The sequence below is a fragment of the Streptomyces sp. NBC_00249 genome (assembly GCF_026342355.1).
Lineage (GTDB): Bacteria > Actinomycetota > Actinomycetes > Streptomycetales > Streptomycetaceae > Streptomyces.
In genome coordinates this window covers 1-55,826 of record NZ_JAPEMV010000005.1, presented here as the reverse complement: position 1 = coordinate 55,826, position 55,826 = coordinate 1, and the positions used below count along the sequence as shown (strand labels likewise).

General features: G+C 71.4%; 54 protein-coding genes and 2 rRNA genes (1 of these 56 running past the window's edge). 35 read left to right on the top strand and 21 right to left on the bottom strand.

What is annotated here, in order from left to right:
• The 6 genes from OOK31_RS22000 to amaP all read left to right on the top strand — a co-directional run.
• Positions 1-375, top strand: the 3' portion of a protein-coding gene (locus OOK31_RS22000; RefSeq protein ID WP_267089014.1) for an enoyl-CoA hydratase/isomerase family protein. 405 nt of this gene lie to the left of the window's left edge; 375 of the gene's 780 nt are visible here — the last part of the coding sequence; its start codon lies beyond the left edge, outside the window; it ends in the stop codon at positions 373-375.
• A 151-nt stretch (positions 376-526) separates the two neighbouring features.
• Positions 527-958: an Asp23/Gls24 family envelope stress response protein gene (locus tag OOK31_RS21995; protein WP_267089013.1), complete on the top strand. Its 432-nt coding sequence runs from the start codon at positions 527-529 to the stop codon at positions 956-958.
• A 17-nt stretch (positions 959-975) separates the two neighbouring features.
• Entirely contained in the window at positions 976-1,173 is a 198-nt protein-coding gene (locus OOK31_RS21990; RefSeq protein ID WP_267089012.1) for a hypothetical protein, read from the top strand.
• 7 nt (positions 1,174-1,180) lie between these two features.
• A complete protein-coding gene (locus OOK31_RS21985) occupies positions 1,181-1,546 on the top strand; it encodes a hypothetical protein (RefSeq protein WP_267089011.1) in 366 nt (121 codons plus the stop codon).
• Positions 1,543-2,079 carry a DUF6286 domain-containing protein gene (locus tag OOK31_RS21980; protein ID WP_267089010.1) on the top strand — a complete coding sequence of 179 codons (537 nt, stop codon included), beginning with the start codon at positions 1,543-1,545 and terminating at the stop codon, positions 2,077-2,079. The genes OOK31_RS21985 and OOK31_RS21980 overlap by 4 nt, the downstream gene beginning before the upstream one ends.
• On the top strand, positions 2,076-2,642 hold the full coding sequence (gene amaP / locus OOK31_RS21975) for an alkaline shock response membrane anchor protein AmaP (RefSeq protein ID WP_267089009.1): 567 nt from the start codon (positions 2,076-2,078) through the stop codon (positions 2,640-2,642). The genes OOK31_RS21980 and amaP overlap by 4 nt, the downstream gene beginning before the upstream one ends.
• Positions 2,643-2,853: 211 nt before the next feature.
• Here the strand turns inward: amaP and OOK31_RS21970 are convergent, their stop codons facing one another.
• From OOK31_RS21970 to OOK31_RS21945, 6 genes are all read right to left on the bottom strand, one after another.
• Positions 2,854-3,609 carry an SDR family oxidoreductase gene (locus OOK31_RS21970; protein WP_267089008.1) on the bottom strand — a complete coding sequence of 252 codons (756 nt, stop codon included), beginning with the start codon at positions 3,607-3,609 and terminating at the stop codon, positions 2,854-2,856.
• Between the two features lie 10 nt (positions 3,610-3,619).
• Entirely contained in the window at positions 3,620-4,405 is a 786-nt protein-coding gene (locus tag OOK31_RS21965; protein WP_267089007.1) for an SURF1 family protein, read from the bottom strand.
• A 103-nt stretch (positions 4,406-4,508) separates the two neighbouring features.
• The gene (locus OOK31_RS21960; RefSeq protein ID WP_267089006.1) at positions 4,509-4,742 is read right to left on the bottom strand and encodes a hypothetical protein; all 234 of its coding nucleotides are present in this window, start codon (positions 4,740-4,742) and stop codon (positions 4,509-4,511) included.
• A 99-nt stretch (positions 4,743-4,841) separates the two neighbouring features.
• Complete coding sequence (locus OOK31_RS21955) at positions 4,842-5,816, bottom strand: DEDDh family exonuclease (RefSeq protein ID WP_267089494.1); 975 nt, start codon at positions 5,814-5,816, stop codon at positions 4,842-4,844.
• A gap of 43 nt (positions 5,817-5,859) precedes the next feature.
• The gene (locus tag OOK31_RS21950; protein WP_267089005.1) at positions 5,860-8,556 is read right to left on the bottom strand and encodes an MXAN_6230/SCO0854 family RING domain-containing protein; all 2,697 of its coding nucleotides are present in this window, start codon (positions 8,554-8,556) and stop codon (positions 5,860-5,862) included.
• Positions 8,557-8,699: 143 nt separating this feature from the next.
• Positions 8,700-9,329, bottom strand: coding sequence for a TetR/AcrR family transcriptional regulator (locus OOK31_RS21945; RefSeq protein WP_267089004.1), 630 nt, complete (start codon positions 9,327-9,329; stop codon positions 8,700-8,702).
• A 114-nt stretch (positions 9,330-9,443) separates the two neighbouring features.
• Between OOK31_RS21945 and OOK31_RS21940 the strand changes: the two genes are divergently transcribed.
• From OOK31_RS21940 to OOK31_RS21925, 4 genes are read left to right on the top strand one after another with little or no spacing between them, the layout of a single operon-like run.
• The gene (locus OOK31_RS21940; protein WP_267089003.1) at positions 9,444-10,241 is read left to right on the top strand and encodes an acetoacetate decarboxylase family protein; all 798 of its coding nucleotides are present in this window, start codon (positions 9,444-9,446) and stop codon (positions 10,239-10,241) included.
• Between the two features lies 1 nt (position 10,242).
• Positions 10,243-11,127 carry an SDR family NAD(P)-dependent oxidoreductase gene (locus OOK31_RS21935; RefSeq protein WP_267089002.1) on the top strand — a complete coding sequence of 295 codons (885 nt, stop codon included), beginning with the start codon at positions 10,243-10,245 and terminating at the stop codon, positions 11,125-11,127.
• A gap of 11 nt (positions 11,128-11,138) precedes the next feature.
• Complete coding sequence (locus OOK31_RS21930) at positions 11,139-12,425, top strand: amidohydrolase family protein (RefSeq protein ID WP_267089001.1); 1,287 nt, start codon at positions 11,139-11,141, stop codon at positions 12,423-12,425.
• Positions 12,422-13,642, top strand: a complete 1,221-nt coding sequence (locus OOK31_RS21925) for an amidohydrolase family protein (protein ID WP_267089000.1) — start codon at positions 12,422-12,424, stop codon at positions 13,640-13,642. The genes OOK31_RS21930 and OOK31_RS21925 overlap by 4 nt, the downstream gene beginning before the upstream one ends.
• Before the next feature lie 22 nt (positions 13,643-13,664).
• Here OOK31_RS21925 and OOK31_RS21920 read toward each other — a convergent pair whose 3' ends face one another.
• Positions 13,665-16,751, bottom strand: a complete 3,087-nt coding sequence (locus tag OOK31_RS21920; RefSeq protein WP_267088999.1) for an NACHT domain-containing NTPase — start codon at positions 16,749-16,751, stop codon at positions 13,665-13,667.
• A gap of 124 nt (positions 16,752-16,875) precedes the next feature.
• On the opposite strand from OOK31_RS21920, the gene OOK31_RS21915 reads away from it, so the two are divergent.
• From OOK31_RS21915 to OOK31_RS21905, 3 genes are read left to right on the top strand one after another with little or no spacing between them, the layout of a single operon-like run.
• Positions 16,876-17,787: a sterol desaturase family protein gene (locus OOK31_RS21915; RefSeq protein ID WP_267088998.1), complete on the top strand. Its 912-nt coding sequence runs from the start codon at positions 16,876-16,878 to the stop codon at positions 17,785-17,787.
• Positions 17,784-18,470: a lysoplasmalogenase gene (locus OOK31_RS21910; RefSeq protein ID WP_267088997.1), complete on the top strand. Its 687-nt coding sequence runs from the start codon at positions 17,784-17,786 to the stop codon at positions 18,468-18,470. Before OOK31_RS21915 ends, OOK31_RS21910 begins: the two co-directional genes overlap by 4 nt.
• Before the next feature lie 29 nt (positions 18,471-18,499).
• Positions 18,500-19,543 carry a zinc-dependent alcohol dehydrogenase family protein gene (locus OOK31_RS21905; protein ID WP_267088996.1) on the top strand — a complete coding sequence of 348 codons (1,044 nt, stop codon included), beginning with the start codon at positions 18,500-18,502 and terminating at the stop codon, positions 19,541-19,543.
• Between the two features lie 70 nt (positions 19,544-19,613).
• On the opposite strand, the gene OOK31_RS21900 is transcribed toward OOK31_RS21905, so the two are convergent.
• Positions 19,614-21,158: a S8 family serine peptidase gene (locus tag OOK31_RS21900; RefSeq protein WP_267088995.1), complete on the bottom strand. Its 1,545-nt coding sequence runs from the start codon at positions 21,156-21,158 to the stop codon at positions 19,614-19,616.
• Positions 21,159-21,414: 256 nt separating this feature from the next.
• Here OOK31_RS21900 and OOK31_RS21895 point away from each other — a divergent pair, with 256 nt between their 5' ends.
• The 3 genes from OOK31_RS21895 (at position 21,415) to moaA (ending at position 24,569) form a co-directional block, all read left to right on the top strand.
• Positions 21,415-21,780, top strand: a complete 366-nt coding sequence (locus OOK31_RS21895) for a DUF485 domain-containing protein (RefSeq protein WP_267088994.1) — start codon at positions 21,415-21,417, stop codon at positions 21,778-21,780.
• A complete protein-coding gene (locus OOK31_RS21890; protein ID WP_267088993.1) occupies positions 21,777-23,402 on the top strand; it encodes a cation acetate symporter in 1,626 nt (541 codons plus the stop codon). Before OOK31_RS21895 ends, OOK31_RS21890 begins: the two co-directional genes overlap by 4 nt.
• A 177-nt stretch (positions 23,403-23,579) precedes the next feature.
• The gene (gene moaA / locus OOK31_RS21885) at positions 23,580-24,569 is read left to right on the top strand and encodes a GTP 3',8-cyclase MoaA (RefSeq protein ID WP_267088992.1); all 990 of its coding nucleotides are present in this window, start codon (positions 23,580-23,582) and stop codon (positions 24,567-24,569) included.
• A gap of 75 nt (positions 24,570-24,644) precedes the next feature.
• Here the strand turns inward: moaA and OOK31_RS21880 are convergent, their stop codons facing one another.
• Together OOK31_RS21880 and OOK31_RS21875 are read right to left on the bottom strand one after the other, a co-directional pair.
• Positions 24,645-24,926, bottom strand: a complete 282-nt coding sequence (locus OOK31_RS21880; RefSeq protein WP_267088991.1) for a hypothetical protein — start codon at positions 24,924-24,926, stop codon at positions 24,645-24,647.
• 150 nt (positions 24,927-25,076) lie between these two features.
• Positions 25,077-25,439 carry a DUF3099 domain-containing protein gene (locus tag OOK31_RS21875; protein ID WP_267088990.1) on the bottom strand — a complete coding sequence of 121 codons (363 nt, stop codon included), beginning with the start codon at positions 25,437-25,439 and terminating at the stop codon, positions 25,077-25,079.
• Positions 25,440-25,588: 149 nt separating this feature from the next.
• On the opposite strand from OOK31_RS21875, the gene OOK31_RS21870 reads away from it, so the two are divergent.
• Positions 25,589-25,867 carry a GlsB/YeaQ/YmgE family stress response membrane protein gene (locus OOK31_RS21870; protein ID WP_267088989.1) on the top strand — a complete coding sequence of 93 codons (279 nt, stop codon included), beginning with the start codon at positions 25,589-25,591 and terminating at the stop codon, positions 25,865-25,867.
• Between the two features lie 85 nt (positions 25,868-25,952).
• Here OOK31_RS21870 and tyrS read toward each other — a convergent pair whose 3' ends face one another.
• The 3 genes from tyrS to OOK31_RS21855 are packed head-to-tail and all read right to left on the bottom strand — an operon-like array spanning position 25,953 to position 30,186.
• Entirely contained in the window at positions 25,953-27,221 is a 1,269-nt protein-coding gene (tyrS, locus tag OOK31_RS21865; RefSeq protein WP_267088988.1) for a tyrosine--tRNA ligase, read from the bottom strand.
• Positions 27,222-27,271: 50 nt separating this feature from the next.
• A complete protein-coding gene (locus tag OOK31_RS21860; RefSeq protein WP_267088987.1) occupies positions 27,272-28,663 on the bottom strand; it encodes a metallopeptidase TldD-related protein in 1,392 nt (463 codons plus the stop codon).
• Positions 28,663-30,186 carry a TldD/PmbA family protein gene (locus tag OOK31_RS21855; protein WP_267088986.1) on the bottom strand — a complete coding sequence of 508 codons (1,524 nt, stop codon included), beginning with the start codon at positions 30,184-30,186 and terminating at the stop codon, positions 28,663-28,665. Before OOK31_RS21855 ends, OOK31_RS21860 begins: the two co-directional genes overlap by 1 nt.
• Before the next feature lie 184 nt (positions 30,187-30,370).
• Between OOK31_RS21855 and fabG the strand changes: the two genes are divergently transcribed.
• From fabG to OOK31_RS21840, 3 genes are all read left to right on the top strand, one after another.
• Positions 30,371-31,090, top strand: coding sequence for a 3-oxoacyl-[acyl-carrier-protein] reductase (gene fabG, locus OOK31_RS21850; protein ID WP_267088985.1), 720 nt, complete (start codon positions 30,371-30,373; stop codon positions 31,088-31,090).
• A gap of 4 nt (positions 31,091-31,094) precedes the next feature.
• Entirely contained in the window at positions 31,095-31,865 is a 771-nt protein-coding gene (gene fabI / locus OOK31_RS21845) for an enoyl-ACP reductase FabI (protein ID WP_267088984.1), read from the top strand.
• Positions 31,866-32,057: 192 nt separating this feature from the next.
• Positions 32,058-32,507, top strand: coding sequence for a hypothetical protein (locus OOK31_RS21840; protein WP_267088983.1), 450 nt, complete (start codon positions 32,058-32,060; stop codon positions 32,505-32,507).
• Between the two features lie 55 nt (positions 32,508-32,562).
• Here the strand turns inward: OOK31_RS21840 and OOK31_RS21835 are convergent, their stop codons facing one another.
• Positions 32,563-33,243 (bottom strand): FadR/GntR family transcriptional regulator, encoded by a 681-nt coding sequence (locus OOK31_RS21835; RefSeq protein ID WP_267088982.1) that lies wholly within the window; start codon positions 33,241-33,243, stop codon positions 32,563-32,565.
• A gap of 63 nt (positions 33,244-33,306) precedes the next feature.
• Between OOK31_RS21835 and OOK31_RS21830 the strand changes: the two genes are divergently transcribed.
• From OOK31_RS21830 to OOK31_RS21815, 4 genes are all read left to right on the top strand, one after another.
• Positions 33,307-34,590 (top strand): MFS transporter, encoded by a 1,284-nt coding sequence (locus OOK31_RS21830; protein ID WP_267088981.1) that lies wholly within the window; start codon positions 33,307-33,309, stop codon positions 34,588-34,590.
• Between the two features lie 5 nt (positions 34,591-34,595).
• On the top strand, positions 34,596-34,715 hold the full coding sequence (locus OOK31_RS21825; protein WP_267088980.1) for an SGM_5486 family transporter-associated protein: 120 nt from the start codon (positions 34,596-34,598) through the stop codon (positions 34,713-34,715).
• Positions 34,716-34,874: 159 nt separating this feature from the next.
• Positions 34,875-35,105, top strand: a complete 231-nt coding sequence (locus tag OOK31_RS21820) for a hypothetical protein (protein ID WP_267088979.1) — start codon at positions 34,875-34,877, stop codon at positions 35,103-35,105.
• A gap of 89 nt (positions 35,106-35,194) precedes the next feature.
• Complete coding sequence (locus tag OOK31_RS21815; protein WP_267088978.1) at positions 35,195-35,716, top strand: histidine phosphatase family protein; 522 nt, start codon at positions 35,195-35,197, stop codon at positions 35,714-35,716.
• Positions 35,717-35,771: 55 nt separating this feature from the next.
• On the opposite strand, the gene serB is transcribed toward OOK31_RS21815, so the two are convergent.
• Together serB and OOK31_RS21805 are read right to left on the bottom strand one after the other, a co-directional pair.
• Complete coding sequence (gene serB, locus OOK31_RS21810; RefSeq protein WP_267088977.1) at positions 35,772-36,971, bottom strand: phosphoserine phosphatase SerB; 1,200 nt, start codon at positions 36,969-36,971, stop codon at positions 35,772-35,774.
• 133 nt (positions 36,972-37,104) lie between these two features.
• The gene (locus OOK31_RS21805; RefSeq protein ID WP_267088976.1) at positions 37,105-38,661 is read right to left on the bottom strand and encodes a streptophobe family protein; all 1,557 of its coding nucleotides are present in this window, start codon (positions 38,659-38,661) and stop codon (positions 37,105-37,107) included.
• A 230-nt stretch (positions 38,662-38,891) separates the two neighbouring features.
• Here OOK31_RS21805 and OOK31_RS21800 point away from each other — a divergent pair, with 230 nt between their 5' ends.
• The gene (locus OOK31_RS21800) at positions 38,892-41,399 is read left to right on the top strand and encodes an FHA domain-containing protein (protein ID WP_267088975.1); all 2,508 of its coding nucleotides are present in this window, start codon (positions 38,892-38,894) and stop codon (positions 41,397-41,399) included.
• Between the two features lie 108 nt (positions 41,400-41,507).
• Here OOK31_RS21800 and OOK31_RS21795 read toward each other — a convergent pair whose 3' ends face one another.
• On the bottom strand, positions 41,508-42,152 hold the full coding sequence (locus tag OOK31_RS21795; protein ID WP_267088974.1) for a transglycosylase SLT domain-containing protein: 645 nt from the start codon (positions 42,150-42,152) through the stop codon (positions 41,508-41,510).
• Positions 42,153-42,650: 498 nt separating this feature from the next.
• Here OOK31_RS21795 and OOK31_RS21790 point away from each other — a divergent pair, with 498 nt between their 5' ends.
• The 3 genes from OOK31_RS21790 to OOK31_RS21780 all read left to right on the top strand — a co-directional run bounded on the left by OOK31_RS21790 (position 42,651) and on the right by OOK31_RS21780 (position 44,819).
• Positions 42,651-43,784, top strand: coding sequence for a GAF domain-containing sensor histidine kinase (locus tag OOK31_RS21790; RefSeq protein ID WP_267088973.1), 1,134 nt, complete (start codon positions 42,651-42,653; stop codon positions 43,782-43,784).
• Positions 43,777-44,445: a response regulator transcription factor gene (locus OOK31_RS21785; RefSeq protein WP_267088972.1), complete on the top strand. Its 669-nt coding sequence runs from the start codon at positions 43,777-43,779 to the stop codon at positions 44,443-44,445. The genes OOK31_RS21790 and OOK31_RS21785 overlap by 8 nt, the downstream gene beginning before the upstream one ends.
• A gap of 128 nt (positions 44,446-44,573) precedes the next feature.
• Entirely contained in the window at positions 44,574-44,819 is a 246-nt protein-coding gene (locus OOK31_RS21780) for a chaplin (protein WP_323188250.1), read from the top strand.
• Between the two features lie 88 nt (positions 44,820-44,907).
• Here the strand turns inward: OOK31_RS21780 and OOK31_RS21775 are convergent, their stop codons facing one another.
• Positions 44,908-45,687: a hypothetical protein gene (locus OOK31_RS21775; protein WP_267088971.1), complete on the bottom strand. Its 780-nt coding sequence runs from the start codon at positions 45,685-45,687 to the stop codon at positions 44,908-44,910.
• Positions 45,688-45,820: 133 nt separating this feature from the next.
• Here OOK31_RS21775 and OOK31_RS21770 point away from each other — a divergent pair, with 133 nt between their 5' ends.
• From OOK31_RS21770 to OOK31_RS21755, 4 genes are all read left to right on the top strand, one after another.
• On the top strand, positions 45,821-46,621 hold the full coding sequence (locus OOK31_RS21770; RefSeq protein WP_267088970.1) for an ABC transporter ATP-binding protein: 801 nt from the start codon (positions 45,821-45,823) through the stop codon (positions 46,619-46,621).
• 55 nt (positions 46,622-46,676) lie between these two features.
• Entirely contained in the window at positions 46,677-47,105 is a 429-nt protein-coding gene (locus tag OOK31_RS21765) for an NfeD family protein (RefSeq protein WP_267088969.1), read from the top strand.
• A gap of 85 nt (positions 47,106-47,190) precedes the next feature.
• Positions 47,191-48,165, top strand: coding sequence for an SPFH domain-containing protein (locus OOK31_RS21760; protein ID WP_267088968.1), 975 nt, complete (start codon positions 47,191-47,193; stop codon positions 48,163-48,165).
• A gap of 90 nt (positions 48,166-48,255) precedes the next feature.
• Positions 48,256-49,032 carry a sulfite exporter TauE/SafE family protein gene (locus tag OOK31_RS21755; RefSeq protein ID WP_267088967.1) on the top strand — a complete coding sequence of 259 codons (777 nt, stop codon included), beginning with the start codon at positions 48,256-48,258 and terminating at the stop codon, positions 49,030-49,032.
• A 39-nt stretch (positions 49,033-49,071) separates the two neighbouring features.
• Here OOK31_RS21755 and OOK31_RS21750 read toward each other — a convergent pair whose 3' ends face one another.
• The 3 genes from OOK31_RS21750 to OOK31_RS21740 all read right to left on the bottom strand — a co-directional run bounded on the left by OOK31_RS21750 (position 49,072) and on the right by OOK31_RS21740 (position 51,090).
• Complete coding sequence (locus tag OOK31_RS21750) at positions 49,072-49,575, bottom strand: HNH endonuclease (protein ID WP_267088966.1); 504 nt, start codon at positions 49,573-49,575, stop codon at positions 49,072-49,074.
• Positions 49,576-49,726: 151 nt separating this feature from the next.
• Positions 49,727-50,260, bottom strand: a complete 534-nt coding sequence (locus tag OOK31_RS21745; RefSeq protein ID WP_267088965.1) for a YbhB/YbcL family Raf kinase inhibitor-like protein — start codon at positions 50,258-50,260, stop codon at positions 49,727-49,729.
• A gap of 47 nt (positions 50,261-50,307) precedes the next feature.
• Positions 50,308-51,090 carry a sporulation protein gene (locus tag OOK31_RS21740; RefSeq protein WP_267088964.1) on the bottom strand — a complete coding sequence of 261 codons (783 nt, stop codon included), beginning with the start codon at positions 51,088-51,090 and terminating at the stop codon, positions 50,308-50,310.
• Between the two features lie 117 nt (positions 51,091-51,207).
• On the opposite strand from OOK31_RS21740, the gene OOK31_RS21735 reads away from it, so the two are divergent.
• The 3 genes from OOK31_RS21735 to OOK31_RS21725 all read left to right on the top strand — a co-directional run.
• Positions 51,208-51,849, top strand: coding sequence for a DNA-3-methyladenine glycosylase (locus tag OOK31_RS21735; protein WP_267088963.1), 642 nt, complete (start codon positions 51,208-51,210; stop codon positions 51,847-51,849).
• Between the two features lie 638 nt (positions 51,850-52,487).
• Positions 52,488-54,012, top strand: a 16S ribosomal RNA gene (locus OOK31_RS21730).
• A gap of 288 nt (positions 54,013-54,300) precedes the next feature.
• Positions 54,301-55,826, top strand: a 23S ribosomal RNA gene (locus OOK31_RS21725); the annotation flags it as partial.

The following is a 55,826-nucleotide window of genomic DNA, read 5'->3' as shown; positions in this document are numbered from 1 at the left end:
CGCGTGGTCGCGGACGACGTGCAGTTCGCCATGCGCGAGACCAGCCTGGGCCTGGTGCCCGACCTGGCCGGCACCCAGCCGCTGACCTCGCTCGTCGGCTACGCCCGCGCGCTCGAAATCTGCGCCACGGGCCGCTTCGTGCACGCCGAGGAGGCCGAGCGGGTGGGCCTGGCCAACCTGGTGGTCCCGGCGGACGAGCTCGACGCCGCCGTCAAGGACCTCACCACGGCCCTGCTGGCACCGCCGCGCGACGCCGTGACCGAGACCAAGGCACTGCTCCGGCACGCCGGCTCCCGGCCCTACGACGAGCAGCGCGCCGCCGAGCGCGCCGCCCAGGCACGCCGCCTGCGCGACCTGGCGGGGCTCTCCGACTGACGCCCGCGGCCCGGCCGCCCGGCTGTCCGCCGGGCCGGTCCGGCCGACCGGCGTAGTCCCCGAGGCGCCGGGGCGGACGGGCGCCTACCGTGGTCAGGAGACCGCGCCGCTCTCCGGCGGCTTCCGCGGCCTCCTGACCCGAGGACGTCCGATGAACGAATCCGCAGCAGGGGGATCCGGCAAGGCCCCCGCAGACCGGGGCCGCACCACCATCGCCGACGGGGTGGTCGAGAAGATCGCCGGCCTGGCCGCCCGCGAGGTGGTCGGCGTCCACGCCATGGGCAGCGGCACCGCCCTCTCCCGCACCTTCGGAGCCGTCCGGGACCGGGTTCCCGGCGGGGCGAAGTCCTCCGTGAGCCGTGGGGTCAAGGCCGAGGTCGGCGAGCTCCAGACCGCCCTCGACCTGGAGATCGTCGTCGAATACGGCGTGTCGATCCGAGACGTGGCCCGGGCCGTCCGTGAGAACGTCGTCTCGGCCGTCGAGCGGATGACCAGCCTGGAGGTCGTCGAGGTCAACATCGCCGTCAGCGACGTCAAACTGCCCGACGAGCCCGACGACGAACCGGAATCCCGGCTCCAGTAGCCGAGAGGAGCCACGCAATGAGCATGGCGGTCGTCGGCCTGCTGGCCGGCATGGCGCTCGGGTTCGCCGGCTACTTCGGCGGGTTCGGGGCCTTCCTCCTGGTGGCGGCGCTCGGCGCCGTCGGATTCGTCGTCGGCCGGTTCCTCGACGGGGACCTCGACCCCGGCGACCTGCTGCGCCCCCGCCCCCGCGGCCGTGACGACCGGCCCCGGTGAGGCCCCGATGAGTACGCCCAGGGCGCTGCCGCCCCGGGTGCCGCCCGCCGAGCGGGGGGCCACCCGTATCGCCGACCGGGTCGTGGCCAAGATCGCCGCCCAGGCCGCCAGGGAAGCCCTCGGCGTGCTGCCCGGCGCCGTCCCGCACACGACGGTCACCGTCCACCACGACATCGCGCGCGTACGGGTCAGCCTGGAGCTGGACTACCCCGGCGACCTCGCCGGCCAGTGCGCCGCCGTACGCCGCCAGGTCGTCCTCCGGGTCGAGGAGTGCGCGGCGATGACCGTCCCCGAGGTCGACATCGACATCGAGCACCTCCACTCCGCCCACACCCGCGCGGCCCCCAGCGGCCGGGACCGGCGGCTGCGGTGAGCGCCCCGGCCCGCCGCTTCCGGTCCGCCCGGCGGATCCCGGCCGCGCTCACCGCGCTCCTGGTCCTCGCGGTGGCGGGGCTGTTCCTCTACGACCTGGCAGCGGTACGGGCACACCGCCCCGGGATGCGCTGGCGCCGCGAACTCGCCCACCAGCTGGAGCGGCACACCCCCGCCGACACCGGCGTACTCGTCGCCGGCGGGGCGCTCGCGCTCGCCGGGGCGGCGCTCCTGCTGCTGGCGCTGGCGCCCGGGCTGCGCGGGCTGCTGCCCATGGCCGCCGGGCCGCCCGGGGTGCGGGCCGGGATCGGCCGCCGGGCGGCGGCGCTGGTGCTGCGCGACCGGGCCATGGAGGTCTCCGGGGTCAGGACGGTCAAGGTCAGGGTCGGCCGCTCCCGCGTCGGGGTCCGGGCCACCTCGCACTTCCGGGAACTGGACGACGTACGGGCCGACCTGGACACCGTCCTCGCCGTCGGCATCGAGGAACTGGGCCTCGCGCACCCGCCGCGGCCACGGATCCGGGTCACGAGGTGACCGGGGTGCTCGGGCTCGTCAACCGGACCCTGCTCGCGCTGGCGGGACTGCTACTCCTCGCGGCCGCCGGCTCCGTCCTCACCGCGTCCCGGCCCCTCGGCGGCCGGCACGCCCCGCTGCTCACGGCCGAGGCCCGGCAGCGGTACTGGCACGCGGAGGGCGGCTGGTGGTGGGCGGTGCTCGCCGGACTCGCGCTGTGCGTGCTGCTCGCACTGTGGTGGCTGGCGGCCCAGCTGCGGCGCCCGAGGCTCGCGGCGCTGGCCGTGGACACCGGGGACGGGGCCTTCGCGGTGCTGCGGGGCCGCGCGCTGGAAGAGGCGGTGGCCGCGGAGGCGGGGGCGCTCGACGGGGTCGCCGACTGCCGGGTCGCCCTGCGGGGCCGACGGGACGCGCCGAGGCTGCGGGTCGCGCTGGAACTGGAGCCGCACGCCGTCCCCGCCGATGCGCTGGCCGCGCTGGCCGGGCCGGTCCTCACCCACGCCCGTACCTCGGCGGCCCTCCCCGAACTCCCGGCGGAAGCCCGCCTGAAGGTCACCTCCCACCCCGCCCGCCGCGTGACGTGACCCGCGGCCACTCCGCCGCGCGGCCCTTCCCCGTTCCCGGACTTCGTCCGGACCCCACGCCCCCGCCGGGACAGACACATCGGCGGGGGCAGCGGACCCGGGGCGGGCGCCGGGGCGGAGCACCGCGTGCCGGGCGCGCCTCGCCGGGGCCTGGCGGTCAGGCCCCGGAGGCACGCCGGGGTGTCCGGTCGGCGCCCGGCCAGGGCAGGGGTCAGAAGCCGTGGCGGGAGCCGCCGTCCACCGGGAGCATGACGCCCGTCAGGTACGAGGCCGCCGGGGAGAGCAGGAACGCCGCCGTGCGGCCGAACTCCTCCGGGGTGCCGTAGCGGCGCAGCGGGATGCGGGACTCGTTGCCCGCCCGCGCGGCGGCCGCGTCCCCGGACAGGGAGTCCAGCTCCCGCACCCGGTCGGTGTCGATCCGGGCCGGCAGCAGTCCGACCACGCGGATCCCGCGCGGGCCCAGCTCCACCGACAGGGACTTCGCGAAGCCCGCCAGGCCCGGCCGCAGGCCGTTGGAGATGGTCAGCCCGGGGATCGGCTCGTGCACGGAGCCCGACAGGACGAGGCCGATGACCCCGCCCTCGCCCAGCTCGGCGGCGGCCGCCCTGGCGAGGCGGACCGCGCCCAGGAACACCGACTCGAACGCCGCCGTCCACTGCGCGTCGGTGTTGTCCGCCGCGCTGCCCGGGGCCGGGCCGCCGACGCTGATGAGGATGCCGTCGAAGCGGCCGAAGCGCTCCTTGGCGGTGGCCACCAGCCGCGCCGCCGCCTCGGGGTCGGCGTTGTCGGCGGCGACGCCGACCGCGTTCGGGCCGAGCTCGGCGGCCGCGTCCGCCGCCCGCTCCTCGTCCCGGCCGGTCAGTACGACCCGCGCCCCGTCGGCGGTCAGTTCCCGCGCGGAGGCGAAGCCGAGGCCGCGCGTCGCGCCGGTGACTACGTAGACACGGTCCTTCAGTCCAAGATCCATGCGGGTCACGCTACGTCGAAGCGGGCTCCGGCGACACGGCCTTCGCGGCGGCCTCCTCGCGGTCGCGCCGTTCCCGGCGGACCAGGATCACCCATCCCACCGGCACCGCCGCCGCGAACAGCCACCACTGGACGGCGTACGCCATGTGCGCGCCGATCGAGTCGTGGTCGGGTTCCGCCACCGGCTCGGGACTGCCGTCCGCCGGTGCCGGGGCGGAGAGTTCCAGGTAGCCGCCGAGGACGGGCCGGCCCTCGCCCGCCGCGAGCTGCCCGCTGTTGATCAGCATCACCTGGCGGTCGGGCAGGCCCTTGCGCTCCTTGATGCCGCTGCCGCCGCTCGTCTCGTCCGCCTTCAGCCGCCCGGTGACGGTGACCTCGCCCGAGGGCGCGGCCGGCACCGGCGGGTAGGCGCGCGGGTCGTCCCCGCCGGCCACCCAGCCCCGGTTCACGAGCACGGCCCGGCCGTCGGCGAGCACCAGCGGGGTCACGACGTGGAAGCCGACCTTGTCGTCGTTCGAGGTGCGCATCCGTACGACGACCTCGTGCGCGGAGTCGTACGTACCGGTGGCGGTGACGGCACGCCAGTAGTCGTCGCGCGGGACGGTGTGGCCGGGCGAGGTGACCTCGGTCACCGGCACCGGCTCCGCGTACAGGTTCTTCGCGATCAGCCCGTTCTGCGCGACCCGGTGCTCGTGGCGGTGGAACTGCCAGAACCCCAGCTTGACCATCGTGGGGACGAGGACGAGGGCGACGAGGGTGAGGCACACCCACTGCCGGGTCAGTACAAAGCGGTACACGCCCACGACGGTACCCGCAGCGAGGAGGACCCCGGTGGCCGGGTGGCCTTCCGGGGTCGTGGACGGTCGGGCGGGGGGCAGGGGCAGGGGCGGGGGACGGGGGTCAGACGCGGTCGACGATGCCCACCCTCCCTTCCGCGCGGGCGCAGTGCCCGCCGCAGAACCACTGTCCCTCGACCTCGACGCCCTGCCCGATGATCTGGACCCGGCAGTGCTCGCAGATGGGCGCCATGCGGTGGATGGCGCAGGAGAAGCAGTCGAAGACGTGCACCGCGCCCTGCGCGTGCACCTCGAAGGACATGCCGTAATCGTTTCCGCAGACCTCACAACGTGCCATGCGCCGCATGCTGGGCGGGCCGGCGGACCGGAACAAGATCCACCGGGGTGAGTCGCCGCGCCTGCACCCGGGAGGAGCAACGCGCCCCCGGCCCCGCTCCTACGCGGGCGCCACGTCCCGCAGCAGCTGGGTGAAGGCCGCCTCGTCGACGACGGGGGTGCCGAAGGACTTCGCCTTGACCGTCTTGGAGGTCGAGGAGTCGGGGTCGTTCGTCACGAGCAGGCTGGTGAGCCGCGACACACTCGTCGCGACGTGCAGCCCGGCCTCCACCGCCCGGTCCTCGAGCAGCTCGCGGTCCACCGAGGTGTCGCCCGAGAAGGCGATCCGCATGCCCTGCTTGAGCGGCTTGCCGTCCTCGAAGCGCCCTGGGTTCGGGTGCGGGCACGGCGGCCGCTTGCGCGAGGCCCGCCAGCTGCCGCCGCCCCCGTACGAAGCCTGGTAGCCGACCCGGGGGGTGGCGGGGGAGTCCGACCACTCCGTCAGCGGGCGGCACTCCAGCAGGGGCAGCCGTACCCCGCCCTGCGCGGCGGCGTGCAGCGAGGGGCGGAAGGCCTCCGCCAGCACGCGGGCGTCGTCGAGCGCGTGGTGGGCGCGCTGCTGGACGACGCCGTAGTGCGCGGCGAGGGACTCCAGCTTGTGGTTGGGCAGCGGGAGGTCGAGCTCCTTCGACAGGGCGATGGTGCACAGCCGCTGACGGACCGGCGCGGTCGTGGCGGCCCGCGCGTACTCCCGGGCGATCATCTGCCAGTCGAAGATGGCGTTGTGCGCGACGAGGACCCGGTCCGCGAGCCGGACGGCGAACTCCTCGGCGATGTCCTCGAAGAGCGGCGCGTCGGCGAGCATGTCGCTGGTCAGGCCGTGGATCCAGACGGGGCCCGGGTCCCGGCGCGGGTTGACCAGGGTGTACCAGTGGTCCTCGACGTTGCCCTGAGCGTCGAGCCGGTAGACGGCCGCGGACACGATCCGGTCGTCGCGAGCGAGCCCGGTGGTCTCCACGTCGACGACCGCGTACCCCTGTGGGTACGCGGTCGGCCATTCCGCCTCTGCGGTCGTACGGTCGTAGAGCATGGTCACAGAGGATATCGGCACGGACTGACAGCCGTGGCCCGATGCCCTGTCAGCCCGCCCCCGACCCCGCCCTCGCCTCCGGCCCGGCCCCCGCCGTCGCACCCGGCGCCGGCCCCAGCTCCGCCACCAGGTCCCCGGCGCTCACCGAGGTGAAGGATCCGGCCACTTCGGCCGGCCCGGGGAAGAGCCGGTACGCCGTCCCCGAAGCCCCGGGCGGGGCCACGCCCGCGTACACGGTCGCCAGGAACACCCGCCGCCCCGCCGCCAGTTCGGCGGCGGCCGCGTCGGCGTCGGTGTGCTCCCGCCGCGCCTGGGGCTCCTCCAGCGCGGCGACCCGGGCGGCGAAACCGGCCACCGGCTCGTCCGCCCCGGCCCGGTACACCCACAGCCCGTCGGGCGACCCCGGAGCAGCTGCCCGGCGTACGACGGCCACCTCGCGGGAGCGGGCCGCGGCCCGCCACACCGCCAGGTCCCACAGGGTCGTACGGGTCCCGGAGCCGAAGTGCTCCCACACGTCGCGGGCCATGGACGCGAGCCGCGCCCCGTGCGAGGCCACGCTCTGGAAGCCGCCCGACCCCGGCAGGTGGACGTCCGTCCACAGCGCCCGGCGGGCGGTGAGGTCCACGACCATCGGCATGCAGACCCGGGAGTCGCCCGCCAGGTCGAAGCGCTGGCGCACGGTCCGCGGATCGTACGAGGAGCCGCGCGGGCGGTCCGCCGGCAGGGCCATGAAGCCCGCGAAGGCGTCCGGCAGCTCCTCGAAGGGCACGTTGTTGTAGCTGAAGACCAGCGGGAGCGCGTACACGTCCCCGTTCTTCGCGAGGGCGGCCAGGTCCAGGTCCACGTACTCGGTGGCGCCGTCCGGTGCGGGCGCCGAGGTGAGGTCACCCGAGTGGGTGGCGGCCCCGGCCGGTCCGTGCCTCAGGTTGGTGTAGTCGCACACGCCGGTGAACTGCCAGTCGGCGTCGAAGAAGGCGACCGACAGGTCGAGGTCGGTCCGGTTGTCCGCGGGCTCCGTCCAGTGCAGGAACAGCCGCAGCACCTCGCCCTCGGGCAGGGTCTGCGTACTGCCGCGCGGGACGGCCACCAGCGCCTTGGCGGCGGTGCGCTCACCGGAGGGCACCGTCAGGTCGGCGAGCCCGGAGTCGAGGACGGCCAGCTCGTACGGGTCCCCGTCGGCGGCGGCGAACCGGCGCAGCACCTCGCCCTCCAGCCGGGCCACGACCGCCCCGACGAGCGGCGCGGGCAGCGGAGCCCGTTCCTCCCACGCCACCTGGGCCCGCGCCACCTTGCCGCGCGGGAAGAACACCCGGCGCCCGCCCGTACGGTCCTCGGCGCGCGTGCGCAGCGCGCCGAGCGCGGACAGCAGCGGGCCCGCGCCGACGGAGGGCAGCCCGCGCGCGAGCGCCCGCTCCAGCTCGGGCAGCGGCTCCTGGCCCTGGTGCAGGCGCAGCAGGTGGTCGAGGCGGCGTACGAGTTCACCCGGGCGCTGCCCGGCGAGCGCGGCCGCCGCCCCCGCGTCCCCCTCGGCGAGGGCCTGCTCCAGCCGGCCGGCCCAGGTGGCGGGCCGGATCCGGTCCCCGTCCACCCGTACGGCCTCCGGGTGCGCGGCGGCCGTCTCCAGCAGCGCCGTGCCGAGCGGGGAGGCGGTGGACACGGTGGTGCCCCGCAGCACGGCGAAGGCGAGCGCGGCCCGGGGGTGGCGGGCGTACCGCTCGAAGGGGTGCAGGGTCTCGGCGGCCCGCTTCCAGGCCACCGGGTGCCGCAGCAGGTCCTCGACCAGGTACTGCGGGTTCAACGCGTCGAGCACCCGAAGGAGTTCCCGGCGCAGCGGCCGGCCGAGGTTCGTGAACCGGGGCAGCGGCAGCAGGCCCGCGTTCCCGCCGGAGAGCACGGCGAGCAGCCGCAGCACGTCGGTGGCGGTGGTGAGGCGGGCGGCGAGCAGCGGCCGGGCCGCCTCCTCGGTCCGCCAGTCGCCCAGCAGGGTGGCGAGGACCTGCGCCTTGGTCTCCCGTACGGGAATCCGCTCGGGGAGCCAGCCGAGGTCCGCCGGGGCGGTCGGCAGCAGGAGGGCCAGGTCGTCGCGGTCCTCGGGCGACAGCGGGGTCTGCCGGGCGAGCAGCGAGGCGATCACCCGGGCGCAGTCGTCGGGCAGGCCGGTGCCGAGCCGGAGCAGCCGCAGCGGGCCCGTCGGCGGGTCCTCGACCTTGCGGCCCGCCCGGGCGGCGCGGGCGGGCCGGCCGAGGAGGCCCGGGCGCAGGAAGGGGTCGGCGGCGTCGACGCGCCGGTTGCAGACGGGGCAGCCGGTGTAGTCGGAGCCGTCCCAGCAGGCGCGGCAGACGAGGTGGGCGCAGGGCGCGACGGGGTGGACCGTACGGGCCTGCCCGCACAGCACGCACGGCTGCTCGGGTTCCTGGAGCAGCAGGGCGAAGATCCGGCTGACGTACCAGTGCTCGGTGTCGTGCGGGATCGAGAAGGGGAAGCGGCGGAAGAGCGGCTTGTGCGTGCGGTCGGCGCCCATGAGCTCGTCCACCAGCGCGAGCAGCCGCAGCCGCTCCTCGGCGAGGTCGGTCGGCGCGAGCTCCGAGAGCGCGGCGTGCAGCTCCGGGCCCATCGCATGGCCGCGTTCGAGGAGCTCGGCCTCCAGGGGCCGCACCCCTTCGCGGCCGGGCGTCGCGGCGGCCGGCGGTGAGTCGACGTAGACGGTCCCCAGCCGGCGCAGCAGGACGGACTCGATGGCAGACACGGGTGAATTCCCCCTCCGGGAACGAAAAAACGGGGGCGGAGAGTGGGCGCGCGGGTTCGTTGGAGGAAGGGAGAAGGATGCACGCCGGGGAGCCGCCCCCGTACGACGGATCCCATCACGGGCCCGCACGGCGCGGCAAATCCTTAATTCCCCGGTGGTGGTGCGAGCAGGGCCTCGGTCAGGGCCCGCACCGACAGCAGGAACAGCCGCTCCGGATCGGCCGGGCGGGCCAGGGCGCGGGCGAGCGCCGGATCGTCGGGGGCCGTGGCCGGGTCCCAGAGTTCGCCCTCGGCCGGGGACTGGGCGGGGGAGCGCTCGCGATTGCGCTCGACCAGCAGGAAGCCGACGATCTGGAACTGGACGGCGCGCACCGCGTCGGCGGCCCGCGCCCCGCGCAGCCCGGCGGCGTGCACCTCGTGGACCAGGGCCTGCTGGGCGGGCAGGAACATCCGCTCGGTGAGGCCGCGTTCGTGGACCATCGCGATCAGGTGCGGGCGCCCGCGCAGTTCGCGGCGCAGGATCCGGGCCACCGACACGATCCGCTCGGCGGGGGTGCGGCCGGCCGGGCGGACCGCGCCCATCTCCTGGACGGTCCGCTCCACGAGCGCGTCGAGGAGGGACTCGCGGTTGCCGACGTGCCAGTAGATCGAGGTCACGGCCGTACCCAGCTCGGCGGCGAGCCCCCGCATGGTGAGGGCGGCCGGACCGTGCTGCCTGACCAGGGCGGCGGCTGCCGCCAGTACCTCCTCGCGGGTCAGCGAGTTCCTCGGCATGGTCAGGGGCCGCCAATCTGCCTGATCGTCAGTTCTCTTGCGTGCAGGGGTCTTTACCCTTCCACGGCGGCAGTGTAACTGTGTTACAGAACCGACCGAAGGGTGGTGCGAGACATGGCACGCGTACGGTACGGAGCGCGGACCGAGGCCGAGATCGCGGCGTCGCGCGAGAAGAGTTCCAAGCTCCCCGACATCTGGTCCACCGGGGTCGTCGCCGTCTGGGAGAGCGATCCGGACGTGGTGGCGGCGGTCCTGCCCCCGCCGCTCAAGCCGGCCGAACGGCCCCTCGTACGGGCCAACATCAGCAAGGTCGACCTGCCCGGCTACCCGCTCGGCGCCGGCTCGGTGGCCGTCGCCGCCCAGCACGACGGGGTCGAGGGCTGGTACCCGCTGGTCATGCCGATGACCCACGAGCGCGCCCTCACCGGCGGCCGCGAGGTGTTCGGCGAGCCGAAGAAGCTCGGCGAGGTCACCGTGGAGCGCGACGGCCTCGTCGTACGGGCCTCCCTCGCCCGGCACGGGATCGCCTTCGTGGAGGTGCGCGGGGCCGTGGACCGCGTGCTGCCGCTGCCCGAGCCCGTGAAGAAGACCGACTTCTACTTCAAGTTCCTTCCCGCGGTGGACGGTTCGGGCTTCGACGCCGACCCGGTGCTCATCCACTGCACGCGCAACGAGAAGGTCCGCAAGCTGGAGCACATCACCGGTGACGTGGTGCTGCGCGAGTCGATGTTCGATCCCGTCGCCGACCTCCCCGTACGCCGCCTCGTGGAGATCACCATCGGCGAGAAGACCACCGACCAGAAGGGCAAGGTCGTCGAACGCGTCAGCGCCCAGGCCCTGCTCCCCTACATCCACCAGCGCTACGACGACCCCCTGCAGATCCTCGACGGACCGCCCGAGGGGAGCGTCTGAGATGCGCCTCGAACCGGGACAGGTGGCCGTCGTCACCGGAGCTGCGAGCGGCATCGGCCTCGCCATGGCCCGCCGCTTCGCCGCCGAGGGGCTGAAGGTGGTCCTCGCCGACGTCGAGGAGGGGGCCCTGAGCGCGGCCGCCGAGGAGCTGGCCGCCGAGGGCGCCGAGGTGCTCGCCCGGCTCGTCGACGTCAGCGACCGCGACTCCGTCGTCTCCCTCGCCGACGCCGCCTACGAGGCCTTCGGTGCCGTCCACGTCCTGTGCAACAACGCGGGCGTCGGCTCGGGCGCCGAGGGCCGGATGTGGGAGCACGAGCCCAACGACTGGAAATGGGCCTTCTCCGTCAACGTCTGGGGCGTCTTCCACGGCATCCAGGCCTTCGTCCCCCGCATGATCGCCGTCGGCGGCCCCGGCCACGTCGTCAACACCTCCTCCGGCGACGGCGGCATCGCCCCGCTGCCCACCGCCTCCGTGTACGCCGTCACCAAGGCGGCCGTGGTCACCATGACGGAGTCCCTGTACGCCCACCTCAAGGCGGAGGGCGCGGCCGTCGGCGCCTCCGTCCTCTTCCCCGGACCGCACATGCTGCGCACCGGCCTGTGGGAGTCCCACCGCAACCGGCCCGAGCGCTACGCCAAGGAGCGCCCGCGCAGGACCCCGTACCGCAGCCTCGACCAGTACGAGGCCGCCATGAAGCAGGCCGGCCACGAGGTGGAGTTCACCCCGGTCGAGGAGGTCGCCGCGCACGTCGTCGACGGCATCCGCGCCGACCGCTTCTGGATGCTCCCGGCGAGCGGGCACAGCGACCGGCAGATCCGCGCCCGGTCGCAGTCGATGCTCGAACGCGCCAACCCCGCCTACCTCGAACACTTCATCCTCGACTGAGGAGCCCCGCAGTGAACGCGTACGAAGACCCGTACCTGATCATCTCCTCCGACTGCCACGCGGGCCTGCCGACCGAGCGGTACCGGCCCTACCTCGACTCCCGCTTCCACCCCCAGTTCGACGAGTTCCTCGGCCAGCGCGACGCCCGCCGCGAGGAGGCCACCCGGCTCGGCGTGCGCAACGAGGCCTTCGCCGAGAAGTGGTTCCACGACCACGAGGAAGGCCTCAAGGGCGGCTGGGACGCGGGGCAGCGGCTGAAGGAACTCGACGGCGACGGAGTGGCCGCCGAGGTCGTCTTCCCCGACGCGGACGCCGTCGACAGCCAGACCGCCGCCCCCTTCGGGGTGGGCCTGGGCCTGTCCGGCGACCAGGACCCCGAGCTGGGCATGGCGGGGGCGCAGGCGCACAACCGCTGGCTCGCGGAGTTCGTCTCGCAGAACCCCGAACGGCACTGCGGGGTCGCCCTCCTCCCCATCACCGGCGAGCCGGACCGGGTGGTCGCCGAGATCTTCCGGGCCAAGGAGTCCGGGCTCGGCGCGCTGATGATCCCCTCCATGTGGGTGGACAAGGCGCCCTACCACGACCGCCGCTACGACCCGGTGTGGGCGGCCGCCGCCGAGACGGCGATGCCGATCGTCACCCACTCGGGGGCCGCGCCCCGCCACGAGTACGGAGACCACCTGGGCATCTACGTCTCCGAGGTCACCTGGTGGCCGGCCCGCCCGCTGTGGTTCCTGCTCTGGTCCGGGGTCTTCGAACGCCACCCGGGCCTCAAGTTCGGCGTGGCGGAATCCGGCTGCTGGTGGCTGCCGAACCAGCTCTGGTTCATGGACCGCCTCTACCTCGGTGCGCACGGCGGCAAGAAGCTCTCCCCGTTCGCCGAGCTGGGGCGCCCGCCCAGCGAGTACCTCGACCGCCAGGTCTTCATCTGCGCGACGAACACCAAGCGCCGCGAACTGGCCCAGCGCTACGAGATCGGCGTGGACAACATCCTGTGGGGCTCGGACTTCCCGCACCCCGAAGGCACCTGGCCCAACACCCGGAACTGGCTGAAGAACACCTTCCACGACATCCCGGTGGAGGAGACCCGCCGCATGCTGGGCCTGGCCGCCGCCGAGGTCTTCGGCTTCGACACGGCCGCGCTCGCCCCGGTCGCCCGCCGGATCGGCCCCACCCCGGCCGAGCTCGGCCAGTCCCCGGACCAGGCCGCCGTCGAGGCCTCCTGGGCCCGCTCCCGGGAGGTGGGCCGCCACTGGCTGACCGACAACGACTTCCCGGTCCTGGGGGTCTCGTCATGACCGACGAGCGCTACACCGTCATCTCGGCGGACTGCCACGCGGGCGCCGACCTCCTCGACTACAAGCCGTACCTGGCGAAACGCCACCACGAGGCCTTCGACACCTGGGCCGCCGGCTACGTCAACCCGTACGAGGACCTCCTCGCGGACACCGCCGACCGCAACTGGAACTCCCAGCGCCGGCTGTCCGAACTCGAAGCCGACGGGATCGTCGCGGAAGTCGTCTTCCCCAACACCATCCCGCCGTTCTTCCCCAAGGCCTCCCTGATGGCCCAGCCGCCGACGGCCGCGGAGTACGAGCTGCGCTGGGCCGGCCTCCAGGCGCACAACCGGTGGCTGGCCGACTTCTGCGCGGACGCGCCGGGGCGGCGGGCCGGGGTGGCGCAGATCCTCCTCAACGACGTGGACGCGGCGGTGGCGGAGATCCGCCGCACGAAGGCCGAGGGCCTGACGGGCGGCATCCTGCTGCCCGGCGTCCCGCCGGGCTCGCCCGTCCCGGAGCTGTACTCGGCCGCGTACGACCCGATCTGGGCGGTGTGCGCGGAGCTGGGCGTCCCGGTCAACCACCACGGCGGCTCGGCCTCGCCCCCGCTCGGTGACGAACCCGCCGCCCGGGCCGTCTTCATGGTGGAGACCACCTGGTTCTCGCACCGCGCCCTGTGGCACCTGATCTTCGGCGGCGCCTTCCGCCGCCACCCGGACCTCAAGCTGGTCCTCACCGAACAGGGCTCCGGCTGGATCCCCGGCGTGCTGGAGATGCTGGACTACTACCACGGCCGCCTGGTCGCGGCGGCGTCCACCGCGGAGGCCAAGTTCGGCGCGGGCCTGGCCGAGTCCATGGGCCGCGGCCCGAGCGAGGTGTGGCGGGACAACTGCTTCGTGGGCGCCAGCTTCATGCGCCCCCACGAGGTCCCGCTCCGGGAACGGATCGGCCTCGACAAGATCATGTGGGGCAGCGACTACCCCCACGACGAGGGCACCACGCCCTTCTCCCGCGAAGGCCTGCGCATCGCCTACGCGGGCCTCCCGCGCGAGGAGGTCGCGGCCATGGCCGGCGGCAACGCGGCCCGCGTCTACGGCTTCGACCTCCCCTACCTGGACACCCTGGCCGCCAAACACGGCCCCCTGGTGACGGAGATCGCCGAACCCCTGACGGAAATCCCCCCGGGAGCCACCAGCCCGGCCTTCGCGAGGGGAGCCTCGGTCCGGGTCTGGTGACGAACGGCTCCCGCCCGGCGGATCACCAGGGGCTCAGGCGCCGGATCCGCTCGGGCGGGATCCCGCCCGCCCCCTCGACCTCGATCTTCGCACCGAGGGTGATCTCCAGTTGGTGCAGCTCGGTGAGCGGGGAGAGGTCGTAGTGGCCGTTGAATCCGGTGAGGGTCAGACGCCTCAGTTCGGGGAGGTCCCGGAGTGTCTCCAGGCCCTGCGGGCAATGGCAGTCGTTCAGGTGCAGCTCGGTCAGCTGGGGCTGGCCGAGCAGGACCCGGGGATCCAGATCCTGCTGGTCCATCAGGCCGAGGGTGTGGAGCCCGGGCAGTGGCGTGAGCGTCGTCAGATCGGCCACGTGCGCAGCGTCCATGAGGGTCAGGGCCTTGAGGCCCGGCCATGGTTCCAGGGAGTCGAGCCGAAGGTCGGGGTGGCCCACCACGAGCGTGGTGAGGGTTCGAGGGGCCGGGAGGTCCGACACGCGCCGCACGTCTGTACGCGTGTCGAGTGTCAGCCAGTCGAGTGCGCGCAGTTCTGCCAGGGGCGAGAGGTCCAGTCCGTCGGGCAGGTTCCTCAGCACCAGGCTCTTGAGCCGCGGGAGGGCTGTGAGCGGTGCCACCCCGGACAGGTTCCGGCAGCTGTAGAGGCCCAGGTAGTCGAGCTCCTCGTGAACGGTCAGCGCGCCGAGGTCCGTCAGTCCGTTCTGGAACAGCACGACGCTCTTCAGACTGAGGTCGGCCAGGTGCTCCGGTACTCCCTCGGCATCGCTGATGTGCACGCTTTCCAGGTGCCGCAGTCCGGCGAGGGCGGCCAACTGCTCGGGAGTGCGGACCATGACCATGGTCTTACCGAGGGTGGTGTCGGCCAGTACCTCGTCGGCGAACGGGGTGGCGTCGAAGTGCTGCCAGCTCCGTGCCACCTCCCACCGCACGTTGGTGCGGGCGTCATGGCGGAAGCGGGCGATCACCCCCATGGCACGCGGTCCGCCGATCAGTGCCGCCGTCCGGACGCACGCAGCCGCCTCGTCTTCGAGAGTGGTCTCGGGGCCGGGCAACAGCTCCAGCACGAGCTCCCCCGCCTTCGCCAGCTCCTGCGCCTGTTCCGGTGTGCGCGGCGGCAACAGTTCCGCGGTCCGGGAGGCGATCTCGCGGCGGAGGGCCGGGTCCAGCTCGGGGGCGTGTTCCAGGCAGGCGGCGGCCAGCAGGACCAGCCTGCTGCGCACCCCCTTGACCTTGTCCGCGCGGCGGAGCAGGCCCCGGAGCAGGCGGGCGCGTTCGTCGGGGCGGGCGTGGCCCACCGCCATGCGGAGCACGTCGTCCCAGGTGTCGTCGTGGGCGTTCTTCACCAGCACGCCGAAGTCCCGCGACTCCACCGCCGCCTTGGCGCCCAGGTAGTCCTGGAAGGTGCGGTGGACGAAGTCCACCGAGCCCGGCACGGGTTCGCGCAGCAGCCCGCTGCGGATCAGCAGGTGCGCGAAGACCTCTTCCGCACCGCTGTGCTCCCGCACCTGCGGCATCGCGTCGAGCCACTCGGACACCAGCTCCACGGCCTCGTCCCGGCCGGCCTGCACCTGGCCGTTGCGGATCAGCCAGTACGCGAACCGCTGGAGCAGGGCGATCTGTTCGTCGCGGGTCAGGTACACCCCCTCGACCCCGGCGATCTCCCGCTCCGTGTCCCGCCGCACCAGCAGCATGTCCAGAGCGGCGTCGTACAGCTCCTTGCGGGCGCGCGGCAGCTGCATGCGGCGGTCCCGGTTGAGGGCGCAGAGCAGGGCGCACATCAGGGGGTTGGTGGCCAGCCGCCCGAGGTCCCGGCGCGCCGACACCGCCTCCAGCAGTGCGGCCTCGTACGCGTCGAGGTCCTCCCCGGCGGGGCTGCCCGCGCATTCGGCCCGGGCCGCCCGGTGCCAGTGCGCGACGAACGCCGCCACGTCCTCCCGCTCCATCGGCAGCAGCGTGTGCGGTGCGAACCCCAGCCCGGCGAGCCAGTCCTCCGGGACCGCCGACGGGCGGGTCGTCACCACGTACCGGGCCTTCGGGAAGGCGGCGACGAGCGAGCGCAGCCAGGTCTCCGTGCGGGTGCGCAGGCGCTGCGGGACCTCGTCCACCCCGTCGACCAGGACCAGCGCGCGACCGCTGACCATGAGGTCCTCGACCCAGCCGGCCGGGGCCGACAGCGGTACGCCCGAGGCCTTGAGGAACTCCTCGGGCAGCGGCAGGTTCCCGGCCCCGGTGAAGGACCGCAGGCGCAGGACGAACGGCACGCAGGTGCTCCACGGCCCGTCCGTCCGCCGGGCCGAGGTCAGTGCCAGCCACTGGAGGAGGGTGCTCTTGCCCGACCCGGCAGGGCCGCGCAGCAGCACCCGGTCGGCCGTGCCGAGCGCGTGCTCCGCCTTGGCGGTGGTCTGGCGCACGCCCGGCTCGCCGGGCAGCAGCTGTTGTTCTCCGCTGACGGTGAGGCTGATGTAGGCGACGTCCAGCGGCCATTCCTCCCGGGCCCGGCCGGTGGTCAGCCCGTACAGCTGGAGCCGTCCGTGGGTTTCGGCCACATAGCGGGCGTACCGCTCCTCGAAGGCGTACGCCGCCCCCGAACCGGTGTCGCCCAGCCGGTCCACCTTCCGCGCCAACTCGCCTGCCCTGCGGACAAGTTCCACATCGGCGCGGGCTCCGAACCCCGGCAGCGTCGTCAGGTACTCCACCGCGTGGACGCAGACCAGCCGGATCAGCTTCCGGCAGGCGGCCTCGGCCGCCGGGCTCAGTCCGGCCCCGGGCGGGACGGGCAGGGCGGCCGCCAGGGCCGCCGGGTCCAGGTCCGCCGCGAAGAGGGCATCGGCGTCGACCGTGCCCGGTCCGGTGAAGGCGTCGGCGGCCGCGTCCAGCGCGGCCAGGCGTTCGTGTGCGGGCAGCCGGTCGGCGGCGGCCCCCAGCCGGTCCGCGAGCTCCTCCGCGAGGCGGCGGATCTCCGGCTCGCCCAGCTGTGCGGCCCGGCGCCAGAGCGGCGCCGGGCGCACCCCCATGTCCGTGAGGCCGGCGCCCGGCACGCGCCCCAGGTGTGCCTTCAGCAGCATTCCGGCCGCGGTGGTCGCCGTCCGTAAGACGGCCGTCTCCAGTCCTGTCATCCCTGTCTCCCCCCAGGTGCTCTCCCGGCCCGGACCCTATCGCGCGAACCGCCGGTAACATCGATGGATACCGATCGGTAACAACCCCTAGCGGCACCCCCGAAAGCGCCTCTATGGTGCGGGCATGCCGAACCTGCCCGATGTCGTGCTGTGGTCCATACCCGCCTTCGTGCTGCTCACCGTCGTCGAGCTCGTGAGCTACCGGATCCATCCCGACGAGGACGCCGCCGGGTACGAGACCAAGGACGCCGTGACCAGCCTCGGCATGGGCATCGGCAGTCTCGTCTTCGACTTCCTCTGGAAGATCCCGATCGCCCTGATCTACGCGGCGGTCTACGAGCTGACCCCGCTGCGCGTCCCCGTCCTGTGGTGGACCGTGCTGCTCATGCTGCTCGTGCAGGACTTCCTCTACTACTGGCAGCACCGCGGGCACCACGTCATCCGGATCCTGTGGGCCTGCCACGTCGTCCACCACAGCAGCCGCAAGTTCAACCTCACCACCGCCCTGCGCCAGCCCTGGACCAGCTGGACCTCCTGGCCGTTCTACCTGCCGATGATCGCCCTCGGCGTGCACCCGGCGGCCGTCGCCTTCTGCTACTCCGTCAACCTCGTGTACCAGTTCTGGATCCACACCGAGCGCATCGGCAAACTGCCGCGCCCCGTCGAGTTCGTCTTCAACACCCCCTCGCACCACCGCGTCCACCACGCCTCCCAAGGGGGCTACCTGGACCGCAACTTCGCCGGGATCCTGATCGTGTGGGACCGGATGTTCGGGTCGTGGGTGGGGGAGACCGACAAGCCCGTCTTCGGGCTGACCAAGAACATCAGCACCTACAACCCGCTGCGCGTCGCCACCCACGAGTACGCCGCCATCGCCCGCGACGTCCGCGCCGCCAGCGGCTGGCGCGAGCGCGCCGGGCGGGTCTTCGGCGGCCCCGGCTGGCAGCCCGCCCCGGCCCCCGGGACGGCGCCCGCCCCGGCATCCACGCCCGCCCCCGAGGCGGCGCCCGCGCCGGAGCGGGAGACGGCCGCGTGAGCGCCGCCGCGGGCCGGCTGCTGCTCGGGGCCTTCGGTGCGGCGGCCGCCGCCGACCTGGGCTCGCTGCTCGCCGACTGGCACCTCGGGCACGTCATCGCCAAGCCGCTGCTGATGCCGCTGCTGGTGGCCTACGTGCTCACCCGCCGCCCCCGCGCCCCGCGGCTGCTCGTCGCCGCCCTGCTGTTCGGCTGGGGCGGGGACCTCGCGCTGCTCTTCGACGCCGAGCCGGCCTTCCTCGCCGGCATGGGCTCCTTCGCCGCCGGGCACGTCTGCTACCTGCTGCTCTTCGGCCGGGGCAGGACGTCTCCCGCGCTCGGGGCCGCGTACGCCCTCGCGCTCGTCGGGACCGTCGCCCTGCTCTGGGGGGACCTCCCGGCGGACCTGCGGATCCCCGTCGCCGGGTACAGCCTGCTGCTCACCGCCATGGCCTACCGCTCCGCCGCCCTCGGCCGCGCCGCGGGCATCGGCGGGGCGCTGTTCCTGCTCTCCGACACCCTCATCGCCACGGGGGTCGCCGAGTGGCCGCAGCTGCCCCGGCCCGACTTCTGGATCATGGCCACCTACCTCGCCGCCCAGTACCTGCTGGCCAGGGGCGCGGTGACCGCGGCCGGGAGCGCGGAGACGACCCCGGACGCGACCACCTCCGCGCAGGCGTACCGTAGGGAAGTCATACAAGACTGAACAACCCCCGACCGGAGGACTGCACCACCATGCGCGCCACCGTCATCCACGCCCCGCACGACATCCGCGTGGAGGAGGTGCCCGACGCTGCGATCCAGCGCCCCGAGGACGCCGTCGTCCGCGTCCTGCGTGCCTGCATCTGCGGCAGCGACCTGTGGGCCTACCGCGGCGAGGCCGAGCGCCAGCCCGGCCAGCGGATCGGCCACGAGTTCCTCGGCATCGTCGAGGAGACCGGCTCCGCCGTCTCGGGCCTGCGCGCCGGTGACCTCGTCGTCGCCCCCTTCATGTGGTCCGACGGCACCTGCGACTACTGCTCCGAGGGCCTGTACACCTCCTGCGTGCACGGCGGCTTCTGGGGCTCCGTGGGCCACGACGGCGGCCAGGGCGAGGCCGTCCGCGTCCCGCACGCCGACGGCACCCTCGTGAAGCTGCCCGCCGACGCCGTCTCCGACGACCACCTGCTGACCTCGCTGCTGGCCCTCTCCGACGTCATGGGCACCGGCCACCACGCCGCCCTGGGCGCGGGCGTCCGCAAGGGCTCCACCGTGGCCGTCGTCGGCGACGGCGCGGTCGGCCTGTGCGGGGTGCTCGCCGCCAAGCGCCTGGGCGCCGAGCGGATCATCGCCCTGGGCCGCCACACCGTCCGCACCGACATCGCCAGGCTCTTCGGGGCCACCGACGTCGTCGCCGAGCGCGGCGAGGCCGCCGAGGCCGCCGTCCGCGAGCTCACCGGCGGCCAGGGCGCCCACGCGGTCATCGAGGCCGTCGGCACCGAGACGTCCATGCGCACGGCCGTGAACATCACCCGCGACGGCGGCGCCGTCGGCTACGTCGGCGTCCCGCACGGCAGCGGCACCGGCCTCGACCTCGGCGTGATGTTCGACCGCAACATCTCCCTGCGCGGCGGCGTCGCCCCGGTCCGCGCCTACATCCCGGAGCTGCTGGCGGACGTGCTGAGCGGCGCGATCGACCCGGCGCCCGTCTTCGACCGCGCCGTGTCCCTCGACGAGGTCCCGGACGGCTACCGGGCGATGGACGACCGCAGCGCCCTCAAGGTCATGATCAAGCCCTGACCGGGCGGGAGCGCGAAGGAGGGGCCGGCCGGGACGACGTCCCGGCCGGCCCCTCCCCTCGTACGCCGTGTTACTTGACGGCCTTGAGGGCGTCGACGACGCCCGCGCCGTAGTAGCCCGTCTGGCCCCACTTGGTCTGGCAGGTGGTGGCGTCGATCAGGTTGCCGGTGCCGTCGTAGATCTTCTCCGGGCACGCGGTCTTCGTCGCCTGCGCCTTGAGCATGGCCTGGATCTGCGAGGGCGCGGCCCACGGGTGCGCGCTCTTGAGCAGCGCCGCGACGCCCGCGACGTGCGGGCCGGCCATCGAGGTGCCCTGCTTGTAGCCGTAGCCGCCGCCCGGGACGGTCGACAGCACGCGGCCGTTGGCGTCCGGGGTGGCCGGGACCTGCCACTTGTCGCCGCCGGGGGCCGCGACGTCCACGACGCCCAGGCCGTAGCTGGAGTAGTACGACTTGAAGCCCTTGTCACCGGTCGCGCTCACCGTGACCACACCCGGCAGCTGGGTGGGCAGGTCCAGGCAGACCTTCGGGTCGAAGGTGCGCGGCACCGGGACGGTGTCGTTCGGGCTGGTGGCGTCCTCGATCGAGGCGGCCGCCAGGTCGTGGTTGGAGTTGCCGGCCGAGGCCACGTTGAGGACGCCCTTGCGCTCGGCGTACTTGGTGGCCCGGGAGAGGGCCTCCACCAGCGCCTTCTGGTCGTCGTCGTTCTTGCAGGTGTAGTTCCACGGGTCGACGTAGTAGCTGTTGTTGGTCACCTCGATCCCCTTCTCTGCGGCGAACATGAAGCCGCAGACGACCGCCTCGGTGTAGAAGAGGCTGCTCGTGGGCTCGCTCACCTTGATCGCGGCGACCTTGACGCCGGGCGCCACGCCGCTGACGCCGATGCCGTTGCGGGCGGCCGCTATGGTGCCCGCCACGTGCGTGCCGTGGTCACTGCCGTCCGCGTACGGGCGCCAGGCGCCCTCGGTGGTGTCCGCGACACCGCCGACGCAGTTGGCGGACTGGCCCTTGGAGAAGTTGGCGGCCAGATCGGGGTGCGTGTCGTCGACACCCGTGTCGATGACGCCCACCGTGACGTCCGGGCTGCCATCGTTGATCTTGTGCGCCTGGTCGGCCTTGATCGCCCGCAGGTCCCACTGGTTGGACTCCAGGGGCTCCTGCCCGGGCTCGGCCTGCGCGGCCGCCTTCGCCGCGTCCTCGGCGCTCAGCTTCTGGGTCGTGCCCTCCTCGGTGGTCTGCACCGTGCTGAGGGGGGCCGTGCGGGTGGCGCCGACCGACACGAAGAGGTTGCGCTGGGTCCGCAGCTGCTTGGCGAAGTCCGGGTTCTGGGAGTGCGCGACGACGACGCCGATCTCGTCGTACGCCTTCACCACCGTGCCGCCGGCCTGCTCGATGGCCTTCTTCGCCTGCTTGGCCGTCCCGTACGCCGTCAGGTTCGCCACGTACGACAGCTTCGGGCCGGTGGTCGCGGCCTTCGATGCCGTCGCCGACTCCGCCGTGTTGCCCAGCGGAGCGGCCGAGGCCGCCACCGAGGGAAGGAAGGCGAGCGAGGCGGTGAGCGCCAGGCCGACCGGAACGGCGAGAGCTCGCCGGCGGCCGTGTCCCAGATGAGCCATGGGTTCTCCACATCATCCTGAAAAAGCCGTCCGCGCGCGGTCGCGCCGGACGGGTTCATGACACGCGAACCTAGTGCCGCCGTTCCCCTTTGCGCCATCAGTTCGAGGAATCAGTTTCGGAAGAACCAGCGGGTGTTGAACCGTCCCGACACGCCGGCCGTGCCGTTGACAGGGGGGATCAGCACCACCGTCCCCCCACACGGAGGTTGTTTTGTCCGTCGTCCCCACCGCACCCGCGTCACAAGGAGAACCCCCCGTGACCACCGAAGCAGCGCCGCCGACCAGCGGCGCGGGACCGGCCCCGGCGAGCCCCACCGCCGAGGAGTTCGCGCGCGTCCAGCAGAGCCCCGAGTTCGCCGAACTGCGCAGCTCCTACCGCTCCTTCGCCTTCCCGCTCACCGTGGCCTTCATCGCCTGGTACCTGCTCTACGTCCTGCTGTCCAGCTATGCGGGCGACTTCATGGGGACCAAGCTCTTCGGCAACATCAACGTCGCCCTCGTCCTCGGACTCGCCCAGTTCGCGACGACCTTCCTGATCGCCTGGCTGTACTCGCGGCACGCCGCCGCCAAGCTCGACCCCAAGGCCAAGGCCATCAAGCAGCGGATGGAGGCCGGAGAGTGAGCGCGATCCCGCACCTGACGGTCGCCGCCGGAGCCAGTGAGCACCGCCCGCTGATCATCACCCTGTTCGGCCTGTTCGTCGTCGCCACCCTGATCATCACGATCTGGGCCGGCCGCCAGACCAAGGACGCCGCCGACTTCTACGCCGGCGGCCGCCAGTTCACCGGCTTCCAGAACGGCCTGGCCATCTCCGGCGACTACATGTCCGCCGCGTCCTTCCTCGGCATCGCCGGAGCCATCGCCCTCTTCGGCTACGACGGCTTCCTCTACTCCATCGGCTTCCTCGTCGCCTGGCTGGTGGCCCTGCTGCTCGTCGCCGAGCCGCTGCGCAACTCCGGCCGCTACACGATGGGCGACGTCCTCGCGTACCGGATGCGCCAGCGGCCCGTCCGCACCGCCGCCGGCACCTCCACCATCGTGGTCTCGATCTTCTACCTGCTCGCCCAGATGGCCGGCGCCGGCGTGCTCGTCTCGCTGCTCCTGGGCATCACCAGCGACGGCGGGAAGGTCGCCGTCGTCGCCCTCGTCGGCCTCCTGATGATCGTCTACGTGACGATCGGCGGCATGAAGGGCACCACCTGGGTCCAGATGGTCAAGGCGGTGCTGCTCATCGCGGGCGCCCTGCTGATCACCTTCCTGGTGCTGCTGAAGTTCAACTTCAACATCTCCGCCCTGCTGGGCCAGGCCGCCGAGAACAGCGGCCAGAACGCCAAGTTCCTGGAGCCCGGACTCAAGTACGGCAAGGACTCGCTGTCGAAGCTGGACTTCATCTCCCTGGGCCTCGCCCTGGTCCTCGGCACCGCCGGCCTGCCGCACATCCTGATCCGCTTCTACACCGTCCCCACCGCCAAGGCCGCCCGCAAGTCCGTGAACTGGGCCATCGGCATCATCGGCGCCTTCTACCTGATGACCATCGCCCTCGGCTTCGGCGCCGCCGCCCTGCTCAAGCGGGCCGACATCCTCGCCTCCAACAAGGCCGGCAACACCGCGGCCCCGCTGCTCGCCCAGGAGATCGGCGGCGGCTCCGGCTCCACCGGCGGCGCGATCCTGCTCGCCGTCATCTCCGCCGTGGCCTTCGCGACCATCCTCGCCGTGGTGGCGGGCCTGACCCTCGCCTCCTCCTCGTCCTTCGCGCACGACCTCTACGTGAACGTCATCCGCAAGGGCAACGCCACCGAGAAGGAGGAGGTGCGCGCCGCCCGCTGGTCCACCGTGGTCATCGGCGCCGTCGCCATCGGCCTCGGCGCCCTCGCCCGCGACCTGAACGTCGCCGGCCTGGTCGCCCTCGCCTTCGCCGTGGCGGCCTCCGCCAACCTCCCGACGATCCTCTACAGCCTCTTCTGGAAGCGCTTCAGCACCCAGGGCGCGCTGTGGTCGATCTACGGAGGCCTGATCTCGGCGGTCGGCCTGGTGCTCTTCTCGCCGGTGGTCTCCGGCAAGCCCACCTCGATGTTCAAGGACGCCGACTTCTACTGGTTCCCGCTGGAGAACCCGGGGATCATCTCCATCCCCCTGGGCTTCCTCCTCGGATGGCTGGGAACCGTCCTGTCCAAGGAGAAGGCCGACCCCCAGAAGTTCGCCGAGCTGGAGGTGCGCTCCCTCACGGGAACAGGAGCGCACTGAAATCCGCCGAACACCCGCCGTGGCCGCGTCGTACTTCTCTACGACGCGGCCACGCCGCGTCTCGTTCATTCGGGCACCCCTACATGTCACAGCCGTCGCGTAGGCTCGAATACAGCGCTTCCGCGTATCCGCGACAGCGTCGACCTCTACAGAACCGGACAGGGGAGGGGGCCCACAGTGCTTCTCGACACCTACGGCCGCGTGGCCACTGACCTGCGCGTCTCGCTCACCGACCGGTGCAATCTGCGCTGTACGTACTGCATGCCCGAGGAGGGCCTGCAGTGGCTCGGCAAGTCCGATCTGCTCACCGACGACGAGATCGTCCGCCTGATCGACATCGCCGTCACCAAGCTCGGCATCACCGAGGTCCGCTTCACCGGCGGCGAGCCCCTGCTGCGCCCCGGCCTCGTCGGCATCGTCGAGCGCTGCGCGGCCCTGGAACCCCGCCCCAAGATGTCCCTGACCACCAACGGCATCGGCCTCAAGCGCACCGCACAGGCGCTCAAGGCCGCCGGCCTGGACAGGGTGAACGTTTCTCTCGACACGCTGCGCCCCGAGGTCTTCAAGACCCTCACCCGCCGCGACCGCCACCACGACGTCATCGACGGCATGGCCGCCGCCCGCGACGCCGGCCTGACCCCCGTCAAGGTCAACGCCGTCCTGATGCCCGGCCTGAACGACGACGAGGCTCCCGACCTGCTCGCCTGGGCCGTGGAGAACGAGTACGAGCTCCGCTTCATCGAGCAGATGCCCCTCGACGCCCAGCACGGCTGGAAGCGCGACGGCATGATCACCGCCGGTGACATCCTGGAGTCCCTGCGCACCCGCTTCACCCTCACCGAGGAAGGCGCCGACGAGCGCGGCTCCGCCCCCGCCGAGCGCTGGGTGGTCGACGGCGGCCCCGCCACCGTCGGCGTCATCGCCTCGGTCACCCGCCCCTTCTGCGGCGCCTGCGACCGTACGAGGCTCACGGCCGACGGCCAGATCCGTACGTGCCTCTTCGCCACCGAGGAGTCGGACCTGCGGGCGGCGCTGCGCTCCGGCGCCCCGGACGAGGAGATCGCCCGCCTGTGGCAGGTGGCGATGTGGGGCAAGAAGGCCGGCTCCGGCCTCGACGACCCGTCCTTCCTCCAGCCCGACCGCCCCATGTCGGCGATCGGCGGCTGAGGGCGCGCACCGCCGCACCGCTTCGCCCGCCCCCGAGCCCCGGCCTCCGCCGGGGCTCGAGCGTTTCTCAAGCGGTCATCGAGGGCGTTCCGAGCCCTCCGGCTGGACCCAGTCCTCCAGCTTCACCACGTCCTTGAGGAACCCGCGGACCCCCAGGAACTGCGAGAGGTGCTCCCGGTGCTCCTCGCAGGCCAGCCAGGTCTTGCGGCGCTCCGGGGTGTGCAGCGTCGGGTTGTTCCACGCCAGGACCCAGACCGCCGCGTCACGGCAGCCCTTGGCCGAACAGGTGGTGGCGGCGCCAGTGCCGGCCGCGTCGGGAGAGGTCGCGTCCGGGGAGTTCGTATCAGGGGAGTTCACAGCCTCAACCCTACAAACACCCCCACGACCGGAAGGGCGACGCCGGGCAGCCACGGGGGGAGCTGCCCGGCGTCGGTCCGTCGCTCCGACGGGGGATGCGGAGCGCGTAGGCAGTATGTCACGCAGGACCCGGTGGGGTGCACCGGAACTTCATGATTGATCTGAGCTTTTATTGAGCTTTCCCGGGTCTAGTGCGGGGCGCACGGGCGCGGGCACGAAGTGCGAGGGCAGTGAGGGCGTCGACTCGCGCCCGGCGTTCGCGATGACCACCGCGATGTACGGCAGCAGCACACCGGCGGCCAGCGTCACCATGGCCACGTGGCGCTCCACGTTCCACAGGACCACCGTCGCGACGACCGACAGGGTTCTCACGGTCATCGAGATCACGTACCGACGCTGCCGTCCCCGTACGTCCTCGGCGAGGCCCATCCGGGCCCCTGTGATCCGGAAGACCCCGGACTCGTTCCGCTTCGTCCGCCGCACGCTCCACCACCCGATCCACCCGCCGGACACTCCCCGGCCCGGACCCTCCCACGGTACGCCGCCCTCCCCGCCGCGAGGAGAGGGGGTGTCCCCCGAACGGCAGTGTCCGAAATGCGCGGTACGCCGGATGGGTCGAAACTGGGCCCACATGCGCACAACGCGCCACAGGGAGGCTCGACATGCAATGGTTGTGGGCGATCATCGTCGGTTTCGTGCTGGGTCTCATAGCCCGCGCCATCCTGCCGGGCAAGCAGCACCAGCCCCTCTGGCTGACCACCGTCTTCGGCATTATCGGAGCCGTCCTCGGCAACGCCGTCTCCCGCTGGATCGGGGTCGAGGACACCCGGGGCATCGACTGGATCCGGCACCTGCTGCAACTGGCCGGAGCCGTCCTGATCGTAGGACTGGGCGACATGGCCTACATGGCCGTCCGCGGCGGCAGGAGCCGCACCACCTAGCGGGGCCTGGCGGGGCCGTGACGAAGGGGCCGGCGCGGACGTCACGTCCGCGCCGGCCCCTCGGCCGTTCCGTTGTGCCCGGGCCTCAGGCGCCGGTCACCTCGACGGCGGCCAGGTTCTTCTTGCCGCGCCGCAGCACCAGCCAGCGCCCGTGCAGCAGGTCCTCCTTCGCGGGGACCGCGTCCTCAGCGGTGACCTTCACGTTGTTCACGTAGGCACCGCCCTCCTTCACGGTCCGGCGCCCGGCGGACTTGCTCGCGACCAGGCCCGTCTCCGCGAACAGGTCCACGACCTGGCCCAGCTCGGAGACCTGCGCGTGCGGCAGCTCGGACAGGGCCGCGGCCAGCGTGGGCCCGTCCAGCTCCGCCAGCTCGCCCTGACCGAACAGCGCCTTCGACGCGGCGATCACGGCGGCGCACTGGTCCGCGCCGTGCACCAGCGTGGTCAGCTCCTCCGCGAGCGCCCGCTGCGCGGCGCGCGCCTGCGGCCGCTCGGCGGTCTGCGCCTCCAGCTCCTCGAGCTCCTCGCGGGACTTGAAGGACAGGATCCGCATGTAGGTGGAGACGTCCCGGTCGTCCACGTTCAGCCAGAACTGGTAGAACGCGTACGGGGAGGTCATCTCCGGGTCCAGCCAGACGGCGCCGCTCTCGGACTTGCCGAACTTGGTGCCGTCCGCCTTGACCATCAGCGGGGTCGCCATCGCGTGCACGTGCGCGTCGGGCTCGACCCGGTGGATCAGGTCGAGACCGGCCGTCAGGTTGCCCCACTGGTCGGAGCCGCCCTGCTGGAGCACGCAGCCGTAGCGCCGGTACAGCTCCAGGAAGTCCATGCCCTGGAGCAGCTGGTAGCTGAACTCGGTGTAGCTGATGCCCTGGTCCGACTCCAGCCGCTTGGCGACCGAGTCCTTCGTCAGCATCTTGTTGACGCGGAAGTGCTTGCCGATGTCCCGCAGGAACTCGATGGCGGACATGCCCGCCGTCCAGTCCAGGTTGTTGACCATCAGCGCCGCGTTCTCGCCCTCGAAGGACAGGAACGGCTCGATCTGCGTGCGCAGCCGGGTCACCCAGTTCGCGATGGTCTCCGGGTCGTTCAGCGTGCGCTCGGCGGTCGGGCGCGGGTCACCGATCTGACCGGTGGCCCCGCCGACCAGCGCCAGCGGCCGGTGGCCGGCCTGCTGGAGCCGGCGCACGGTGAGCACCTGCACCAGGTGCCCCACGTGCAGCGAGGCCGCCGTCGGGTCGAAGCCGCAATAGAACGTGACGGGACCGTCCGCGAACGCCTTGCGCAGCGCTTCTTCGTCGGTGGACTGGGCGAAGAGCCCGCGCCACTTCAGTTCGTCGACGATGTCCGTCACGGTTTCTCGACTCCTCGGATGTCTGAAATTGCCATGGTCAGTCTAGGTGCTCAGACGCCCTTGCTGACCGAGCTCATGTTGAAGTCCGGGATGCGCAGCGCGGGCATCGCGGCCCGGGTGAACCAGTCGCCCCACTCGCGCGGCAGGGTCTTCTCGGTCCGCCCCGCCTCCGAGGCCCGCGACAGCAGGTCCACCGGGGACTCGTTGAAGCGGAAGTTGTTGACCTCGCCCGTGACCTGCCCGTTCTCCACCAGGTAGACGCCGTCCCGGGTCAGGCCCGTGAGCAGCAGGGTGGCCGGGTCCACCTCGCGGATGTACCAGAGGCAGGTCAGCAGCAGGCCCCGCTCGGTGCCCGCGACCATCTCCTCCAGGGACTTCTCGCCGCCCCCGTCCAGGATCAGGTTCCCGAAGGCCGGGGACAGCGGCAGGCCGGTCAGGGCCGCGCTGTGCCGGGTCGTGGTCAGCCGGGCCAGCTCGCCGCCGCTGATCCACTCGGTCGCCGGGACCGGCAGGCCGTTGTCGAACACCGAGGCGTCGTCGCCCGAGCTGTGCGCGATCACGAACGGCGCGGACTCCAGGCCCGGCGCGTTCGGGTCGCTGCGCAGGGTCAGGGGCAGCTCGGAAAGCTTCTCGCCGAGCCGGGTGCCGCCGCCGGGCTTGGAGAAGACCGTCCGGCCCTCCACCGCGTCCCGGGCCGCCGCCGACCACATCTGGTAGATCAGCAGGTCGGCCACGGCGGTCGGCGGGAGCAGGGTCTCGTACCGCCCGGCGGGCAGCTCGATCTTCCGCTCGGCCCAGCCCAGCCGTACGGCCAGCTCCGCGTCCAGCACGGTCGGGTCCACGTCCTTGAAGTCCCGGGTGGCGCGGCCCGCCCAGGCGGAGCGAGTGCGGTCGGGGGACTTGGCGTTGAGCTCGAGGGTGCCCTTGGGCTGGTCGTGGCGCAGTCGCAGACCGGTCGAGGTGCCGACGTAGGTGGAGACGAGCTCGTGGTTGGCGAACCCGTACAGTTCCCGGCCGCCCGCGCGGGCCCGGGCGAAGGCCTCGCCGAGGGCCGGGGCGAAGTCCGCGAACACCGCCGAGGAGGTCTCGGCCGGGCCGTCGGTGAAGTCCGGCGAGGCGGGCGTACCGGTCACCAGCGGCTGGGCGTCCTCGGCGGGCCCGGCACCCCGGGCGGCCGCCTCGGCGGCCCGTACGAGCGGCTCCAGGTCGGCGGCGGTGACGGCGGAGCGCGAGACGACCCCCGAGGCCGTGCCCTCCTTGCCGTCGACGGTCGCGATGACCGTCAGGGTCCGGCCGCGGGTGACGCCGTTGGTGGTGAGCGCGTTGCCGGCCCAGCGCAGGTTGGCGCTGGACTCCTCGTCGGCGATGACGACGCAGCCGTCGGCGGTGGACAGCTCCAGGGCCCGCTCGACGATCTCGTGGGGCTTGGTCCGAGTCGACATCAGCGTCCGGCCTCCTGAGTGGTGTTGAGGATGTTCACGTCGCGGAACAGCGCGGACGGGCAGCCGTGCGAGACCGCCGCCACCTGGCCCGGCTGGGCCTTGCCGCAGTTGAAGGCGCCGCCCAGGACATAGGTCTGGGGGCCGCCGACCTTCTCCATCGAGCCCCAGAAGTCGGTGGTCGTGGCCTGGTACGCGACGTCGCGCAGCTGCCCGGCCAGCCGGCCGTTCTCGATGCGGAAGAAGCGCTGCCCGGTGAACTGGAAGTTATAGCGCTGCATGTCGATGGACCAGGACCGGTCGCCGACCACGTAGATCCCGCGCTCGACCCCGCCGATCAGGTCCTCCGTGGACAGCCCGCCCGGATCCGGCTGGAGCGAGACGTTCGCCATCCGCTGCACCGGCACGTGCCCGGGGGAGTCGGCGTAGGCGCAGCCGTTGGAGCGGCCGAGTCCGGTGAGCTTCGCGATCCGCCGGTCCAGCTGGTAGCCGGCCAGGGTGCCGTCCTTGACCAGGTCCCAGCTCTGCGCCTCGACGCCCTCGTCGTCGTAGCCGATGGTGGCGAGGCCGTGCTCGGCGGTGCGGTCACCCGTCACGTTCATGATCGAGGAGCCGTACTTGAGCGTGCCGAGCTGGTCGAAGGTGGCGAAGGAGGTCCCCGCGTACGCCGCCTCGTAGCCCAGTGCCCGGTCGAGCTCGGTGGCGTGGCCGATGGACTCGTGGATGGTGAGCCACAGGTTGGACGGGTCCACGACCAGGTCGTAGCGCCCGGCCTCGACGCTCGGGGCCCGCATCTTCTCGGCGAGCAGGCCGGGGATCTGCTCCAGCTCGGAGTTCCAGTCCCAGCCGGTGCCGGTCAGGTACTCCCAGCCGCGCCCGGCGGGCGGGGCGATGGTGCGCATGGAGTCGAACTCGCCGGTGGCGGCGTTCACGGCGACGGCGGTGAGCTGCGGGTGGATCCGTACCCGCTGCTGGGTGGTGGAGGTGCCGGCGGTGTCGGCGTAGAACTTGTTCTCGTGGACGGCGAGCAGCGAGGCGTCCACGTGCGCGACGCCCTCGGCGGCCAGCAGCCGGGAACTCCAGTCGGCGAGCAGCGCCGCCTTCTCCGCGTCGGGAACCTCGAAGGGGTTCACGTCGTAGGCGGAGATCCAGGTCCTGTCGGCGTGCACGGGCTCGTCGGCGAGCTCCACCCGCTCGTCGGAACCGGCCGCCTTGATCACCTGCGCGGACAGCTTCGCCATGGCCACGGCCTGCGAGGCCACGCGCGCGGCGGCGTCCATGGTCAGGTCCACGCCCGAGGCGAAGCCCCAGCTGCCCCCGTGCACCACCCGGACCGCGTACCCGAGGTCGGTGGTGTCGGAGCCGCCCGAGGGCTTGGCGTCGCGCAGTCGCCAGGAGGCGCTGCGGATCCGCTCCAGCCGGAAGTCGGCGTGATCAGCGCCCAGCGCGCGCGCCCGGGCGAGCGCCGCGTCGGCGAGCGCCCGCAGGGGCAGCGCGGTGAAAGCCGCGTCGATGGAATGGGCCACGGAAGTCCTCCCGAGGTCGGGGCCGGTCGCCCCGATCATGTCGAACCCGGGGCTCTTGTGCCTACATCTTTCTGTAGGGACTCGACAGAGCGCGTCGCAAGGCCCTGTCGGAGCCCGATTCTCCGGATCTCGGACGGGGCCTATAGGTTTTTGGTATTCAGACAGCTAGCGAAAGGGTGATCCGTTGAGCCGCTCGGTTCTCGTCACCGGAGGTAACCGGGGCATCGGCCTCGCCATCGCCCGAGCCTTCGCACAGGCCGGCGACAAGGTCGCGATCACGTACCGGTCGGGCGAGCCCCCGGAGGCGCTCACCTCGCTGGGTGTGCTGGCGGTGCGCTGCGACATCACCGACTCCGAGCAGGTGGAGCAGGCCTACAAGGAGATCGAGGAGAAGCACGGCAACGTCGAGGTGCTGGTGGCCAACGCCGGCATCACGAAGGACACGCTGCTGATGCGGATGTCCGAGGAGGACTTCGCGTCCGTCGTCGACACGAACCTCACCGGCACCTTCCGCGTGGTCAAGCGCGCCAACCGTGGCATGCTGCGGGCGAAGAAGGGCCGTGTGGTCCTGATCTCCTCGGTCGTGGGGCTGCTCGGCTCGGCCGGCCAGGCCAACTACGCCGCCTCCAAGGCCGCGCTGGTGGGCTTCGCCCGGTCGCTCGCCCGCGAGCTGGGCTCGCGCAACATCACCTTCAACGTGGTCGCTCCCGGTTTCGTGGACACGGACATGACGAAGGTGCTGACCGACGAGCAGCGCGCGGGCATCGTCGCCCAGGTGCCGCTCGCCCGTTACGCGCAGCCCGAGGAGATCGCGGCAGCCGTGAGCTTCCTGGCGTCCGACGACGCCGCGTACATCACCGGAGCCGTCATTCCCGTTGACGGCGGATTGGGCATGGGTCACTGATCACATGAGCGGAATTCTTGAAGGCAAGCGCATCCTCATCACCGGGGTGCTGATGGAGTCCTCCATCGCTTTCCACACCGCCAAGCTGGCCCAGGAGCAGGGCGCCGAGGTCATCCTCACCGCCTTCCCGCGTCCCACGCTGACCGAGCGCATCGCGCGGAAGCTGCCCAAGCCGGTCAAGGTGATCGAGCTCGACGTCACCAACCAGGAGCACCTGGACCGCCTGGAGCAGCTCGTCCGCGACGAGCTCGGCGGCCTCGACGGGGTCGTGCACTCCATCGGCTTCGCCCCGCAGGACGCCCTGGGCGGCAACTTCCTGAACACCCCGTTCGAGTCGGTCGCCACGGCCATGCACGTCTCGGCGTTCTCGCTGAAGTCGCTGACCATGGCCTGCAAGCCGCTGTTCCCGGCGGAGGGCGCGGCCATTGTCGGCCTCACCTTCGACGCGCAGTACGCCTGGCCGCAGTACGACTGGATGGGCCCGGCCAAGGCGGCCCTGGAGGCCACCAGCCGCTACCTCGCCCGCGACCTGGGCAAGGAGAACATCCGCTGCAACCTGGTCTCGGCCGGTCCGATCGGCTCCATGGCCGCGAAGTCCATCCCGGGCTTCGGCGAGCTGGCGGAGGTCTGGAACAACCGCTCCATGCTGGAGTGGGACATGAGCGACCCGGAGCCGGCGGGCAAGGGCGTCGTGGCGCTGCTGTCGGACTGGTTCCCGAAGACCACCGGCGAGATCGTCCACGTGGACGGCGGCCTGCACGCGATGGGTGCCTGACCCCGGACCCCGGTCCCGGACGTACGGCGGTGGCCGCGCTCTCCTCAGGGAGGGCGCGGCCACCGCCGTTTCCGCGTCTTCGACCGGATGTTCGTCGGCTGACCGGATCTTCCCGAGTCGAAAACCAGGACAGATGCCTGCAAACTGACCAGGCCGGGATCTTCCCGGCCGGTACGGGGAGGAGGTGGGGGCGTGCGCGCGAGGCCGAGCCGAGCGGTATCGCTGCTGGTCACCTCCGTGGTCCTGACCGGACTCCTGATCCCGGGAGCCGTCGCGCAGCACGGCGGCCAGGACCCGGCCCACGGGCCCGAAGCGGCGGCCCCGGCCGCCGTGGACCTCGCCGACATCCCCGCCGAGCCACCCGTCCGGCCCGAGACCCCCGCCGGCGCCCGGGAACTGTTCGGCGCCGACTGCGACACCGAGATCGACGGCTCGCTGGTGGTGGCGTACTGCCACAACGGCTACCCCGAGACCGACCTGCTCCGGCTGCACGTGGAGTGCGACCGCTGGTGGGACGTCGACGGGGACGGCGCCGCCGTCCCCCTGGGCCCGGCCGGCCGTGTCCAGCTCACCGGACGCTGCTGGAAGGAGGTCCGTACGGCCTGGGTGAGCCACGAACGGCCCGGGACCGCACGCCGCTGAACCGCACGCCGCCGAACCGCGCGCTCCCGCACGGTGCGCGCCCGGACCGCTCCGTTCAGCGGGCGGCGCCCTTGCCGAGGCAGACGAAGGGGTAGCCCGCCGCCTCCGAGGCGGCCGCGTCCCCGTCCCCGCGCCGGATCGCCTCGATCAGCCGCGCGTGGTCCAGATGGTCCGCCGGCCGCAGCTCGCTGCCGACGTCCGACCGCAGCCAGTCCGCGACCAGGTCGCCCAGGTCCGCGTACAGCTCGATCAGCACGTCGTTGTGCGAGGCCGTCACCACCGCCATGTGCAGGCCGACGTCCGCGCCGACGAACAGCTCCGCGTCCCCGCTCGCCCATGCCTCCTCGCGCCGCGCCAGCAGTGCGTCCAGCTGCAGGAGGTCCCGCTCGGTGCGCCGCTCGGCCGCCAGCCGGGCCGCCGAGGACTCCAGCGTCGAGCGCAGCTCCGCGATGTGCCGGGGGTCCGCCCCGGCGAAGCGGCGGTGCATCACCCCGGCGAGCTCGCTGGTGGCGATCACGTACGTGCCCGAACCCTGGCGGATGTCCAGGAGCCCGTTGTGCGCGAGCGCCCGCACGGCCTCCCGCACGGTGTTGCGGGCGACGCCCAGCAGCTCCACCAGGGCGGGTTCGGTCGGGATGCGGCTCCCGACCGGCCACTCGCCCGAGGTGATCTGGTTGCGGAGCTGGGCGATCACCTGGTCGACGAGCGCGGATCGCCGGGGCGAGGTCAGCGGCATGTGGGCAAGGTCCTCTCTGGGGCGACTGGACAACCAATCATCCCATGATTCTATGATGGACGAATGCTCGACGAAGACATCCAGACCATCAACCGCCCGGCGGCCGTCCGCTCCTCCGCCCACCGGACCCCCGCGGCCCCCGACGCCACGCCCCGATGGCTCGGTCCGGTCCTCGTCGTCGGCATCGTGCTGGCCGCCCTGAACCTGCGGCCCGCCATCACCAGCCTCGGCGCCCTCTTCGAGGAGGCCCGCACCGGCCTCCACATGAGCGGCGCCGTCGCCGGACTCATCACCTCCGTCCCGGCCCTGTGCTTCGCCGTCTTCGGCGTCACCGCGCCCCGGCTCTCCCGCCGCTTCGGCCCGGCCGCCGTCGTCTGCGCCGGCATGGCCGCCGTCGCCGCCGGCCTGCTGATCCGCCCCTTCGCCGACAGCGCCGCCGCCTTCCTCGCCGCCAGCGCCCTGTCCCTCGCCGGCATAGCCGTCACCAACGTGCTGCTCCCGGTGATCGTCAAGCGCTGGTTCCCCGACCGCGTCGGCACCATGACCGGCCTCTACTCCATGGCCCTGGCCGCCGGCACCTCCCTCGCCGCCGCCGCGACCGTCCCGCTGACCTCCGCCCTCGGCGGCGACTGGCGCACCGGCCTGCTGATCTGGGCCGCCCTCGCCGTCGCCGCCGTACTGCCCTGGCTGCCCGTCGCCCTCGCCGCCCGCCGCGAGAAGGCCGCCGCGCCCGCCGCCCTACGCGAGGACGCCGGCCCCTCCGTGGTCCGCAGCCGCACCGCCTGGGCACTGGCCTGCTACTTCGGCCTCCAGGCCACCGGCGCCTACGTCACGATGGGCTGGCTGCCGCAGATCTTCCGCGACGCCGGAGTCTCCGCCTCCACCGCCGGGGTCCTGCTCGCCGTCACCATGGTCATGGGCGTCCCCCTCGCCTTCGTCATCCCCGGCCTCGCCGGACGGATGCGCAACCAGGGCCCCATCGCCGTCACCCTCGGCCTCTTCGGCCTCGCCGGCTACCTCGGGCTCTACCTCGCCCCCGCCGCCGGAGCCTGGGCCTGGGCCCTCCTCCTCGGCGTCTCCAACTGCGCCTTCCCGCTCGTCATCACCCTGATCGGGCTGCGCGCCAAGTCCCCGGCCGGGGTCGTCAAGCTCTCCGCCTTCGCCCAGAGCACCGGATACCTCATCTCCATCCCCGGACCCCTGCTCATCGGCACCCTCTACCAGCACAGCGGAGGCTGGGACCTGCCGCTCGCCGTGATGGCCGCACTCCTCGTCCCGCAGATCGTCCTCGGCGTCCTCGCCGGCCGGGACCGCACGATCGAGGACGAATGCGGCATGCGAGACTGAACGGCATGTCGCCCGCACTCGAACCGAACCCCCAGAACGGCCACAAGAAGCTCGGCCTCGTGCTCGGCGCGATGCTCGCCGTGACCGTGATCATCGCCGTCATCGCCACCATCGCGTCTCCCTGACGCCGGGCGGGCATCCGGCCGGTGGGGGGATAACCCCACCATCCCCTAGGGGGCCAGGTTCAGGGTGCAGTGGGGTGTGCCCCGGATGGGCACCGCCGCCTCGGATCCATAGATTCGAAGCAGCGAGCCAGTCCCACCCGCACACTCCCGGAGGCGGCCATGTCGGCCCCCACGCACACCCCGTCCCACGCCGCCCCGGCGCGCCGCCGCCGCGCGTCCGCCGGCACCGGCGCGAACACCCGGCTGCACTGGTGGGCGCTGGCCCTGCCCGCCCTCGCCTTCGGCCTGCTCCTGCTGCTCCTCGCCGGCTCGGGCCAGGCCCAGGCCGCCACCGGCGAGGCCGCGGGACTGGTCCACTACACCCAGCAGCTGCTGCGCGCCGTCGGCTGACCCGCGTGCGCCGGGGTGCGCCGCACCCCCGGGCGGCGGTGCCCCAACACCCTGCGCCCCATGGCTCGTTTCATGCGAAGCTGGGAGCCATGAGCGCCGACACACCCCGCAGGATCGCCCTCCTCCGGCACGCCAAGGCCGACTGGCCCCAGGTGTCCGACCACGACCGCCCGCTGGCGGAACGCGGCCGCAAGGACGCGCCCGCCGTCGGACTGAAGCTGGCCGAGACCGGCATCACCTTCGACCTGGCCCTCTGCTCCACCGCCGCCCGCACCCGGGAGACCTGGAAGCTCGCCGTCCAGGAGCTGTCGTACCGGCCGAAGACCCTCTACGAGGAGCGGCTCTACGACGCCTCGCTGGGCGAGCTCATCGCCCTGCTGAACGAGACCCCCGACGAGGTGTCCGACCTCCTCGTCATCGGTCACAACCCCGGCATGCACGCCCTCGCCGACGCCCTCTCCCGGCGGGCCGAGGGCGACACCCTGGCACGGATGACCCGTACGGGCTTCCCGACCGCCGCGCTGGCCGTCGTCTCCTTCACCGGCACGTGGAAGTCCGTCGAGCACGGGGTGGGCACCCTGCTGGACTTCTGGACGCCGAAGGAACACTGACCGCGTACGCCCGGGGGCGGGCCCGGCCCGCCCCCGGGCTCGTACGTACCCGCCGTCAGGCCAGGTCGGCGGCCTCGACCTCTTCGCGGGTGATGCCCAGCAGGTACAGCACCGCGTCCAGGAACGGCACGTTCACGGCGGTGTGCGCGGCCTCGCGGACCACCGGCTTGGCGTTGAAGGCCACGCCCAGCCCGGCCGCGTTCAGCATGTCCAGGTCGTTGGCGCCGTCACCGATCGCCACCGTCTGGGCCAGCGGGACCCCGGCCTCGGCGGCGAAGCGGCGCAGCAGCCGGGCCTTGCCCGCCCGGTCCACGATCTCGCCGGTGACCTTGCCGGTCAGCTTCCCGTCGACGATCTCCAGGGTGTTCGCCGAGGCGAAGTCCAGCCCCAGCCGCTCCCGCAGGTCGTCCGTCACCTGCGTGAACCCGCCCGAGACCACACCCACCTGGTAGCCGAGCGTCTTCAGGGTCCGGATCAGGGTCCGGGCCCCGGGGGTCAGCCGCACCTCGGAGCGGACCTTGTCCACCACCGAGGCGTCCAGCCCCTCCAGCAGCGCCACCCGGGCGTGCAGGGACTGCTCGAAGTCCAGCTCCCCGCGCATCGCCCGCTCGGTCACCTCGGCGACCTCGGCCTCGCAGCCCGCGTGCGCGGCGAACAGCTCGATGACCTCGTCCTGGATCAGGGTCGAGTCCACGTCCATGACGACGAGCCGCTGCGCCCGCCGGTGCAGCCCCGCCGACACCACGGCCACGTCCACGCCGATCTGCGCGGCGGTCAGCGCCAGGGCGGTGCGCAGCGGCTCCGTCTCGACACCGGACACGGCGAACTCGACGGCCGTCACCGGATACTTGGCGAGCCGGAAGATACGGTCGATGTTGCCGCCGGCGGCGGTGATCCGCGCGGCGATGGTGGCGGTGGACTCGGCGGTGAGCGGGTGCCCCAGCACGGTGACGTGGGAACGGCCACTGCCGCGGGGCCGGTTGTCGCCGGTGCCCGAGAGGATCTCGGCCTGCAGCTTCAGCGACTCGGCCCAGCTGTGGACGGTCGCCCGCAGCTCGCCCTCGGAGCCGCCGGCCGGCTTGGTGACGAGGGCGCACAGGACGATGCGGCCACGGGTGACGACCTGCTCGATGTCGACGACGTCGACGGAGTAGGCGGCGAGGGTGTCGAACAGCCCGGCGGTGATCCCGGGACGGTCCTTGCCGAAGATCTTGACGAGGAGGGTGGGGACGTCGGAGGTCTGCGATGCGCTCATGGTGCCCACACCGTATCTTCCCCACCCCCGCGCCCCGACCCCCGTCCCACCTCTTGAACGCCCGAGCCCTCCGGCCGTGCGGCCACGCCACCCCGGCCGGGTCGTGGCGGTGGGGGTCCGGGCGGCCCGGCCGCTACGAAGGCTCCCGCGGCGGTGGTGGAGGGGCCTGGGGTTTCGGTGGTGGCGGGGTTCCCGGTGGGGGAGGCGGGGTGAAGGGCGGCCGGTGCGCAGGCCCGCCCCCGGCGGGGCGGCGGGGCCTCGGCGGGATGCCGGTGACCGTCACGTCCCAGGAGCCGTCGGGCTCCGCCCCGTGCCCCGGCGGCCCGGAACCCGCGCCGGGCAGGTCCCGCCCCGGCCGGTCCGGCCCCGGTCGGGTCCGCCCCTGCCGGGCCGGTTCCGGGGGGTTCGCCCGGTGGCGGGGGCCCAGGGTGCGGGTCAGGGTCCAGCCCGCCGCGCCCGCCGCCGCGCCCCAGGCCGCGCCCAGGAGCAGTGCGGTCCACGGGTTGCCGTGCAGTTCCACCCGGGTGTCCACCGTGTCCACCCCCAGGACCGCGAGCGAGGCCCCGGCCGACAGGTCCGTCAGCCGTACCAGCCCCGCCAGCGCCACCCCCGTCACGGCGGCGAGCCACCCCGCGCAGTGCAGGATCCCGCGCCCGGGGGCCCGTACGGCCGCCAGTACCCCCGCGTACAGCAGCAGCGCTCCCGCTCCCGCCGCCAGCAGCCAGAGCCGCCCCTCGTACTCCGCGAGCCGGGCCACCGTCACCGGCTCCCGCTCCGCCGCCCCCAGCAGCGCGTCCAGCGGATCCGGCACCAGCGGCCCGAACCGCCCCGTGGCCCGCCCCTCGAAGGGCACGCCCAGCCCCAGCAGCACCCCCAGCCAGCTCCCGTTCGGCCCCCCGAGCAGCGCCGCCCCCGCCACCCGCCCCGGACGCGCGTCCCCGGCGGCGGCCCAGCCCGCCGCGGCGAGCCCGGCCGCCACCGCCACCAGCAGCGCGGCCACCACCGCCGACACCGCGGGCCCTAGGCCGTCTGGCCGCGCCCACGCCGCCGGACCGCGCCGCGAGACCAGCAGGGCCAGCGCCAGCACCACCGTCACCCACACCGCGGCGCCCACGAGCGTCGGCCCGAGCTCCGCCGAGAACCCGATCCGCGCCCGCACCGGGAGCAGCTCCCCGACCCGGTCCGGCAGCAGCCCGCCGATGTCCCCGATCCCCGGGACCTCCACCCGGGCCGGGGTCCGCGGCAGCGGTAGCGGCAGCCGCGCCCCGTCGAGGGTGACCACGTCGTGCCCGGCCCACGCCAGAGCCCCCGCCGTACCGGTGAACAGCGCCCCCACCACGGCGGCCCGCGCCGCGAGTTCGCCCCCGCGCGCCCCGGCCGGCAGCGAGCGCAGGAACATCCGCGCCAGCACCAGCGCCCCGACCAGCGCCACCCCCAAAGGGCGCACGTCCAGTGAGGTTTCCGCCTCCGCCCCGGCCACCCCGAGGACCGTCAGGTCGCCGGACGGGGTCACCGAGCCCCCCGACGCCAGCACCACCACGGCCGCGGTCATCGCCCCGAGGGAGCCGCCCGCCGCGTCCGCGCCCAGCAGCCGCAGCCCCAGCGCGGCCACCCCCGCCATGGCGGCGACCGACCACCCCACGGCGGCGATCCCGGACAGCAGCACGTTCCCCGGGCGAATGCGGCGCATGAGGTGACCCCCGATACCTACCGAGCGGTAATCGACGGGACCGCCGGTCGAGAAGTCCCCTATCTCACTCTCCGGGTGACTTTCGACCCCGTCAACGGGCAGACGTAGACGCCCCGGGAAGGCCCCGATTCCACATGTGGCCGCAGGCCTGAAATAGTTCCCCCGGATGTTCGCCATCCCTAGACTCCCTGACGTCAGGGGGATTCTCGGGGGACTTAAGTGGGGCTGGAGTGCCGGAACTCGTACTGGAATTGAATGGAAGGACCTGGACGCTCGATCCGTCCAGGTCGTACTCGCTGGGGCGCGATCCCCAGGGAGACGTGGTGATCGATGACGCCAGGGTGTCGTGGCGGCACGCCACCATCAGCTGGAACGGACGCGGTTGGAGCATCGAGGACCACGGCAGCACCAACGGCACCTACGTGCACGGCGCGCGGGTCCAGCAGACCGAGCTCATGGCCGGCACGCCGGTGCACCTGGGCAACGCGACGGACGGTCCGCGGCTGAATCTGAGCGCTGCCGCCGCGCCGCAGCCGGCGTACCAGGCCCCGGCCGCGCAGGCACAGCAGCAGGCCGCTCCTGCCTACCAGGAGCAGCAGCAGCCCGCCTGGGACCAGCAGCACCACCAGGCACAGCAGCAGCCGCCGCAGCACCAGCCGCAGCAGCAGCCGTACGTGCCCCCGCAGCAGGGCGGTCCCGTGCAGTCCGGGGCCCCCGCGTACAGCGACCACCGCAGCCCGACGACGTTCCACCAGTTCTCGCTGGGTCACGTCATGCGCATCGGCCGTGCGCTGGAGAACGAGCTGGTGGTCTCCGACCTCCAGGTCTCCCGCCTGCACGCCGAGTTCCGCTCGATGCCCGGCGGCCGGTTCGAGATCCACGACCTCGGCAGCCACAACGGCACCTACGTCAACGGTCAGCCCCTCGCCAAGTCCGGCAGCGCGCTGCTCGGTCCGAACGACATCGTCGGCGTCGGCCACTCCACCTTCCGGATCGTCGGCGACCGGCTGGAAGAGTTCGTCGACACCGGTGACGTCTCCTTCTCGGCCCGCCACCTCACGGTCACGGTCGACGGCGGCAAGCAGATCCTCAAGGACGTCACCTTCGGCGTCCCGGAGAAGTCGCTGATCGGCGTCATCGGCCCCTCCGGCTCCGGCAAGTCCACGCTCCTGAAGGCGCTCACCGGCTACCGGCCCGCCGACCAGGGCGACGTGCTGTACGACAACCGCAACCTGTACAAGCAGTTCGCGGAACTCCGACAGCGCATCGGCCTCGTCCCGCAGGACGACATCCTCCACAAGGAGCTGCGGGTCCGCACGGCCCTGAAGTACGCCGCCAAGCTCCGCTTCCCCGGCGACACCGCCGAGTCCGAGCGCGCCGCACGCATCGACGAGGTGCTGCGCGAGCTCAAGCTCGACATCCACAAGGACAAGAAGATCACCGCGCTCTCCGGTGGTCAGCGCAAGCGCGTGTCCGTGGCCCTGGAGCTCCTCACCAAGCCGTCGCTGATCTTCCTGGACGAGCCGACCTCCGGCCTCGACCCGGGCATGGACCGCGACGTCATGCAGCTGCTGCGCGGCCTCGCCGACGACGGCCGTACCGTCCTGGTCGTCACCCACTCCGTCGCCGAGCTGGCCCTCTGCGACAAGCTGCTGGTCATGGCCCCGGGCGGGTCCGTCGCCTACTTCGGCCCGCCGGACGACGCGCTGAACTTCTTCGGCTACACCACCTGGGCCGACGTGTTCTCCGCCTTCGAGAACTACCGCGACTACGACTGGGCCGGCCGCTGGAAGGGCTCGCAGCACTACCAGCTGTACGCCGCCGACCTCGACGCGGTCGCCCCGCAGTCCGTCGCGATGCCCTCGCCGCAGCAGATGAACCCGCCGAAGCCGCAGGCCTGGGCTTCGCAGCTGTTCACGCTGATCTTCCGCTACCTCTCGGTGATCGCGTCCGACAAGGGCTTCATGGCCCTGATGCTGATCCTCCCGGCGGTCCTGGGCGTGGTCTCCACGGTCATCCCCGCGAGCTTCGGCCTCGCGCCCCCCACGCCGCCGTCGCGCTTCAACGGCGACGCCGGCACGATCATGCTGATCATCTGCGTCGGCATGTGCTTCTCGGGCGCCGCCAACTCGGTCCGTGAGCTGATCAAGGAACGCGTCATCTACGAGCGGGAACGCGCGACCGGCCTGTCCCGGTCCGCGTACCTCATGTCGAAGGTGATCGTCCTCGGCCTCATCACGGCCATCCAGGCCGTGGTCATCTGCGGGATCGGCTTCTTCCCGCGCGAGCTGCCCGCCGAGGGCCTGATCATGCCGCCGGCCGTCGAGCTCTGCCTGTCGGTCCTGGCGCTCGGCTTCACCTCGATGATGTTCGGCCTGGTCATCTCCTCGCTGGTGAAGACCTCCGAGAAGACCATGCCGCTGCTGGTCATGTTCGCGATCATCCAGGTCGTGTTCACCGGCATCCTCTTCCAGGTGTACGACTCCCCGGGCCTGGAGCAGTTCGCCTGGCTGATGCCCTCCCGCTGGGCCGTCGCCGCCGCCGGCACCACGCTGAACCTCGGCAGGCTCATGCCGCCGTGGGACCACGACAACCCGACCAACACCGACCCGCTCTGGGACGCCACGGTCGGCCAGTGGACCCTCGACATCACCATCCTGGTGCTCATGGGCGTCGCCTGCGGCTTCCTGGTGGCGCGCCTGCTGCGCCGCCACGAGCCCGAGGTCATGCGCAAGTGACCCGCCCGGCGGCCCTCGGGTCCGCCGGAACGCACGAACGCCTCAGGGCGGCACCCGGAACTCCGGGGGCCGCCCTGAGGCGCATGGGGGGTCTGTGTCGTGCGAGGCCTAGTAGGCGCTGTTCACGTTGTCCATCGAGCCGTAGCGGTCGGCGGCGTAGTTGCACGCGGCGACGATGTTCGCGACGGGGTCGTACAGGTCGAACTTGGTGCCCTTGACGTGGTACGTCGCGAAGGTCGGCGGAATGACCTGGAGCAGGCCCTTCGACGGGATGCCGTTCTGGGCGTTGATGTCCCAGTTGTTGATCGCACGGGGGTTGCCGCTCGACTCACGCATGATGTTGCGGTGGATGCCGGCGTACGAGCCCGGGATGCCCTCCTTCTTCATGATGAAGAGGGCTTCCTTGATCCAGCCGTCGAGGTTGTTCGCGAAGACGGGGGTGCGGGCCGCGGAACGGCTCGCCGCCTGCTTCTGCTCGCGGTCCTTCTTCGCGTCGGCCTCGGCCTTCGCCTTGGCGGTGTCCTTGGCCTTCTTGTCCGCGACGACGTGCTGCGCGCTGAGGTTCTGCTGCACCGACTGGCTCCACGCCACGGGGGCGAAGGCCACGGCCGTCCCGGCCTCGGCGGCGGGGGCGGCGCCGGCCGGGACGAGCGAGAAGGCGAGGGCGGCGGCGCCGAGCGTGGCGACACCGGCGATGGACAGCTTGTGTGCCTTCGTCAGACGACTGTGACCGGGAGTGCTGGAAGCAGACATGGCGTGGGCAACCTCTTCGACGGGGGCGCCCCCGTGGGGAATCCGGGGGCGGTGGCCGCAGCGAGCGCCGCGAGGATCCGGGACCCTGCGGCGCTGTGCGACGTCGACATTCTTAGCTGCGGCAAAATCCTGTGGCAAAGGTGTGACATACGATGCCGCTTAGTGGATCACGGCCCCCCGCCGTGCCCCCGTTTCCACCCCAGCCGCTAGGTGCGCCCGCACTGACAGGGCCTTTACACGTCCACTAGGCAGCTTCGTAAGTGATGTGCGTCCTATGCCGGGGCTCACATCGGCCACGTAACAGTCTCACTCAGAGTTGCAACAGCAACGCCGAGTGTGACCGATCTCCGCCCGGAGGACGACTCCGCCCCCCGCGCCCTCCTCCTCAAGGCGGGGACGACGGGCCCCCACCCCCTCCCTCCGCCCGACCCCGCACCGGCCCCGGACCTAGGTCAAAGGCCCGATCCCGCAGGTCAGGGCCGCCGGTACGGTGACCCCATGCACAACGGACCCTGTACGGGACTGGCGGCCGTCAGCACCGCGCTGCTCGCCATGAGCCGCCGGCTGGAGGTCAAGGACGTCCTGCGCACCATCGTCGTCTCGGCCCGGGAACTGCTGGACGCCGAGTACGCGGCCCTGGGCGTCCCGGACGACCACGGGGGCTTCGCCCAGTTCGTCGTCGACGGCATCACCGAGGAGCAGTGGCGGGCCATCGGCCCCCTGCCCCGCCAGCACGGCATCCTCGCCGCGATGCTCCACCAGGACGGCCCCCAGCGACTGGCCGACGTACGCGAGGACCCCCGCTTCGGAGGCTGGCCCGCCGCCCACCCCGAGATGTCCGACTTCCTCGGCCTGCCCATCAGGGACGGCGAGGACACCCTCGGCGCCCTCTTCCTCGCCAACAAGAGGGGACCGCTCGGCTTCACCGACGAGGACGAGGAACTCCTCTCCCTCCTCGCCCAGCACGCCGCCATAGCCCTCACCAACGCCCGCCTCTACGAGCGCAGCCGCGAGCTGACCATCGCAGAGGAGCGCTCCCGGCTCGCCCACGAGCTGCACGACGCCGTCAGCCAGAAGCTGTTCTCCCTGCGCCTCACCGCCCAGGCCGCCGCCACCCTCGTCGACCGTGACCCGGACCGGGCCAAGGGGGAACTCCAGCAGGTCGCCGCCCTGGCCGCCGAGGCCGCCGACGAGCTCCGCGCCGCCGTGACCGAGCTGCGCCCCGCCGCGCTCGACGAGGACGGCCTCGTCGCCACCCTGCGCAACCACGTCCGCGTCCTGGACCGCGCCCACTCCGCACACGTCACCTTCACCTGCGACGGCGTACGGGCCCTGCCCGCCTCCCAGGAGGAGGCCCTGCTGCGGGTGGCCCAGGAAGCCCTCCACAACGCCCTGCGCCACTCCGGGGCGGACCGCGTCGAGGTCACCCTCGCCCGGACCCCGGGCGGCGGCGCCCTGCTGCGCGTACGGGACGGGGGCCGGGGCTTCTCCCCCTCCACCGTCCGCACCGCGGGCCGCCACCTCGGCCTGGTCTCCATGCGCGACCGCGCGAGCGGGGCCGGGGGCCGGCTGGAGGTCCGCTCGGAGCCCGGTACGGGCACCACGATCGAGATGGAGGTCCCCGGTGGCTGACACCCCCGGCATCCGCGTGCTCCTCGTCGACGACCACCAGGTGGTCCGGCGCGGCCTGCGCACCTTCCTGGAGGTACAGGAGGACATCGAGGTCGTCGGCGAGGCGGCCGACGGCGAGGAAGGCGTCGCCCGAGCCGAGGAACTGCGGCCCGACGTGATCCTCATGGACGTGAAGATGCCGGGCACCGACGGCATCGACGCCCTGCGGCGGCTGCGGGAGGCCGCGAACCCGGCGCGCGTCCTGATCGTCACCAGCTTCACGGAACAGCGGACGGTCGTCCCCGCGCTGCGCGCCGGCGCCGCCGGATACGTCTACAAGGACATCGACCCCGTCGCCCTCGCCGCCGCCATCCGCTCCGTCCACGCGGGCCACGTACTGCTCCAGCCCGAGGTCGCCGAGGCCCTGCTCGCCCAGGACGGCCAGCCGTCGCCGGCGGGCCGCCCCGGCGCCCTGACCGACCGGGAACGGGAAGTGCTCGGCCTGATCGCGGACGGCCGCTCCAACCGGGAGATCGCCCGGGCGCTCGTCCTCTCCGAGAAGACGGTCAAGACGCACGTCTCGAACATCCTGATGAAGCTCGACCTGTCCGACCGGACGCAGGCGGCGTTGTGGGCGGTCAGACACGGTCTCACCGACGAGAACGCCGTGAACCGCCCGTAAATCGCTTCAACGGAGATTCATACGGTCGGGTGTATGTAGCCCACATGGCGTATCCCGACCGCGGCGCGCCCGTTCTCCATGGCGTGCCGCGACGGCTGGTCGCGGCCGACCTACTGGAGGACGAGAACGTGAAGAGCTTCAAGAAGGCCGCAGCCGTCACCATGATCGCGGGCGGCCTCGTCGCCGCCGGCGCCGGTGTCTCCTCGGCGCACGGCGGTGCGTCGGCGGAGGGCGAGGCCCTGAACTCGCCCGGCGTGGCCTCCGGGAACCTGCTCCAGGTCCCCGTGCACGTCCCCGTGAACGTGGTCGGCAACACCGTCAACGTGATCGGCCTGCTCAACGGCGCCTGGGGCAACACCGGCGTCAACGCCTGATCGCCTCCCCACCGGCCCCGCTTCCCCCCTTCTCCCCGGGGAGCGGGGCCGCTGCCGTACCCCGCCCGCCCGCCCGAGCCGCCGGAGCCTACCGCTCCCGCTCCTCCACCGCCGCGTTGTACGCCGCCACGAGCGCCCGCCGCGCCACCCGCTCCACCGGCCGCAGGGCCTCCGCCCGCGCCGCCATCTCCGAGGCGGCCACCGCGCCCCCGTGCCCGTTCTCGTACGCCAGCGACACCATCAGGTCCACCCGCTGCGCCAGCGCCAGCACCCGCACCGCCCGCGCCGGATACCCCGGCGCCAGCGCGTCCCGGCCCGCCTCCGTCCGCGCCCGGTACGCCGACAGCGCCGCCTCCGCCACCGGCCCCGACCCCGCCACGTCCAGCCGGGTCAGCACCACCGTCGCCTCGCGCAGCGCCTCCGCCAGCTCCCGCTCCGCCTCCCCGAGCGAGGGCACGTCCGCCGGCGGGGCCTCCCGTACCGGCAGGCAGTGCCACAGCACCGAGACGTGCACGTCACCGGCCGGACCGGCCTCCGTCACCTCCGGCACCAGACCCAGCGCCGCACCCGCGCACACCACCGCCTCCTCGGCCTCCAGCGCCCGCGCGTTGAACTCCGGCGGCCCGCTCAGCCCCAGCGGATGCCCCGGAGCCGGCAGCGCCACCCGCAGCCCGCCCACCCCCAGCGCGCGCAGCCGCCCGAGGGCCAGCGTGAGCCCGACCGGCCCCGCTTCCCCCGGCAGCCCGGACACCCGGTGCACGGCGTCCTCGCCCACGATCGACAACACGGCCTCGTCGGGCGAGACCAGACCGGCCAGCAGAGCGTTCCCCCAGGCGGCCAGCCGCCCTGAACGTGGTTCGAAAAGCATCCCCCTACTTTACGGATCCGGCCCCGGACCCGGCCTGGCGCCCGGACCCCTCCGCGAGTGGCGTAGGTTTTGCCCTGGGGCTGCGCCTGCCGGCGCACAGAGAACCGTGACTGCAAGGGGTGACAACACGCTCATGAGCGATGTTCTGGAGCTGGTGGACGTATCCGTGGTCCGCGAGGGCCGGGCTCTGGTGGACCAGGTCGACTGGTCGGTGAAGGAGGGGGAGCGCTGGGTGATCCTCGGCCCCAACGGCGCCGGCAAGACCACTCTGCTGAACCTCGCCTCCAGCTACCTCTTCCCCACCAAGGGCAGCGCCACCATCCTCGGCAGCACCCTCGGCAAGCCCGGCACCGACGTCTTCGAGCTGCGCCCGCGCATCGGCGTCGCCGGCATCGCGCTGGCCGACAAGCTCCCGAAGCGGCAGACCGTCCTGCAGACCGTGCTCACCGCCGCCTACGGCATGACCGCGACCTGGCAGGAGGAGTACGAGGACGTCGACGAGCAGCGCGCCCGCGCCTTCCTCGACCGCCTCGGCATGAGCGAATACCTCGACCGCAAGTTCGGGACCCTCTCCGAGGGCGAGCGCAAGCGCACCCTGATCGCCCGCGCGCTGATGACCGACCCCGAGCTCCTCCTCCTCGACGAGCCCGCCGCCGGCCTCGACCTCGGCGGCCGCGAGGACCTCGTACGCCGCCTCGGCCGTCTCGCCCGCGACCCCCTCGCCCCCTCCATGGTCATGGTCACGCACCACGTCGAGGAGATCGCGCCCGGCTTCACGCACGTCCTGATGATCCGCCAGGGCAAGGTCGTCACCGCCGGTCCCATCGACCTCGAACTGACCTCCCGCAACCTCTCCCTCTGCTTCGGCCTCCCCCTGGTCGTCGAGCGCAACGAACACGACCGGTGGACCGCCCAGGGCCTCCCGCTGCGCTAGAGGGTTCGTTTCCGCGCCCTGTCCCGACCGCGCCCACCCGACCTACCATGACCATGTGGACATCGACGCATGGGTGTGGTGGCTCATCGGCGCGGTCGGACTGGGCATCCCCCTCGTCCTGACCGCACTGCCGGAGTTCGGCATGTTCGCCGTCGGCGCGGTGGCGGCCGCCGTCACGGCGGCCCTCGGCGGGGGAGTGGTGGCACAGGTCCTGGTGTTCGTGATCGTGTCGGTGGCGCTCATCGCCGTCGTCCGCCCGATCGCCAACCGGCACCGCAACCAGCGCCCCCAACACCGCAGCGGCATCGAGGCGTTGAAGGGCAGATCCGCCGTCGTCCTCGAACGCGTCGACGGCAGCGGCGGCCGCATCAAGCTCGCCGGCGAGGTCTGGTCCGCCCGCACCCTCGACTCGGACAGCAGTTTCGAACCCGGCCAGTCCGTCGACGTCGTCGACATCGACGGAGCGACCGCGGTCGTCATGTGAGCAAGCAGCCCACCCGCGGCCCCGGGGTCTGCGAGACTCCGCTCAACGGGGCAGCACAGACAGCCGGAAGGGCACGGGGAACCGCATGCAACCGATCATCATCGTCCTGATCATCCTGGTGGTTCTGGTCTTCATCGCCCTGGTCAAGACGATCCAGGTGATCCCGCAGGCCAGCGCCGCCATCGTCGAGAGGTTCGGCCGCTACACCCGCACCCTCAACGCGGGCCTCAACATCGTCGTCCCGTTCATCGACTCGATCCGCAACCGGATCGACCTCCGCGAGCAGGTCGTCCCCTTCCCGCCCCAGCCGGTGATCACCCAGGACAACCTGGTCGTCAACATCGACACCGTCATCTACTACCAGGTGACCGACGCCCGCGCCGCGACGTACGAAGTGGCCAGCTACATCCAGGCCATCGAGCAGCTCACCGTCACCACGCTGCGCAACATCATCGGCGGCATGGACCTGGAGCGCACCCTCACCTCCCGCGAGGAGATCAACGCCGCCCTGCGCGGGGTCCTCGACGAGGCCACCGGCAAGTGGGGCATCCGCGTCAACCGCGTCGAGCTCAAGGCCATCGAGCCGCCGACCTCCATCCAGGACTCGATGGAGAAGCAGATGCGCGCCGACCGCGACAAGCGCGCCGCGATCCTCCAGGCCGAAGGTGTCCGCCAGTCGGAGATCCTGCGCGCCGAGGGCGAGAAGCAGTCCTCCATCCTGCGCGCCGAAGGTGACGCCAAGGCCGCCGCCCTGCGCGCCGAGGGCGAGGCCCAGGCCATCCGTACGGTCTTCGAGTCCATCCACGCCGGCGACGCCGACCAGAAGCTCCTCGCCTACCAGTACCTCCAGATGCTCCCGAAGATCGCCGAGGGCGACGCCAACAAGCTCTGGATCGTGCCCAGCGAGATCGGAGACGCCCTCAAGGGCCTCTCGGGCGCCATGGGCAACTTCGGCCCCATGGGCGGCGGTTCCAGCGGCTTCAACCCCGCTGACAACGGCAAGGGCGCCCCCGCCGCCGACAAGGGAACGGAACGCCGGGAGCAGCCCCCCATCGACTGACGCGGCCCTCCCCTCGTGCATGATCGGTGAGGCCCCTCGACCTTCATGGCGGGGAGGCGACTCACTCACGCAAAGGGGATGGCTCCGTCCATGTCCATGTCCATCTGGGAATCGCTCGCGGTCCTCGCGGCCGGAATCGGCGCCGGCACCATCAACACCATCGTCGGTTCCGGCACCCTCATCACCTTCCCGGTGCTGCTCGCCACCGGCCTGCCCCCGGTCACCGCCAACGTGTCCAACACCCTCGGCCTGGTACCCGGCTCGATCAGCGGAGCCATCGGCTACCGCAAGGAACTCCAGGGGCAGCGCGCCCGCATCCTGCGCCTCGGCGCGGTCTCCCTCGTCGGCGGCCTCACGGGCGCGATCCTGCTCGTCACCCTGCCCTCGGACTCCTTCGACACGATCGTGCCCGTCCTCATCGGCCTGGCCCTCGTGCTCGTCGTCCTCCAGCCCCGCCTCGCCGCGGCCCTGCGCCGCCGCCAGGAAGCCGCCGGAACCGAGGGCGGCCACCCCGACGGCGGCCCGGCCCTGCTGACGGGCATGCTGCTCTCCAGCGCCTACGGGGGCTACTTCGGGGCCGCGCAGGGCGTGCTCTACCTCGGCCTGATGGGGCTGCTGCTCCACGAGGACCTGCAACGGATCAACGCCGTCAAGAACGTCCTCGCCGCCCTCGTCAACGGCATCGCCGCCGTCTTCTTCCTCTTCGTCGCCGAGTTCGACTGGACGGCGGTGGTCCTGATCGCCGTCGGCTCCACCATCGGCGGCCAGATCGGCGCCAAGGTCGGCCGGCGCCTCCCGCCGACCGTCCTGCGCGGCATCATTGTCCTGGTCGGAATCCTCGCGATCGTCCAGCTACTGACCCGCTGAGCGACGTAGCAGACCTACGTCACCCAGCGGACCCGCCTCTCAGGCAGTACGCCCCAACCACTCGGGCAGCGCCTCCCGCCCGCTCACCCCCAGCGTCAGCAGCATGGCCTCCGCCGGAGACGGCACGAAGGGCTTCCGGAGGAGCGGCATCCCCGCCTCCTCCGGAGTCCGCGCCGCCTTGCGGTGGTTGTCCTCGGCGCAGGAGGCCACCGTGTTCAGCCAGGTGTCCCCACCCCCCTGGGCCCGCGGCAGCACATGGTCCACGGTCGTCGCGCGCTTCCCGCAGTACGCGCACCGGTGTTGGTCCCGGACCAACACCCCCCTCCGCGACCAGGGAGCATGTCTTCGGAAGGGCACCCGTACGAACCTGCAGAGCCTGATCACCCGCGGCATCGGCAACTCCATGGTGGCCGCACGCACACGCAGCTCGGGATGGGACTGCTCGACCACGGCCTTGTCCTGGAGCACCAGGACCACAGCCCGGTTCAGCGTCACCGTCGACAGCGGCTCGAAGCTCGCATTCAGCACCAGCGTGTCCCGCATCTCGCCCACCTCCCGTGTGCAGGCCCGCACCACCCTGCTGGCGGCAGGGCCCGCAACCACTCTGGCCGCGCGCGCCACGCGGGACAACGCAATAAAAATGCCCGGTCCTGGCCTTCTTTAGACCAGGACCGGGCAAACGCTCGGAGAACGATCAACGAGCCGGCGACTCGTACTCACCGATCAGCTGCGCACGGCCCAGCGCGTGGAACCGCAGATGGAACCCGACGCTCGCCGGGGACGAGTCCTCGTCCGGCCCCAGCTGCTCCCGGTCCACCGCGTACACGGTGAACACGTACCGGTGCCGCTCCCCGCGCGGCGGAGCCGCCCCGCCGAAATCGCGCGTGCCGTAGTCGTTCCGCGCGTGCACGGCCCCCTCCGGCAGCCCGGTGAACTCACCGCTGCCCGCCCCGGCCGGCAGCTCCGTCACCGACACCGGCAGGTCGAACAGCACCCAGTGCCAGAACCCGCTGCCCGTCGGCGCGTCCGGGTCGAAGCAGGTCACGGCGAAGCTCTTCGTCCCCTCGGGGAAGCCCTCCCACCGCAGCTGCGGCGAGAGGTTCTTGCCCGTCAGGACCTGGGCCGCGTGAAGATCGGCCCCCGGCGCGACATCCACGCTGGTCACCGTGAAGGAATCCACCTCCGGGTGGAAATCGTGCGGAAGGGGAGCCCTGTTCTGCTCGGCCACTGCTGTACCTCCTGAGGGGAAACGCGTGCGGGCGTACGGGCCCGAGCCTAGAACCAGTTGCGCTGCGAACCGACCGAGGCGATCCACTGGTTCAGGTAAGCCGCCCAGTCGGTCCCCTGGTACGACTGCAGACCCACCTGGAAGCAGCGGTAGGTGTCACTGCCCTCGCTGAACAGCCCCGGCTTCTTGTCCATCTCCAGCACGACGTCCATCTCGCGCCCGTCCGAGACGAAGGTCAGCTCGACCTGGTTCAGCCCCCGGTACTGCGACGGCGGCAGGAACTCGATCTCCTGGTAGAAGGGCAGCGTCTGCCGCGTCCCGCGGATGTGCCCCCGCTCCATGTCGGCACTGCGGAAGGTGAAGCCCAGCTGCCGGAAGGCGTCGAGGATCGCCTGCTGCGCCGGCACCGGGTGCACGTTGATCGGGTCCAGGTCACCCGCGTCGACCGCGCGCGCGATCTCCAGCTCGGTGCTGACCCCGATGTTCATCCCGTGCAGGTGCTGACCCCCGAAGTGGGTGATCGGCGTCTCCGCCGGGATCTCCAGACCGAACGGCACCACGTGCAGCGCGCCGGCCTGCACCTGGAAGGCGCCGCCGAGGCGCTGCTTGGTGAAGACGATGTCCTGCTTGTACTCGCTGTCGTTGCCCTCCACCTCCACACGCGCCTGGAGACCCACGGACAGCCCCTCGATCTGCTGCTCCACGGATCCGCCCTGGATGCGGACCTCGCCCTGCACGATCCCGCCCGGCACGACGTTCGGCTCGGTGATGACCGTGTCCACCGAAGCACCACCGGCACCCAGGCTCGCGAACAGCTTCCTGAACCCCATGCTCAAACTCCCCTGATACGGATCTAAGGATCTGGCGACTACGACGCGCCTACCCCTTACCAACGCGGAACCTTAGGCCCCGGTTGCACGGGCAGGCGTTCCACTACGCTCGACCGGATGAGCGCGCGCCCCGACCGTACGCCCCTGCCCAGGTCCTTCTTCGACCGCCCGGTCCTCACGGTGGCCCCGGACCTGCTGGGCCGCGTCCTGGTCCGCCGCACTCCGGACGGCCCCGTCGAGCTGCGCATCACGGAGGTGGAGGCGTACGAGGGAGCGACCGATCCCGGCTCCCACGCCTACCGCGGCCGTACGGCCCGCAACGCGTCGATGTTCGGTCCGCCCGGACACGCGTACGTCTACTTCATCTACGGCATGTGGTTCAGCCTCAACCTGGTGTGCGGACCACCGGACCACGCGAGTGGCGTACTGATCCGCGCGGGGGAGGTGACGGCGGGCGCCGACCTGGCGGCCGGACGCCGCCTCTCGGCCAGGAACCCGAACGAACTGGCCAAGGGCCCGGCCCGGCTGGCTGCGGCCCTCGACGTGGACCGTTCCCTCGACGGCACGGACCTGTGCGCGGGCCCGGATTCCCCGCTGTCCCTCCTCACGGGCACCGCCACCCCACCCGACCAGGTGAGCAACGGCCCCCGCACGGGAGTGAGCGGCGCCGGCGCCGTCCACCCCTACCGCTACTGGATCACGGACGACCCGACGGTCAGCCCGTACCGCCCCCACGCACCACGCCGCCGCGCAACTTGACTCGCCCCTGCCGGACGCCTAACGTAGCCCGAGCCGCTTGAACGGGGCACTGCCATCAGCAGACCCCCAGAGCGGCCAAACCACTACCTACGACTTACCCCTGGCGGGGTCTCATTCGGCGTGCCCGAATTCTTCGCCACTCGGCTCGATTATGAGCTGGAAGGGGAAAAGCGCTAACGTAGCGGAGCGCCGAAAGGCACAGACCCCCAACGGTCACCGAATTCAAATCCAACTCCGGTAAAACGGTGCGGAAATGATCTGGTAGAGTTGGAATCGCCGGAAAGGGAAAACGCGAAAGCGAAGGACCTGGAAAGCGAGCGGGACAGACTCTGATAGAGTCGGAAACGCAAGAACGAAGAGCAGAACAGAACAGAACGAAAGCCCGGAGGAAAGCCCGAGAGGGTGAGTACAAAGGAAGCGTCCGTTCCTTGAGAACTCAACAGCGTGCCAAAAATCAACGCCAGAAGTTGATACCCCGTCCACTCCGGTGGATGAGGTTCCTTTGAAAAAGACCTGTGAGGTCGCCTTCGGGTGATGCTTGCAGGCAACAACACAGCGAGGACGTTGTGGCGCGTCGGTCATATTCCGACATGATGCGCCCGCTCTTTCGTGTGTGTGCACCCGATTACGGGTAAACATTCATGGAGAGTTTGATCCTGGCTCAGGACGAACGCTGGCGGCGTGCTTAACACATGCAAGTCGAACGATGAAGCCCTTCGGGGTGGATTAGTGGCGAACGGGTGAGTAACACGTGGGCAATCTGCCCTTCACTCTGGGACAAGCCCTGGAAACGGGGTCTAATACCGGATACCACTCCTGCCCGCATGGGCGGGGGTTGAAAGCTCCGGCGGTGAAGGATGAGCCCGCGGCCTATCAGCTTGTTGGTGGGGTAATGGCCCACCAAGGCGACGACGGGTAGCCGGCCTGAGAGGGCGACCGGCCACACTGGGACTGAGACACGGCCCAGACTCCTACGGGAGGCAGCAGTGGGGAATATTGCACAATGGGCGAAAGCCTGATGCAGCGACGCCGCGTGAGGGATGACGGCCTTCGGGTTGTAAACCTCTTTCAGCAGGGAAGAAGCGAAAGTGACGGTACCTGCAGAAGAAGCGCCGGCTAACTACGTGCCAGCAGCCGCGGTAATACGTAGGGCGCAAGCGTTGTCCGGAATTATTGGGCGTAAAGAGCTCGTAGGCGGCTTGTCACGTCGGATGTGAAAGCCCGAGGCTTAACCTCGGGTCTGCATTCGATACGGGCTAGCTAGAGTGTGGTAGGGGAGATCGGAATTCCTGGTGTAGCGGTGAAATGCGCAGATATCAGGAGGAACACCGGTGGCGAAGGCGGATCTCTGGGCCATTACTGACGCTGAGGAGCGAAAGCGTGGGGAGCGAACAGGATTAGATACCCTGGTAGTCCACGCCGTAAACGTTGGGAACTAGGTGTTGGCGACATTCCACGTCGTCGGTGCCGCAGCTAACGCATTAAGTTCCCCGCCTGGGGAGTACGGCCGCAAGGCTAAAACTCAAAGGAATTGACGGGGGCCCGCACAAGCAGCGGAGCATGTGGCTTAATTCGACGCAACGCGAAGAACCTTACCAAGGCTTGACATATACCGGAAAGCATTAGAGATAGTGCCCCCCTTGTGGTCGGTATACAGGTGGTGCATGGCTGTCGTCAGCTCGTGTCGTGAGATGTTGGGTTAAGTCCCGCAACGAGCGCAACCCTTGTCCTGTGTTGCCAGCATGCCCTTCGGGGTGATGGGGACTCACAGGAGACCGCCGGGGTCAACTCGGAGGAAGGTGGGGACGACGTCAAGTCATCATGCCCCTTATGTCTTGGGCTGCACACGTGCTACAATGGCCGGTACAATGAGCTGCGATACCGTGAGGTGGAGCGAATCTCAAAAAGCCGGTCTCAGTTCGGATTGGGGTCTGCAACTCGACCCCATGAAGTTGGAGTTGCTAGTAATCGCAGATCAGCATTGCTGCGGTGAATACGTTCCCGGGCCTTGTACACACCGCCCGTCACGTCACGAAAGTCGGTAACACCCGAAGCCGGTGGCCCAACCCGTAAGGGAGGGAGCTGTCGAAGGTGGGACTGGCGATTGGGACGAAGTCGTAACAAGGTAGCCGTACCGGAAGGTGCGGCTGGATCACCTCCTTTCTAAGGAGCACAGTACCGATTGCAGACAAATGTTCTGCACGGTCAGCTCATGGGTGGAACGTTGATTATTTGGCACGGTTTCCGAAGCATCCTGCAAGTACTGCCCTCGGGCGTGGAAAGCGGTGATAGTGGAGGGGATCGTGCCTGGCACGTTGTTGGGTATCTGAGGGTACGGCCGTAAGGTCTTATCTTCGCGATGCCGGCCCCAGTGCACTCGCCAGCTTGTCTGGTGGGGTGATGGGTGGCTGGTCGTTGCTTGAGAACTACACAGTGGACGCGAGCATCTGTGGCCAAGTTTTTAAGGGCGCACGGTGGATGCCTTGGCACCAGGAACCGATGAAGGACGTGAGAGGCCGCGATAGGCCCCGGGGAGCTGCCAACTGAGCTTTGATCCGGGGGTGTCCGAATGGGGAAACCCGGCAGTCGTCATGGGCTGTCACCCATGCCTGAACACATAGGGCATGTGGAGGGAACGCGGGGAAGTGAAACATCTCAGTACCCGCAGGAAGAGAAAACAACCGTGATTCCGGGAGTAGTGGCGAGCGAAACCGGATGAGGCCAAACCGTATGCGTGTGATACCCGGCAGGGGTTGCGCATGCGGGGTTGTGGGAATTCTTTTGACCGGTCTGCCGGCCGGTCGGCGAGTCAGAAACCGTTGATGTAGTCGAAGGACATGCGAAAGGTCCGGCGTAGAGGGTAAGACCCCCGTAGACGAAACATCAGCGGCTTGCTTAAGAATCTCCCAAGTAGCACGGGGCCCGAGAAATCCCGTGTGAATCTGGCGGGACCACCCGCTAAGCCTAAATATTCCCTGGTGACCGATAGCGGATAGTACCGTGAGGGAATGGTGAAAAGTACCGCGGGAGCGGAGTGAAATAGTACCTGAAACCGTGTGCCTACAAGCCGTGGGAGCGTCGCCGTTGTTCTTCGGAACAACGGTCGTGACTGCGTGCCTTTTGAAGAATGAGCCTGCGAGTTAGCGGTGTGTAGCGAGGTTAACCCGTGTGGGGAAGCCGTAGCGAAAGCGAGTCCGAATAGGGCGATTGAGTTGCACGCTCTAGACCCGAAGCGGAGTGATCTAGCCATGGGCAGGTTGAAGCGGAGGTAAGACTTCGTGGAGGACCGAACCCACCAGGGTTGAAAACCTGGGGGATGACCTGTGGTTAGGGGTGAAAGGCCAATCAAACTCCGTGATAGCTGGTTCTCCCCGAAATGCATTTAGGTGCAGCGTCACGTGTTTCTTGCCGGAGGTAGAGCACTGGATAGGCGATGGGCCCTACCGGGTTACTGACCTTAGCCAAACTCCGAATGCCGGTAAGTGAGAGCGTGGCAGTGAGACTGTGGGGGATAAGCTCCATGGTCGAGAGGGAAACAGCCCAGAGCATCGACTAAGGCCCCTAAGCGTACGCTAAGTGGGAAAGGATGTGGAGTCGCAGAGACAACCAGGAGGTTGGCTTAGAAGCAGCCACCCTTGAAAGAGTGCGTAATAGCTCACTGGTCAAGTGATTCCGCGCCGACAATGTAGCGGGGCTCAAGCGTACCGCCGAAGTCGTGTCATTGCAGCAATAGGGCCAACGCCCGCTGTGATGGGTAGGGGAGCGTCGTGTGCCGGGTGAAGCAGCAGCGGAAGCTAGTTGTGGACGGTTCACGAGTGAGAATGCAGGCATGAGTAGCGATACACACGTGAGAAACGTGTGCGCCGATTGACTAAGGGTTCCTGGGTCAAGCTGATCTGCCCAGGGTAAGTCGGGACCTAAGGCGAGGCCGACAGGCGTAGTCGATGGACAACCGGTTGATATTCCGGTACCCGCTT

What these genes read in the sequence shown, in the direction of transcription:
- OOK31_RS21995 (WP_267089013.1), top strand. Translation starts at nt 527, where the DNA reads ATGAACGAATCCGCAGCAGGGGGATCCGGCAAGGCCCCCGCAGACCGG.
- OOK31_RS21990 (WP_267089012.1), top strand. Translation starts at nt 976, where the DNA reads ATGAGCATGGCGGTCGTCGGCCTGCTGGCCGGCATGGCGCTCGGGTTC.
- OOK31_RS21985 (WP_267089011.1), top strand. Translation starts at nt 1,181, where the DNA reads ATGAGTACGCCCAGGGCGCTGCCGCCCCGGGTGCCGCCCGCCGAGCGG.
- OOK31_RS21970 (WP_267089008.1), bottom strand. Translation starts at nt 3,609, where the DNA reads ATGGATCTTGGACTGAAGGACCGTGTCTACGTAGTCACCGGCGCGACG.
- OOK31_RS21960 (WP_267089006.1), bottom strand. Translation starts at nt 4,742, where the DNA reads ATGGCACGTTGTGAGGTCTGCGGAAACGATTACGGCATGTCCTTCGAG.
- OOK31_RS21945 (WP_267089004.1), bottom strand. Translation starts at nt 9,329, where the DNA reads ATGCCGAGGAACTCGCTGACCCGCGAGGAGGTACTGGCGGCAGCCGCC.
- OOK31_RS21940 (WP_267089003.1), top strand. Translation starts at nt 9,444, where the DNA reads ATGGCACGCGTACGGTACGGAGCGCGGACCGAGGCCGAGATCGCGGCG.
- OOK31_RS21935 (WP_267089002.1), top strand. Translation starts at nt 10,243, where the DNA reads ATGCGCCTCGAACCGGGACAGGTGGCCGTCGTCACCGGAGCTGCGAGC.
- OOK31_RS21925 (WP_267089000.1), top strand. Translation starts at nt 12,422, where the DNA reads ATGACCGACGAGCGCTACACCGTCATCTCGGCGGACTGCCACGCGGGC.
- OOK31_RS21920 (WP_267088999.1), bottom strand. Translation starts at nt 16,751, where the DNA reads ATGACAGGACTGGAGACGGCCGTCTTACGGACGGCGACCACCGCGGCC.
- OOK31_RS21915 (WP_267088998.1), top strand. Translation starts at nt 16,876, where the DNA reads ATGCCGAACCTGCCCGATGTCGTGCTGTGGTCCATACCCGCCTTCGTG.
- OOK31_RS21905 (WP_267088996.1), top strand. Translation starts at nt 18,500, where the DNA reads ATGCGCGCCACCGTCATCCACGCCCCGCACGACATCCGCGTGGAGGAG.
- OOK31_RS21900 (WP_267088995.1), bottom strand. Translation starts at nt 21,158, where the DNA reads ATGGCTCATCTGGGACACGGCCGCCGGCGAGCTCTCGCCGTTCCGGTC.
- OOK31_RS21870 (WP_267088989.1), top strand. Translation starts at nt 25,589, where the DNA reads ATGCAATGGTTGTGGGCGATCATCGTCGGTTTCGTGCTGGGTCTCATA.
- OOK31_RS21860 (WP_267088987.1), bottom strand. Translation starts at nt 28,663, where the DNA reads ATGTCGACTCGGACCAAGCCCCACGAGATCGTCGAGCGGGCCCTGGAG.
- fabI (WP_267088984.1), top strand. Translation starts at nt 31,095, where the DNA reads ATGAGCGGAATTCTTGAAGGCAAGCGCATCCTCATCACCGGGGTGCTG.
- OOK31_RS21835 (WP_267088982.1), bottom strand. Translation starts at nt 33,243, where the DNA reads ATGCCGCTGACCTCGCCCCGGCGATCCGCGCTCGTCGACCAGGTGATC.
- OOK31_RS21830 (WP_267088981.1), top strand. Translation starts at nt 33,307, where the DNA reads ATGCTCGACGAAGACATCCAGACCATCAACCGCCCGGCGGCCGTCCGC.
- OOK31_RS21825 (WP_267088980.1), top strand. Translation starts at nt 34,596, where the DNA reads ATGTCGCCCGCACTCGAACCGAACCCCCAGAACGGCCACAAGAAGCTC.
- OOK31_RS21820 (WP_267088979.1), top strand. Translation starts at nt 34,875, where the DNA reads ATGTCGGCCCCCACGCACACCCCGTCCCACGCCGCCCCGGCGCGCCGC.
- OOK31_RS21815 (WP_267088978.1), top strand. Translation starts at nt 35,195, where the DNA reads ATGAGCGCCGACACACCCCGCAGGATCGCCCTCCTCCGGCACGCCAAG.
- serB (WP_267088977.1), bottom strand. Translation starts at nt 36,971, where the DNA reads ATGAGCGCATCGCAGACCTCCGACGTCCCCACCCTCCTCGTCAAGATC.
- OOK31_RS21805 (WP_267088976.1), bottom strand. Translation starts at nt 38,661, where the DNA reads ATGCGCCGCATTCGCCCGGGGAACGTGCTGCTGTCCGGGATCGCCGCC.
- OOK31_RS21795 (WP_267088974.1), bottom strand. Translation starts at nt 42,152, where the DNA reads ATGTCTGCTTCCAGCACTCCCGGTCACAGTCGTCTGACGAAGGCACAC.
- OOK31_RS21790 (WP_267088973.1), top strand. Translation starts at nt 42,651, where the DNA reads ATGCACAACGGACCCTGTACGGGACTGGCGGCCGTCAGCACCGCGCTG.
- OOK31_RS21775 (WP_267088971.1), bottom strand. Translation starts at nt 45,687, where the DNA reads ATGCTTTTCGAACCACGTTCAGGGCGGCTGGCCGCCTGGGGGAACGCT.
- OOK31_RS21770 (WP_267088970.1), top strand. Translation starts at nt 45,821, where the DNA reads ATGAGCGATGTTCTGGAGCTGGTGGACGTATCCGTGGTCCGCGAGGGC.
- OOK31_RS21760 (WP_267088968.1), top strand. Translation starts at nt 47,191, where the DNA reads ATGCAACCGATCATCATCGTCCTGATCATCCTGGTGGTTCTGGTCTTC.
- OOK31_RS21755 (WP_267088967.1), top strand. Translation starts at nt 48,256, where the DNA reads ATGTCCATGTCCATCTGGGAATCGCTCGCGGTCCTCGCGGCCGGAATC.
- OOK31_RS21750 (WP_267088966.1), bottom strand. Translation starts at nt 49,575, where the DNA reads ATGCGGGACACGCTGGTGCTGAATGCGAGCTTCGAGCCGCTGTCGACG.
- OOK31_RS21740 (WP_267088964.1), bottom strand. Translation starts at nt 51,090, where the DNA reads ATGGGGTTCAGGAAGCTGTTCGCGAGCCTGGGTGCCGGTGGTGCTTCG.
- OOK31_RS21735 (WP_267088963.1), top strand. Translation starts at nt 51,208, where the DNA reads ATGAGCGCGCGCCCCGACCGTACGCCCCTGCCCAGGTCCTTCTTCGAC.